This is a genomic window from Chryseobacterium sp. GW823-FHT05E08 (genome assembly GCF_058795655.1).
Genome location: NZ_JBXAHY010000001.1, coordinates 843,330 through 901,000 on the forward strand (window position 1 = coordinate 843,330; position 57,671 = coordinate 901,000).

Genomic DNA, 57,671 nt, shown 5'->3' on the forward strand with positions numbered 1-57,671 from the left:
CCCCCCCCCCCCCCCCGAAACCCTCAAAATAGCGAGTGCGGAAAGCGGGAAATAGCTTCTGAAAGTAAATAATGAGTTATTTTGGAGATTGCTTCGTCGCTTCGCTCCTCGCAATGACACAATAGACTATCCGATTCTCTTCCCCAAAATCACCAAACTCCTTTCAACACCATCCAAAACAGCTACATCAGGAAAGGTACCCCAATCTTCAAATCCGAAATGCCTGAAAAGTTTCAAGCTCGGTTCATTATGCAAAAAGATAAATCCTAATAATGTTTTAACGCCAAATTTTCCTGCGTTATCAATACAATATTGAAGAACTTTCTTGCCGAAGCCTTTTCCACGACAGCTCTCATCCATATAGATGCTGATTTCAACCGTTCCGTTGTAAGCCGGTCTTCCGTAAAATGATGAAAAACTCACCCAACCAATCGTCTTATTTTGAAGATCTTCAATCATCCAAAGCGGGCGGTTTTCAGAATTATGTTCATTAAACCATTGTTGTCTGCTTTCTACAGAAACGTTTTCCGTATCGGCAGTTACCATTCTTGATGGGATGGTCGAGTTATAGATTTCTACTATTCTTGACAGGTCTTCAGGGTTTGCATTCCTGAATTTTAATTCTTCCATTTTTAAGGACTTATTTTTTTAACTTTTGATATAAATTATCTATTTCAACATTGCCCTTCCAGCCGGCAGATTCTTTCATTGAAATGATAATCATTTCTTCAAATTCTTCTAATGAGTTAGTAGCTCCTTTTACAATTGCATTTTCCCATGGCCTTTTTTCTTTTGGAATTATATATTCAATATAAAATGTATCTCTGAATCCATTTATAGCGACAAACCAATCCGATGTATAATCATCTTCTTCAAATAAAAGTAATGTTGCATGTGATGTTAAGCCAAAGATTGTCGTTTCTTTAAATATTCTATTAAACAATTCTAAAACTTTCAACATCGATGTTCCAATATCTTCAAATTTATCTTCCGGTTTAGGAATAAATTCTGTATAAAATTCTTCTAAAGTTTGACTTTTTTGTGCAGAGCAATTAATTATAGGCATTAATAAATAACTTTAAAAATTATTTCTAAAAGTAATAAAAAACTCGCTCTAAAAAGAACGAGTTTTATAATCAATTGTTATTTTTTCAAACATTTCTCAAGAAACTGATCCTGTTCCCAAAGAAGGTGAAGAATATTTTCTTTTGCCTGATAACCGTGAGCTTCTTTTGGTAAAAGAACCATTTTTACAGGAGCTCCAAGGTTTTTCAATGCCTGGAAATATCTTTCCGTCTGCAAAGTGAAAGTTCCCGGATTATTGTCTGCATCACCATGAATCAGAAGCAATGGTGTTTTCATTTTATCAGCATTCATAAACGGTGACATAGCGTTATAAATTTCCGGAATGTCCCAATAATTTCTTTGTTCACTCTGGAAACCAAAAGGCGTTAGCGTTCTGTTATATGCTCCACTTCTTGCAATTCCACATGCGTAATCTTTGGAATGCGTTAAAAGATTGGCAGTCATAAAAGCACCGTAAGAGTGACCTCCAACCGCAACTTTCGTTCTGTCGATATATCCTAGCTGATCCACAGCATCAATTGCCGCCCTACCGTTGGCAACTAATTGAGTAATAAATGTATCGTTTGGTTCTGTTTTTCCTTCTCCAATGATTGGGAAAGCAGCATCATCCAAAACCGCATATCCTTTGGTCGTCCAATACACGAAAGATCCGTAGTATGGGAACGTAAAGTCATTTGGGTTTTGAGTATTTTGTCCCGCAGTATTTTTATCTTTATATTCTGTCGGATATGCCCAAATTAATAAAGGAAGTTTTTCTTTTTTCGCTTTTCTGTCGTAGTTTGCAGGAAGATAAAGCGTTCCAGTTAAAGTAACTCCGTCATTTCTTTTGTATGTGATGACTTCTTTATAAACATCTTTAATGCTTTCAAATGGATTGGCGAAATTAGTTACTGTTTCAGTTTTATTAGACTTAATATTTTTCTTAAAATAATTAGGATACTGACTTGCAGACTGCTGAATGGTCAACACCTCTCCTTTTGACGGATTCAGAATATCGATAATTTCCTCTTTGGCATTCTTTATATTTGAGGTGTAAAGTCTCTTCTTTTTCAGGGTTTTCATATCCATTTCATCAATGAATGGATGTTGACCGTCTTTCGTGAATCCGTCTCCGATAAGATAAGATTTTCCACCTTTCATATCAACAACTGTTCTTCCGAATTGGTTTTTTGTCGTGTTGAAATTTCCAGGATCACTGTAAACATCCTGATAATTTCTGTCATCAATTACTTTAGACTCATTATTATTTAGATCAACCAAATAAGATTTTGTGTTTCTTGTATCGTACCAGCCTTCATAAACGATGGCAAAATGATCGTTTGTCCAACTCGTTCCCTCATATCTTTGTTTTGTTTTAAAGAATGATTTTGGAGCAGTGCTGAACGGTGCTTCCCAAGTAAATATCTCATCTCTGTAATCAACTGTTTTTGCCTGATCTCCGCCATCTAATGCTTCAGAATAGACCAATGTTGCGGGCATATCGCTTCTCCAACCCATATCTCTTTTTCCTGTTCGCACAGAAGAAAAACCTTTTGGCATTATTTCGTTTAGCGGAACTTCGTTCACAACTTTTACAACATTTCCATTGATGTCATAGACTGTTGTAATTGTTGGAAATCTGTTTAAAGGAACGATGTATGAGAATGGCTTTTTGATTGTTGTTGCCATCATATAATTTCCATCGGGTGAAAAGCTTAATCCTGAATACAAATCCTGTTCTTTTACTTTCTTCAAGCTTCCATTTAAGTCAACGTTGTAAATATCAGAAGCTGTAAGGATTTCAAAGTTCTTTTCATCCTGTGGATTTTTAAGAAGATCCTGATACGTTCTGTTTTGAGAAACTTTTCCGTCTGAGGTAGAAACGATCGGTCCCGTTGGAAGATCTTTGCTTGAATCTATTAAAGTTCCCTTGTTTTGAGGAAGTGTTTTAATTAAAATATCCTGAGAATCTTTATACCAAACATACGGACTTCCTAAATTCGCATTCAGATTATCGGCAGTTATTTTCTTTGCAGTAGCGGTTTCCAGATCTATGATCCAAAGTTCTACTCCTTTTGCAGTTGTATTGGTAAAAGCCAGCTTTTTTTCGTCTGGTGAGAAAGATGTATAGGTGATTTTAGGATTTGATGGTAAATTTTTAACCTGAACTTCATTTTTATCATTCAGTTTTCTAACCTTCAAATTGTTTGAATAGGTTGCTGTACTCGAAATATTAGTTACGGGATTGATTCTAAGTCCGCCCAACTTCATTTCTTGCTGACTAAGATCTTCCAAAGTTTTATAGGTCGGACGATAAGTGAAAACTATCCAATCTTTTTTGCTATTCATTAAAACGCTTGGTGGTCTTTCATAGTCTGCAAGTTTAAGAATTTCTGCAGATGGCTTTTGATAGGTAATATTTTCCTGAGCTTCGTAGAAATTAAGAAACGCAAGTAAACAGATTGTTAGCTTTATCTTCATAATATTTCATTTTTCACGAAAGTAATGAATTTTTAAATACATAAAAAATAATCACAATTAATCCACCATATTGCGATTAAATAAAAAAAGAGCAGTAAAATCTTACTGCTCTTTATATTTATTTTTAAGTCTTGATTACCAATCTGAAGCTCTTCTTCTCTTTTCAATCATATAATCTACTGAGAATTTTCCGGCACCGTAAGCCATCAAAAGAAGGTAAACTGATAAATAAATCAGGCTTAATTCTTTTTTATCAAATGCATCAGCTCCATGAACTACAAAGCCTGCAATAATCATTGTGAATATTAAAAAACCCAATGAGATTCTTGTAAAAAGACCTAATATAAGAAGAATTGAACATGCAAATTCTGCTATAACAGTTAATACCAAAGATATTGTAGGACCTAATCCCAGAAAATTAAAGAATTTAATATCTCCACCTTCCAGTAACATCTGAAGTTTTGGAAAACCGTGAGAAAGCATAGCAAATCCTATAAACACTCTTACAATTAACAAGATAATATCTACATAAATCGGGTTAGACTTTGAGCTTAAATAGTTCATTCATTGAAAATTTAAAGATAAAGTTAATAAAAAATCTCCTTAATACAACGATGAATATTGACTTTTTAGTCTATCTGTATCCGAAATTTTTTAAATCTCTATCGTTTTTTCTCCAATCTTTTTTCACTTTAACGAATAAATTCAAGTGAATTTTTTTTGAGAAAAACTTTTCAAGATCTAATCTTGCTTCTGTTCCAACTTTTTTAATTGCTTCTCCTTTATGTCCGATAATAATCCCTTTTTGGGTATCTCTTTCAACATAAATAATTGAATCAATGAAAATAATTCCTTCTTGTTCCTTGAATTGTTCCGTAACAACTTCCACAGAATATGGAATTTCTTTTTCGTAATTCAAAAGAATTTTCTCACGAATAGCTTCATTCACGAAAAATCTTTCAGGTTTATCAGTATATTGATCTTTATCATAGTAAGCCGGACTTTCAGGAAGCATCGACTTCAACTTAGGAAGAATAATATCAGTGTTGAATGCATTTAACGCAGAAATAGGAAGAATTTCAGCTTTAGGAATTCTTTCGTGCCACTCCTCTACCAGTTTTTCCAAACCAGCTTGGTCTGTCTGGTCTACTTTATTCAATAAAAGTAAAACAGGAACAGGGATTTTATTTAATTTTTCAATCAAAAATGCTGATGGTTCAGATTTATCTGTTACATCTACAATGAAAAGGAAAACATCCGCATCCTGTAAAGAATCCTTTACAAAATCCATCATTTTCTCCTGAAGGCCGTATTTAGGATCTAAAACTCCAGGCGTATCCGAAAATACGATCTGTAGATCTTCTTCGTTATAAATTCCAAAAATTCTGTGACGTGTTGTCTGTGCTTTTTGGGTTACAATTGCCAGTTTTTCCCCCATTAATTGATTTAATAAGGTAGATTTTCCGGCATTTGGTTTCCCAACTATATTTACAAATCCTGCTTTGTGCATAAAAATAATATTACAAAGTGCAAAGTTACTAAAACAAAACTGGTCTTTACGGCTAATGTTAAAAGATTTAAAATAAAAAAGCCTTCCCAATTAAGGAAAGACTTTCTCTGGAAATGAAATTGAACTAAATGATATGATTTTTCATAAATTCTAAACTGCCACGAGCCAATTCCTCGGCATCGTGTGGAGATTTCTGCCATAAAGAAACCATCTGCTGCATTCCGGGAATAGAAGAAGAAAAATTCTCCAATACCAAATTCCCCTCAAAATTGATTTCTTTTAAAGCTTTAAAAAGTTCGTTCCAATTTACAGTACCTTCACCCAGCATTCCGCGGTGAGATTCTGTCATGTGAACATGTTTAAGCTTACTTCCTGCAAGAATGATCGGATCGTAAAAATTATTCTCCTCAATATTCATGTGGAAAGTGTCCAAGTGAAGGAATAAATTATCTTTCCCTGTTTTTGAGATCAGATTTAAAACATTTTTTGCGGTGTTACAAACATAAGTTTCATAACGGTTGATAGGTTCAATTGCAATGTTTACGCCTTTTGCTTGGGCATAATCTGCAACTTTACTCCAAACTTCAACAATAATTCCAGCTTCATTTTCAGTTAAAGGATTCCCCGAAAATGATCCAATTCCGCCATGAAGAACACCTCCTAAAAAATTGGTTTCTAGTTCTGAGGTTTTATCTACAGCCTGTTTCATCAACTTTTCTGCAGCCTCAGGATAGAAAGCAATATGAGCTTCTTTTGGAAGATTTAATGAACAGACAACATCCAGATTATTATTTTTAAGCTGTTGTTTTACTTCGTTAGAATTAAATTCCATTGACGAGGGAAGCAAAATTTCAATTAAATCAAAACCTGCTTTTGCCGTTTTTTCTATTGCATATTTTCCGGCTTCAGGATTCCAGTTTGGGGTGATCCATGAAAGAAGTGAAGCTCCAAATTTTACATTCATTATAATTATTGATTTTTAATTATTCATTTAAAATACCCACCATTCTGTTCTTACACCAAAGTAAGTTCCGAATCTTTTTGCTCCCGATTGCTGTAAAAATGGAGAGTAAAGACTGTTCATCGCCTGATCGTTGTATCTTGATAATTCCGCGATCAATCTGATGTGTGGTCTTGCCCAAACGCTTCTTTCAGCAGTAGGAACCAATGTTGGAGCCAAAACCAATTTTGTCATTGATGCAGGATCCTGAATTCCGTCTTTTCTTGTAGCAAAATGCAATTCGGAAACAATATGGAACCAATTGTTGAAATAATAAGTTGCTCTTAAACCTGTATTAAATTCAGATTTTTTATTGAAAATTTCACGATTATAATAATCCATTGCTTTATTATCACTGTTTGCTCCACCCTTACTTTGAGTGTAAACAGCATAAGCATTTACAGACCATCTATCAGAAAGATTTAACAAAATATGTTCAACCGCAGTTAAAGAATACGCGCCTTTATAAGTCTTTGTAACTTCATCCGGAGCTCCGTAAGTTCGCCATGTCTGGGTATTTCCGCCATCTCCCCCGTTGGCAATTCCGCCTCCGTATCTCAAGGAAATTTGGTTAAAAGATCCCGGAAGTTTTGTCTTTAAATCTGTATTTAATTTTGCTCCCAAAACCCAGCCTTTGTCTGATGGATACTGTTGCATAGCATTTTTCCCTGATTTATCTACATTATGAAATTCTGCAAGAAGTTTCAGTTTATGATCGCCATTTTTAAACGGAATGGTATGCTCCAAAACAAATACTTCTCTTTGCCTGTAAATCAAACTTTTTGTACCGCTGATCACATTTGTATAAGAATAGGGTGTAGAATTGCTCGCTGCCGTGTCTATCGCTGCAGGGAAAAACATAGAGAAGCTTGTATTTTTATGTTTCACACCCCAACCTGTAGCTGAGTGATCATCAAAATAAAAATAATCTGCAATATGTACATCATTAAATCTCAACCATCTGGATCCTGCCCAAACATCCCAATCGCTTCCCATGATATTTCTTGCTTCAACGAAAGCTTCCGGTAAAGCAACGATCATTCCGTGGTCTGATTTAGAGTCTACGTTTCCTAAAAATGTTCCGCCAGAATAGAAACTTAATCTCGCCTGCATATCAATTTTGGTGCCTTTCGTACTGTCACCACCCACAACAGGAGTGAAATGAAAAGCCGGTAGGAAATCTACATAATCCCCCTGATCCATTCTTCCTCCTAAAGAACCTTGATTATTAAGGTTTAATTGCCTACCTGTGCGTCCGTCTGCGTTTGGAGAATACGCTGCTCCAATCCTACCCGTTGTTCCAAAAGAGAACTTTTTATTGGTAATAACGATCTGTGCATTTGAAATTTGACTGAAAACTATTAAAAGCCAAAAACTATATTTAAAAACATTTGTGTTCATATTTATTATTTAAAAGTTTTTGGTTTGTAGAATTTTAAAGCAAAAACAATAATGATCACATAACAGATAATTGGCAATAAGTATGCATGTGCAACGTCTGTTTCAGCAATTTTACCCATAATTGGCGGGAAAAGTGCTCCTCCGAACATCGCCATTACCAAGAAAGAAGATGCCTGCTGAACTTTGTTACCCAATCTTTTAAGACCAAGACTGAAAATTGTTGGATACATTACGCTTAAGAATAAATTCAACATAATTAAACTGATGAATGAAACCCATCCAAAACTTTGAGAAATAATAAGACAAAGCACAATATTACAAGCTGTAAAAATTGCTAAAAGCTTATTAGGCGCAATATATTTCATTAAAAATGTTCCAACGAAACGTCCGATCATCATCATTGCCATACTTAAAGAGAAATAATATGAAGCCTGAGTTTCCTGAAGGTGCATTTTTTCAACTCCATAGTTGATAAAGAATGCCCATGTTCCACCTTGCGCTGCAATATTGAAAAACTGAGCAACAACTGCAAAAATAAAGTGTCTTTGCTTCCAAAGCGGTGCATTTGGATCGCTGTCGTGGTGGTGATCTTCGCCAGTTGCATGTTCCAACATTTCAATTTCTTCCGCGTGAGGATCTTTTAAACTTGGAACTTTAATGAACATAAAAATAATAGTGATCACTAAAATTACGATTCCAATCCATGCATACAAGCTTTTCACAGAATCCAAAGAATTATCTTCCTGACCTGCTCCAAAGATGAAAAAACCACCCAACAAAGGTCCGATAATCGCTCCTAATCCGTTGAAAGACTGAGCGAAATTCACTCTCTGATCACTCGTTCTCTCATCTCCTAACGCCGCAACGAAAGGGTGAGCCACAGTTTCTAAAGTCGCCATCCCCATTGCAAGGATAAATAATGCTACTCTAAAGAAATCAAAAGACATATTGTTCGCCGCAGGAATAAAAAGAAAACATCCCCCTGCGAACAATGACAATCCCAAAATAACTCCTAATTTATATCCAAATTTTTTCATGAAAAGTCCCGCTGGAATTCCCATTAAAGCATACGCTCCAAAGATTGAAAGCTGTACCAGTCCGGATTTTGATTTGGAAATACTAAGCACATTTTGGAAATGCTTGTTCAATACATCTCCCATCGTCAGGGCAATTGCCCAAAAAAAGAACAGGGAGATCACGAAAGAGAATACAACAAGGTACTTCTTTTCAGTAAATTTAGCTGAATTCATAAGTGTGTTTTTTAAAGTGTTAAAAGTTTATTGATAAATTCTAATTTTTAAATTTTTGAAATTCTTCATACTCATAATCCGGGCAAGCACCTGATTTTGAAGTAATAAAAGCACCAAGGGAAATTGCTTCTGTCATGATTTCTTCCGGACTTTTACCTTGAATTCTTTTAGAAATGAATCCTGAAAGAAAAGCATCTCCACTTCCTACCGTATCTGCAATTTTAATAGGAACAGCGCCAAATCCATAGTTTCTGTCTCCAATAAAATATCTGGCACCTTTACTTCCTTTCGTAAGTACAATTTCCTTGATATTAAAGTGATTTTGAATGAAAGTTACGCTCTCGTCTTCGCTGATATATTCTTCGCTTAAGAATTCCATGATCTGTCTCATTTCAGCTTTGTTCATTTTTACGATATCGGCTTTGTGTAAAAGCTCTTTAATCAAATCAATATCAATGAATGGCGGTCTGAAATTAACATCAAAAATCTTAAGTTTTGCGAATTCTATAAGTTTTAAAAGTGTTTCTTTAGACTTTGGATTTCTTGCAGAAAGGCTTCCGAAAACAAAAGCTTCAGCATTGGATATCAATTCTTTATGTTCAGGTAAAAAATCAATGTAATCCCAAGCTACATGATTTACAATGTCGTAAGTTGCTTCATTATATTCATCAATTTTTGCAATTACAGTGCTTGTCGGATGTTCATTATCAACCTGGATGTATTCTGTGGTCAGTCCCCATCCTTTGATCTGGTCTGTTAATTTTTTTCCAAGCTCATCGTTCCCGATTCTGCTTAGCATTTTAACATCAGTTCCCATTTTGTGCACATTGTATGCAGCATTGAAGGGCGCTCCTCCCGCTCTGGTACCTTCAGGGAATATATCCCAAAGAACTTCACCAAAACAAACTACATAAGGATTTTCTTTTATCATAAGGTTAAACGTTTAAGTTATTCGTTAAATTTTTTATTTCACTGATTTTTTATTAATCAATTTTGCAGGAAAGGTTATTTTTCTACCGTCGACTGAATAATTATCAATCTGAGCATCAAGAACTTTCACTGCTTCTCTTGCCATTTCTATCAAAGGTTGTTGTACAAAACTAATCTCTGTTGGAAAAAGACTGTACGCTTCTGTCTGATCAAAAGCAATTACTGATACATCTTGCGGAACTTTAATATTTTTCTGATTTAAATAGCTTAATCCTGCAATTCCAAGTTTGTTGCTTGAAAAATACAAAGCTGTTTTCTTTGAAAGATCTAAAGTTTCATCAAGACCTTTATAGATATCTTCCGTTATATTATCAATACCAATCAATACTTTTTTATACTGAATATCAGCTGTAGAAATGCGTTTATCAAATCCTTCCTGTCTGTCTAGTAGATGTGGAAGTTTGGTATCGTAACCGATATAAATGATTTCTTCAAAATTTTTCTCAACCAAAAATTCGCAAATACTTTCCGAAATCTCAGAATTATTGATCATAATTCCTGGAATATTTACATTTTTAAGGTAACGGTCGATGGTTACGATTGGATATTCTTCTTTTAAAAGTTTTAAAACTGCTTCATCAGAATCTACAACCGGTGCCAAAATCATCCCATCTACCTGCTGTTCAGAGAAAAGCTCTGTTAATTTTCTGAATTTTTCGGGATTTTCATCAGAACTTCCGATAAGCAAAGTATAACCAAATTTCATGGCTTCATCTTCAATATTTCTAGCAATATTAGAATAAAAATCATTCGAAATATCTGCCAAAATAAGCCCTATCAGCTTGCTTTTACTCATTTTAAGACTTTTTGCAATCTTATTGGGAGTATAATTAATCGTTTCAGCCACTTCAAGAATTTTTACTTTTGTGGCTTCACTTATTCTGCTTCCTTCTTTTTTATTTAAAACATAGGAAACGGTTGCAACAGAAACTCCTGCAATTCTCGCTATGTCTTTAATGGAAGCTCTCTTCATACTATTTTATCAGTTTACGATGCAAAAGTATCTTATAAAATATAAACAAAACAATAGCTGTATTTTTTTGGTCATTTGGAAAATTATTGTATTTTCGCGCCTTTTTAAATTTTAGAATTAAATAATATATAAAACACTTATTATCAATTATTTAAATAAAAATATCATTAATATTAATTTAATGTTAATCAAAAATGAAATCTTTTGATGTTAATTTAGTTATACTTTTGGTTAAACGTTTAGCTTATTAAATTTTAATATATTTTGAAAATAATTTAAAACTTGATAAAAATATCCTTTTATTTAACCTTTTAAAACCAATATTTTTGAAATATTACAATTCATTTTTATGAATATAGACGAAATCTTTGACAATATTTATCCTCTGCAGGAAAGCTCTAAATTAAGTTTAAAGAAATATATAACTGAGGTTTCATACCCCAAAAATTTCTGCTTAATGGAGGCCGAAAGAATCGTTCCTTATATCTATTTTATAAAGAAAGGAATTGTCCGTGCTTATGCTTCTACAGCTGAAAATGATATTACTTTTTGGTTTGGAAGTGAAGGTCAGACCGTGATCTCAATGAGAAGTTATGTTGAAGATAAACCCGGTTATGAAAACATTGAATTACTAGAAGACTGCGAATTATATAAACTTGAAACAGAAAGTTTAAGAAAATTATTCAGTGAAGATATTCATATTGCCAATTGGGGAAGGAAATTTGCAGAACGGGAACTGATAAAAACCGAAGAATTAATTATTTCAAGACAGTTTAAAACAGCTTTGGAACGTTATAAAGATCTAATGCGCGATAAATCTGATCTTTTGAAAAGAGTTCAATTGGGTCATATTGCTTCGTATTTGGGAATTACACAGGTGAGTTTGAGTAGGATTCGGGCGGAGATTAAGTGAAAGTGTTTGAGGGTGTGAGAGTTTTAGAGTTTGAGGGATTTAGAGTTTGAGTGTTTTAGTGTGAGTGGGTTTGTTTTTTAGCTTTACTTTTATTTTTTAACATTTGTAAAATTTTAATTGCTGATAAATACAGAACTTTGCGGCAGAAAAATTTAAAAAAATGAATTGGATCATCTTAATCATCGCAGGATTATTTGAAGTTGCTTTTGCATCTTGTCTGGGAAAAGTAAAGGAAACAACGGGAACAACCATGTATTTTTGGTTTGCAGGATTTCTGGTTTCATTAACGGTAAGTATGCTTTTATTGATCAAAGCAACGCAAACCTTGCCGATTGGAACCGCTTACGCCGTTTGGACGGGAATCGGTGCAGTAGGAACTGTATTAATGGGGATTTTCTTTTTTAAAGATCCTATAAGTTTTTGGAGAATATTTTTTATTGTAACCTTAGTAGGTTCCGTGATTGGATTGAAGGCAGTTTCTCATTAATAATTTAAACACAAATTGCTCAAATTCTTGACACTAATTTTCACAAATTAATTTTATTTAAACTTTGTAGTTATAAGACAAAAACGTCCCTAAAATAGAGACGTTTTTTTATTTTTTATAAACAACAGGTAAGATTTCATTTTGTCTTAACCCATATTTTTTGATTTCTTCTTCTGTAAACTCTTGAGAATAGAAATTAGGTTCTGTTTCAAAACCGGCTTTTCTCAGACGGTCAAAATAATCCATTCCGTACCAACGGACGTGGTCGTATTGTCCGAAATGTTTTTGACGTTCTTTTGGATCTTTAATGGTGAAATCTTCATAGGTTTTCTCCAATGAATTTCTCATCGGAACTTGAAAAATCCCCCACCCACCTGGTTTCATGACTCTATATAGTTCACTGATCGCCTTTGCATCGTCTTCAATATGTTCTAAAACATGATTACAAAAGATAACATCAAAACTTTCATCAGGAAAAGGAAGATTCAGAATATCAGCTTTTACATCTACAATTGGAGAAAATAAGTCAGCTGAAATGTAATCCAAATTCTTCATTCTCTTGAATTTTCTTAAAAATTCCTGCTCGGGAGCGATGTGTAAAACTTTAGCATTTTTAATGAAAAAATCAGTTTCATTTTGAAGATACAGCCACATCTGGCGGTGTCTTTCCAAGCTTAAAGTTCCCGGAGATAAAGCGTTTTCTCTCTGATTTCCATAGCCATAGGGAAGAAACTTTCGGTAAGATCTTCCGTCGATAGGATCAAAGAAATTTTCTCCTTTAAAAAACTGATAAATAAGAGGTCTCGCCCAGATACTCATCTTAATAAGCATCGGCCGCGGAATTTTATTTAATAAAAATTTCGTTACTTTTTTCATTAAAAATCCATTTGGAAAGGCTCCTCTTCATTACTTACGATTCCTAAAGCTTCGTAAACATATTTAAATGTAGAAAGCAAGACCGGTTTTCCATTGATTACTGCTACATCATGTTCGAAATGTGCAGAAGGTAAATTATCTAAAGTCGTAACCGTCCAACCATCATTATGGAATTTAACTTTCTCAGTTCCAAGATTGATCATTGGTTCTATAGCGATTGCTAAACCGTCTTTGATTACTTTTCCGCTTCCTTGTTTTCCATAATTTGGAACCTGAGGATCTTCGTGCATTTTTCTGCCTAAACCGTGACCAACAAGCTCTTTTACAACTCCATATCCTTCTTTTTCACAGTGAGCTTGGATTGCGTGAGAAATATCACCGATTCTTTTCCCTCTTACACATTGCGCGATCCCTTTATACAAAGATTCTTTAGCAACTTTCAACAATTTTTTAACTTCAGGTTTTACTTCTCCGATCTCGAAAGTATAGGCATGATCTCCAACAAAACCGTTTAAAACAGCTCCACAATCTACAGAAAGTACGTCCCCTTCTTTCACAATATCATTGTTTGGAAAACCGTGTACCACCTGATCGTTTGGAGAAATACATAAAGAATTCGGGAAACCTCCATACCCTAAAAATGCAGGTTCAGCACCATGATCCTTAATAAAATCATGCGCTAATTTATCTAAATATAAAGTGGTGATCCCTGGTTTGATTTCTTTCGCCAACATTCCTAATGTTCTTGAAACCAACTGAGCACTTTCTTTCATAAGACGAAGCTCGTCTATTGTTTTTAATTGAATCATTTTTTTGTTTAGATATTAGAAATTAGATGTTAGAAACTAGATTAAAAGCTTATGCCTTTTTTCATAACATCTAATATTTTCTGATTAAAATTTAAAATTAAAAGCTGATTTAAAAACTAATTTCTAACATCTAACTTCTAATTTCTTATAAAAATCTACCAGAAAAGTCCTTTTTTCTTTTCTTTTTTAAGTTTAGAATAGGCTAAAACTTCTTTTCCTTCAACACGAAATTCTATTCTTTCATTAATGATATTGTAGATTTCACCCCAACCTGGGAATCCACCTAAATTTCTGTCATCAATGAACCAATCGGCATCCAGTTTTCTTGATTGTGTTTCATGATCAAAAACCTCGCCTTCAAAACTTGAATTTACAGCATAGAATTCAATTCCGTTTTGTTTGCAGAATTCTACTGCTTCATCCAACGTTTTTCCGTGTCTGTATGTCCAAAGGATTAATCTGAATCCCTGACCTTGTAATTTTTTTAATGTTTCGAAAGCAAAAATCTTCGCTTTTCCAATTGCCGGATATGCATCATCAACGATTGTTCCGTCAAAATCCACAGCAATTTTTTTATTATTCATCATTTACCTTATGATTTAGAGTTGCAAAGATAAGAAATAATAAAGAGTGCCAAAAAACTTGACACTCTTACTTTATAATTTAATGATAATATGGAACTAACTTTTTACCCAGCTAAACTGAAACTGTAGATCCGGAGTAGAAACTCTGTCTGTGATTTTCTGTAATCTTCCCGGCAATTTCATTAGATATTCCTGAGCTTTTTCTGCTTTTTCAGTAAGACCTGTTACATGCTCAATCTTCCATTCATCCAATAAGTCTTTCATAATATTGATGTAATCCTGACCTGTATACACCATACATCTTTGCGCTGCATCTGAGAAATGCCCCCAAAGTTCACCGGCTTTCTGACCAGATTGTCTCATCAAATGTGCAGGCATTACAATTTTCTTACGCATCATATCTTCAAATGCCAAGATCATTTCTGATGGATCTAATTCTAAAATTTTTGCTACGAAATGTTTGTAAGCTTTAGCGTGTCTCGCTTCATCGGCAGCAATTACACCGCACATTTTAGCTAGTTTTCCGTTTCCTGACTGCTTTGCCAATGTTCCTACTCTTCTGTGAGAAATATTGGTCGCTGTTTCCTGAAAACTTGTATATACGAAGTTTCTGTAAGGGTCCATACTTGTACCGATATCGAAACCGTCACTGATTAAATATTGAGTTGTGATCTCGACCTGTCTCATGTTTACTCTTCCACACAGATAAAGATATTTGTTTAATAAATCTCCGTGTCTGTTTTCTTCACCAGTCCAAGATCTGATCCAGTTTGCCCAGCCAACTTTGTTTTCTTCCTGATTGATTCCATCAACACCCATTAACCAAGATTCGTATGATGGAAGAGCTTCTTCCGTAATACAGTCTCCGATTAATGTTACGAAAAGATCGTAAGGCATTTCACGTGCGAAAGTCTGAATTTCTTCTAAATCATGCTTAAAATCATCACTTGACGGATCCGGAAGATAGTCTGAGGGCTGCCAAATTTTCTCAATTGGCGTCAAAAATTTTTCCAGAAAAGAACCTACTTCCTTTTCCAATATTCCCATTACTTCTTTCCTTACAAGACTGTGATACATTTTAACTATTTAGATTTTAATTTACAAAGATAGGATTTATTTATTATTTGGCGCATAATAACATATGTAACTCATAATATGTCTGACATAAATCATAAAAAATACCATTCTAAAGATAGAACGGTATTTTTTTAACATTATTATTGATTTTAGCTAACTAAAATATCTCCAGTCATAATTTCAGGGGTTTCTATTCCCATTACTTTAAGAATTGTTGGAGCAACATCTCCTAATTTTCCGGGCTTTAAATTCCAAGTATGATCTTTATCCATCACAATAAATGGAACCAAATTCGTTGAATGCTGTGTGTTTGGAGTTCCGTCCGGATTGATCATTACATCTGAGTTTCCGTGATCCGCCAAAATGAAAACCGCGTAACCATTTTCATAAGCTGTTGTTGCTACTTTCTCGATACATTTATCAACTGTTTCGGCAGCTTTTACAGCAGCTTCGAAAACTCCTGTATGACCAACCATATCTGTATTTGCGAAATTTAAACAAATAAAATCAGCCGTTCCATTTTCTAATTCGGGAACGATGGCGTTTGTGATATCGTAAGCCGACATTTCAGGTTTTAAATCGTAAGTCGGAACATCTTTGGGGCTTGGACAAAGCAATCTTCTTTCGCCAATAAATTCCTCTTCTCTTCCTCCTGAAAAGAAAAATGTAACGTGAGGATATTTCTCTGTTTCCGCAATTCTGATCTGCGTTTTATTGTTTCTTTCTAAAACCTCTCCCATTGTATCCTGAAGAACATTTTCGTCAAAAACAACATGTACATTTTGGTAAGTTTTATCGTAATTCGTCAGTGTAACGTAATATAAATTCAACTTACGCATAGAATAATCAGGATAATCCTGCTGAGAAAGTACTTCTGTAATCTCACGACCTCTGTCTGTACGGAAATTGAAAGAAATAACCACATCATTATCTGTAATCTTAGCTACCGGAACAATGTTTCCGGTTTGTTTTTGATCGATCATGATGATCGGTTTCAAGAATTCATCCGTTACATTATTATCGTAAGATTCTTTGATTGAAGCTAAAGCATCCGTTGATTGCAAACCAACTCCATCAACCATTGCATCGTAAGCCAATTTTACACGCTCCCATCTTTTATCTCTGTCCATCGCATAATAACGACCAATAACAGTTGCTAGTTTTCCGGTTGTATGAGTCATATGCTTTTGAAGCTCATCAATAAAACCAAATCCTGAATGAGGATCACAGTCTCTACCGTCTGTAAAAGCATGAACAAAAACATTATCATGTAAACCAAATTCTCCTGCAGCTGTTAAAAGACCTTTCAGGTGATTGATGTGTGAATGCACTCCTCCATTAGAAACCAATCCGATAAAGTGTACTTTTTTATTTTCTCTTTTAGCATATTCAAATGCTTCCTGAATAGTTTTTTCGTGACCTAATGTTCCGTTTTCAACGGCCATATTCAGTTTAACAAGGTTTTGGTATACTACTCTACCTGCTCCTAAATTCATATGTCCAACTTCAGAATTTCCCATCTGACCGAAAGGAAGCCCAACCGCCAAACCACTCGCCTCAAGCGTTGTGTGAGGAAATTTTGTATAACAACTATCTATAAATGGTGTATTTGCTTTGTCTAATGCTGAAACGTCTGGATTAAGACCCAATCCCCATCCGTCAAGGATCGCTAATATTGCTTTTTTTGACATTATTTTATAACTTTTGTACTACAAATTTATCTATTTTAGAATGAATTGAAGAATTTGAAAGACTTAAATTTTTATTAAAATATTTTATTTAAAACTCAATCATCTGTGCAAATCTGCGTAATCCGTGGGAAATATTTTAAACACAAATTTCACGAATGTTTTACACAAATTTTCACGAATGTAAAGATTGGGTTTTGAATTAATGATTTTTTTCTCCCACGGATTACGCAGATTTGCACAGATGATTGCAGATAATAATTATTTTATTTTTAATTTTGCTTTATGGATTTACGAGATCAATTGAAAAACCTTTTTCCTACTCATGAAGAGCAGGATTTTGAGATGCCCGAAGAGCAATTTAAGCAAAAAGAGCCTTTGGTATGTAAGTTTGAGAAAAAAGGGAGAAACGGAAAACCTGTAACGATTGTTGAAGGTTGGGAAGGAAGTGAGGAAGATTTAAAGAAAATCTCAAAAAAAATAAAAACCACACTGGGAATAGGTGGTTCTGAAAAGGATGGAACGATTATTATTCAAGGGGATAATCGTGATAAAATAATGGATATCCTTAAAGAAATGGGGTATAAAACCAAAAGAGTCGGCGGATAAATTAGAAATAGATCTGCGCCTGAGGAAGTAAGGTTTTTAACTCCTCAATTTTATTTTTTGTCATTGGATTTCCTGTTAGAATCAATGTTTTAAGATTTTTCAAGTGTTTAATTTCTGTTGGAAGGTCTTTTAAATTATTGTTCGCTAAATTCATACTCACAACATTCTTCAAACCTTTTATTTTAGGAGAAATCTCCTGAATATTGTTGTCGCTTACGTTCAGAAACTCTAGATTTTTTGAACTAAACAAGTTTTCCGGCAGTTTTGCGATCGCATTTTGTTGTAATTCTAAATATTTAATTTCTTTCGGAAACTTTAAATTTCCTAAGTCATTGATCTGATTTCCTGAAAGATTTAAAGATTTTAAATTTTTAATTTCATCTAAATCATCAGCAATAAAACTGATCTGGTTTCCCTGTAAATTTATCTCTTCCAGCGTTGGAATCTTCATTAATGCTTCAGGAAAAACATTTAAACTATTGGCATCAAGGTGAATTACTTTAAGATTTTGAAGTTTCGCCAGATTTGGATTAATGCTAGTTAAACTATTAAGATTGATAGAAAATGAGGTCAATTTTGTTAAATTTCCTATTTCGTCTGGAATGAATTTAATACTGTTTTCATTCAAATTTAATATTTCCAGTTCTTTTAATGAAAAAATTTCGTCATCCATTTTTTCTAATTTATTTCCCATGATATTCAGGAAAAATATCGCATTGAGCTTTTTAATTTCAGGAGGAAGATTGAACAATCCTTTATCTCTAAAACTCATACTGTAAATGGTTTTTCCGCTTTTTAAAGCATCATCAACATTCGTATAAGTAGGATATTTTACAGGATCGATCTGAGCTTTTGCCTGATTGAGCGCTATAATAGAAATAAGAACGAAAAATTTTTTCATAAAAAAGATAAAAAGCCACCGATAATTAAATTACCGGCAGCTAAAATTATTAATAACTATTTCTTTAAAAGTTTCACTGTTTTCTGGAAACCTTCTGCTTCAATATTCAAGATCAATACTCTTGAAGCTTCAAGTTGTGAAGTGAAATCAAGATCTAATGATTTGTTTGAACCTGCATATTTCTTTGTGAAAACAATTTTACCGTCTATGCTGTAAGCTGTTACAGTAATGTCTTTCAATCCTTTTGGAGAGTTAATTTTAACCATTCCGGAAGTTGGATTTGGAGCAACTGTAACTGTATTTTCTGCAGCGTGATCAACCGTTCCTAGAGATCCTGTTGTTCCCAAATTATCTTTAAGAGCTACAACGATCGTTGCCGATTTTCCTCTGTAGTCAATTGTATTTCCAGTAGCATCTACATCCGTAAGAATCGTAGAATCCGGGTGTTGAATTGAGAAGAAACCAAATTTATGATCCGGTGTAAATGTAAGACCTGTAGGCTCTGATCCTGCCGGCATAGAAGCAAACAATTTCACTTTTGGATTCGCCTGTGTATGATCCGGAGCGATTACCCAGATGTAGTTTTTACCACCATCCTGAAGTACCCAAAGATTTCCTAATTCATCGAAAGTAAGATTGTCATTACCATCTCCCCAAGCTTCAGATTTCGTTCCCTGTGCAGTTGTGAAAGAATATACAGTAGAAAGACCTCCTACGAAAGTTTCTACTTGGGAAGCGGTAGTTCCATTATCCTGTAAACGGTATACTTTATTTAAACCTTTAGCCGTAAAATAGATTTTTCCGTCTAATGGGCTGATATCCACATCTTCTACTCCATTGAAAGAAGTTCCGCCTAATGACTGAGCCAGAGAAGCTGTATTGTTTTGATCTGCTTTAGTTTTGTTAGGAATCTGAATCCATGTAGCTGTTGTTCCTACAGGATCTCCATTGCTTAATCCCTGATCTAATTTTAAAACATATAAGTTTCCTGAAGCAAGGTTGTTTGGAGTATCCATGATGTATTTATAAACCATGTGAGTTCCACCATCTTCACCGTAATATGCTGTAGTTCCTGCATTATTCACCACAACATTTTCGTGGTTCATGATACCCATCTGCCATAGTTTTCCTTTAGATCCGTCAGCGTTTTGAGAAATAACCTGAGCTGTTGCCGGGTCAATTTCTACCAACCATCCGTAATCCTTCATTCCATCAGCATTTACATCACTTGCAGTTGTCTGCTCTTCAGCTGTAACTACAGTTCCCCAAGGTGTAACCCCACCAGAACAGTTTCTGATCGTTTGTACTAAACTTGGTGCTGAGAAACTTACGGCTCTAGATTTTGTTAATTGCCAAAGTTTTGTTGTAGCGTTATAATTGATTTCCGCCATGGTAACACCACCGGGATTTGTTTCGTGGTTTACAGAAAGGTAACCGTTTGTGCTGCTTGCATTTTTAGCAACATAAGCCGTAAAGTCATTTTGACCTCCAACTAATCCACCTCCTTCTGTGTAATTATCACCTTCTTTTAAAATAAGCTGATATTTATGTTCAGTTGGAATGATTAATTTTGCTGTTTGTGCAGTAGGAACGATAGATGTAAAACAACTGATGTGCATTGAATTACAAGCAGTCGGGTTTGTTGTATTTGTTGTTGTTTTAAGATAAGCATCAATTCTTAAATCTGAACTTGAAGCTCCTCTGTTGTGTAATTCGATAGAAATCCTGTTGGTTCCGTTAACGAATTTTGATTTTGGAATTGAGAAAATATTATAAACACTTTCTGCAGCCCCGTCAATTGTAGTGCTTGATAATGTATTGAAATCAATAACACCTGTTGGCATATTGTCTCTTACTACTTCTTCACCGTTTAGATAAACAACGATACCGTCGTCTCTCATTACGCCTAATTCCATCGTATCACTTAAAGTAGATAAATTTACCGTGATATCTTTAGCAAAATAAGCCGTCATAAGACCTGAATTGATAGTCGTTGTAACAGGATCACCGTATCCTAGAGGACCAACTCCGGTAGTCCAAGTTGAAATATCAAAAGTCTTGTCTTTCCATTGAGCAACCTGTGCCTGATTGTTATCTTTGTAGCTCCACGACGAATTCTTGTCGAACACATAAGTCTGCGCCTGAAATAGAGAACTTGTCACTAATATAAGGCCTGCAACTGTTAGTAGTTTTTTCTTCATTTTAAATTTGATTTATTAGACACTGCAAAACTATTTTATTATCACCATCCCTCTATTAATAGGACTTTAAATAAATCTTGCTGAATATTAATAAATCAGGAACCTAATGTTAATTAGATTAATTTTATGTTAAATTAAAAAAATATTAAAAAGCGAAGAGTGGATAAGGAAATGCAAGTTTTGACTTTTACATTCGTTAAACCACCCTTTCACTAGTAATTATTTTTTGGTCTGACTGATATCGGTTAATGTATTTAGGAAAGAAATTACCTGCTTGATTTCGGTCTGAGTAAGATTTAATTTATCTGCTGGTAATGTTTGATTTTTCATTTTTAAACCTGCGCCTTCACCGCCGCCTTCGTTGTAGAAATCCATAACCTCTTCCAGTGTATTGAAAGCTCCATTATGGAAATACGGTTTTGTAAGCGCAATATTTCTGACAGTAACAGTTTTAAATGAATTCTCGTAGATCCAAGAATTTTCTTTTTTCACAGGGCTGTTTACTCTTCCTTTATCTGTATCAAGCTCGATTGGAAGCTGATTTAAAGGTTTTTTGGTCACACCTAACACTTCAGATTCATTTTCATTAAAAAATGGAGGAACCAATCCTGAAAAATGCGGTGCGAAGTGACAAGTCGCGCAATTTGCCTTTCCCATAAAGAGATTGTAGCCTTTTTTAGCATCATCAGAAATTTCTTTTTCATTTCTCATGAATTTATCAAAATCACTTTCAAAAGAATAGAGAGAAGCAACGTAAGAACTTAATGCTTTAGAAAAATTCTCTTTACTTATTTCTCCATTTTTAAAAGCAGAACGGAACGCTTTCTTATATTCCGGTTTTGTCTTTAATTTTTTAATGATGCTTTCGTAGCTTGTATTGAATTCATCTTGATTATAAATTACGTGTTCAGCCTGTTGTTCAAGATAAAAAGCTCTTAAATCATAAAAAAACCTTTTTGCAAAAACTGCATTATATAAAGAAGGCGAATTTCTCAGTACTGTTTTCCCTTCAACATTGCTTTGAGATCTTGTTTTTAAATCTGTAAAAGCATTTTCAGGTAAATGGCACGTTGCACAGCTCATTTTGTTGTTCTCACTCAAATTTTGATCATAGAAAATATCTTTTCCCAATTTTCTCAGGTCTGGATTATCTTCGGAAGATTTTAATAGGGTAAAGAAATAAGGATCGAGAAAATCACTGCTGAAAAGGTTTTTACTTTTCACATTCCAGCCTGAAAATTCTTTCAAATTATCTGAATTTCCATCCCAGTTTCCAAACTCTTCATACAACGGCTGAATATATTTTTTGTAAAATTCTATTCTGTCAAAAGTTTCAAAATCTTTATTTTTTGATAGATAATCGATGCTTTCAGTTAAAATTCCATTTGCTTTCTGAACCTGAAAATTTTTAAAGTAAACATCGTTATTGATGTATTTTTTCATTCCTAATAAGGCGTGGCTTGCTTCTTCGGAAATATTTAATGAACCCGGCGTATCAAAACCTGTTACACCTAATGTATAAATTCTGATTAATTCAATTCTTAAAGGCAAAGTTTTATTATTCCCTTTGCTCAAGCCGTTTTTCACAGAACTTAAATAGAAACTTGCATAACTGTTATAAAGAAAATTGGTTATCGTTTTGATTTCCTCTTTTTGCTCTCCTGCTTCATCAGAAAATATCAATTCATCCAAAACCTGCAAACCCTCCGGAGGAAGCGTATAAGCTGAAGTTCCCGCTACCTCGATGTGAAATAATGGCGCGGCATTAAGATGTGTTTTAGAAAATTCAGGGTAATGATACGCAATGTAAAATTCAATTTCTTTGTATGAATTTCGGGTGTTACTTAATGATTTTCGTAAATCTTCAAGAGAGATTTTATCCTCAGAAAATTGATAAACATCAGATTTTAGTTGCTCAAGCTTGCTTTTAAAATCGGTTAAACCTTTATTTACAACGGTATTTTCATTTTCTGTACCTGTGTAAGTAGGATTAAATGACATTGTTGCAAAACCCATCAACAAAATGATGATAACTATCGGATAAGATCTCATGTAATTTTTAACGGCAAAGCTATGGTTCGTAGGTTACCACAACTTTAATTCAGGATTAAATAATGTTTATATTTTACTTCGGGATTTTTTATTAATTTTAAACCCCGAAATCAAATTCATGATACTCAAAATGGTCGTTACACTTTAAAGACCTATTTTAAAATGATGAAGAAAGGATATTGGGCGAGGATTTTAAAGATTTAAAACAAATCAAACTAAAATATTACTATGAAAACAAAACTATTGCTGGCTTTTGTGGCAGGGCTTTTTTCATTTTCTGCTTTTGCTCAGAAATTAGGTCAGGAAATGGCTGTTTATGCGGAAAAAAGAGGTAATGATTATTATCTGCTCCGTCTTGAACAAGATAAACCTGTACCTAAAGTTTACGTTTATTCCAACGGGCAAACGAAAGTTTACAAGGATTACAAAGATTTAAAAGATGTTGCCATGGATTTTCCGGGAATTATAACGTCTAACAAGTCTACAAAAGAAGAATTGGTTTCTATTCTTAATAAAGACAATCATTTTTACGAGATCACTTCCCAAAGAAAAGATCCTAATAATTTTGAAAAAACAATCGTTACAGTTTACGAAGTTTCTAACGGACAAAAAAGAATTGTAGAAGAATACGGATCTATTATGGAACTCGTGATGTCGCCATATAAAGACGCTATTTTCATTGATATAAAAAAATAAATATACAATATGCTAAATAAACTTGCAGCTTCAGAATTGGTTCTGAATGATGACGGAAGTGTATACCACTTAAACCTTTTACCCGAAGATATTGCCGATAAAGTAATCCTTGTCGGAGATCCGGACAGAGTACCAAAAGTGTCTCAATATTTCGATAAAGTTGAGGTTAAAAAGAACAAAAGAGAATTCTACACGCACACAGGAACATTGCGCGGAGAAAGAATTTCTGTAATGTCAACGGGAATCGGTACAGAAAACATCGATATCGTAATGAACGAGCTTGATGCTTTGGTGAATATCGATTTAAAGGAAAAAGAATTCAAAAAAGAACATAAATCACTTGAGCTTTTCCGTATGGGAACTTGCGGAAGTGTAAATCCTGATGTTCAGGTTGATAACATGTTGGTTACCCAAAATGTTGTAGGATTGGACGGATTAATGCATTTCTATCAAGATTACGAATTTGAAAATGATTTTTCAAGAAACTTCATGGAAAAATTTCCTTATGCGAAAATCAAACCGATGCTTTATTTCGCAGACTGGTCAGAAGAATTGGGAGAATTATATAAAGATGCAAAATACCACGGAAATACGGCTACTTTCCCGGGATTCTATGCTCCACAAGGTAGACAGCTTCGTTTAAAAGCTTTAGATGATAAATTCTTGGAAACATTAAATGATCTTGGTGTTACCAATTTCGAAATGGAAACTTCTGCAATTTATGCCTTATCAAAATTATTAGGACATAAAGCGATTACCGTAAATAACGTGATTGCCAACAGAAGACGTGGAGAATTCTCAGCAGACCATCATGCTTCTGAAAAGAACCTGATTACTTGGGTTTTAGATAGAATTATCAAGTAATTTTTCCACCATAAAAATAAAAAAGGATCTCAAATTATTGAGATCCTTCCTTTTAACCATATTGAAAACTAAAATTCATTAATCGTTACATAAAAATGTCCCGAATAAAGACTTGCAGCGTTGCCTGAAATATTATTTAAAGCTATTGTAATTGTTGAGGTTGAAGAAAGTCTTGGATTTAAAACTCCAAAATCTGCAATACCCGCAAAATCATTCGCAGGAGATACAACTACAGACGCTCTGGTTGAAGTCGGTTGATAAGCCGCTGGAATTGTAATACTTAATGTTGTCGTTTTTCCTGCTGGCAAATTATTAATAGAAGGATTCGGCCAAACCTCAAAAGTGATCTGATTCTTCTGCACACTACCCTTTTCACCTAGTTTATATTGTCCGTTTACATCAATTTTAGTTGCAGCAGTCGGTGAATTTGTTCCTATGCCTACAGAAGCATTGCTGTCACCTAAAATAATAGCATTGGCTTGTGTTGTAGTTGCTCCATACCCAATTGCCGTTGAGTTTTGCCCCGTTGCTGAGGTTCCTGAACCCAATGCTGTAGAGTTCTGATTATTCGTCTGAGAATTGATTCCCAAAGCCGTTTCACCATTGGATGTAGTTTTTGCATTATGCCCCAACGCAATCGACTGATAACCTCCTGCAACAGAATTTTTTCCGATCGCAGTAGCCTCATTCGTTGTTGTTTTGGCATTATGTCCTATCGCTGTTGATTGATAGCCATTAGCTTCAGAACCATATCCAATTGCGCTAGCTTCGTTCACCGTCACTTTGGCACCGTAGCCCAAAGCAGTCGATTGATAACCTGAAATTTGTGTATTTGCCCCCACTGCAACAGATTCGTTGGCTGTTACAGAAGCGTTTGTTCCTATTGCAATTCCCTGATATGAACTGCTTGAGTTTCCTAAAGCAATCCCGTTTTGAGCCGCACTTGCTGCAGAACCAAAACTTATGGAATTGTTTGTCCCTAATCTTCCCATGGTAGCGCCATTTACTTTAAAGATTAAATCGTCTAAAGTAGATGTTCCTAGAGATAAAGGAGTGTTGGCAGCTCCGTAGTTACCCACGTTTGTTCCGGTAGTATTCCATCCGTTGAAACTGTTGGTTCCGTTGTTGCCATTATTGATATTGTTGCCAGACGCACTGGAAATTAAATTCCATTGGGTATTATTCCAGTAAAAGAATCCGGCTGTTGTTAAACTGCCTGTTCCGTTATTCCAAACCAATAAACCTGTAGCCGGAGATGCGATCGTAGTAGCATCCGTTGACGAGTTTAAGGCTATGCTTGGAATTAACAATCCTTTATTATTGGAATTGATTTCTAACATTGCTGAGGTCTTCGGAGAGGAAGTTCCGATCCCAACTTGAGCATAAGTAAAACCGTGAGAGACTAAAAATAGTCCTACACTTAAGATTAAATTTTTCACTTGAGTTATAGTTATTTAGTAATAGACAATTATTTGAACCACAAATATATGAATTTTTCAATAAAAACACTATTATTTTAAATATTTCGCAATAACTATACTCTACAGTGATAAATGTACCTGTTACTCACTATTTAATGATAAAATAATAGTTTCTATTATCATAATAAAGCCTTTATCCATAGGCATATAAAAAAATCCGTTTAATAAAAAGCAGATTTAATATTATCAATTAATGAATAAAATAACACAAAATTGTGAATAATATAATTTTATTCACTGTTTGATGATACGAATTTCGAGACAATTACTCCCAATTTTCATCTTTTAAATATGCGTTGAGTCATAAATTTCAAACTTTTTTATCCTTAGATACTCGATAAAATATCTAAAATTTAGATCGTTGCCAGAATGTCTTTAAAAATTTTTAGATTAAATCTGAATAAGCTTTTATCCATAATCATTTATTTTAGATAAAAGCAAAATCTGGTTCGGAAAAGTATAACAAAAGATTATGAAAATTTTAACAAAGACTCCCGATTTTAGGAATGGTTATTGATTATTTACTATCAACACACAAAAATATTTACTATTATGAATAATTCAGATTACAACAAAGCAGAAAATGCAGTAGACGACACAAAAAACTCTTTAGAGAATGCAGCTGAAAAAGCAAAATGGAAAGTGAATGAATTGGCAGATAAAGCCAAAGATTACATCAATGAAAAAAGAGCAAACGATGAGGAAGCAACTCAGGAAGACTGGCTTGATAAAGTAAAAAATAACGCTTCTGACGCTTGGGATAGCGTAAAAGATCATGCGAATGATGCTTGGGAGAAAACCAAAGATGCCGCAGAAGATGTGAAGGCAGAATGGAACAAGAAAACCAACTAAAAATTTCAGTCATATAAATATTTTCAAGAAAAACGGAGCTTTTTTACAAAGGCTCCGTTTTTTTATTATGCTCTAAACACAAATTATTGCTACATTTGTATATTAATAAACATTAAAAAATTATGTCATACGGTTTACTTAAAGGCAAGAAGGGAATTATTTTTGGAGCCCTTAATGAACAATCTATCGCATGGAAAGTTGCTGAAAGATGTCATGAAGAAGGTGCTGAATTTATCTTATCAAACGCTCCTATTGCTTTGAGAATGGGAGAACTTAATGGTTTAGCAGAAAAAACAGGTTCTGAAGTTATTGGTGCAGATGCAACTTCTACAGAAGATCTTGGAAAACTTTTTGATGCTGCAATCGCAAAATTCGGTAAAATAGATTTTATCCTTCACTCTATAGGAATGTCCGTAAATGTAAGAAAAGGGAAACATTATACAGAAATGAATTACGACTGGACAGAAAAAGGTTGGGATATCTCAGCAGTTTCTTTCCACAAAGTAATGCGTACGGCATGGGAAAAAGACTGTATGAACGAATGGGGAAGTATTTTAGCGCTTTCTTATATCGCAGCTCAGAGAACATTCCCGGACTACAACGATATGTCTGACAACAAAGCGTATTTGGAAAGCATCGCAAGAACTTTCGGATACTATTGGGGTGAGAGAAAAGTACGTGTAAATACGGTTTCTCAGTCTCCTACCGTTACAACTGCAGGAAGCGGAGTAAAAGGTTTCGGAGGTTTCTTAGGATATGCTGAAGATATGTCTCCACTAGGAAATGCATCAGCTCTTGAGTGTGCAGATTACTGTGTAACTTTATTCTCTGATCTTACTAAAAAAGTAACGATGCAGAACTTATTCCACGATGGAGGTTTCAGTAATACTGGAGTTTCTCAAAAGGTTATCCAAAAATATGATCTTGAATAAATTGTAGCTAATACAAATTATTAAATAATATTAAAAGCCAAAGTAGACTATTTTACTTTGGCTTTTTCTTAATCGCTAAAAATAAATAGAATCAATAGAAGAATTATTCAGTTACATAAAGTCCACAAAGGCTATCACTTGTATATATACTACCATTTGTAAGAGGTTTTACATCAACATTTTCTACCATAAACCCAAACTTTTGAAAATCATCATCATTAAAATATGAATCTATAGGATCAATTTTCAGGAAATATTTCTTTCCTACAATTATTTTACTCTTTAATTTTAGGCGCCTACATACAATTTTACACCAACTTAAAATTTTCTAATAGAACTATCTTATAGTGATTCTTGTTTACGGATTTTATATAAAGAAAAAGAGGACATTGAGTCCTCTTTTTGTGAATAATATAACTTAAAATTAATCCAAAATGGAAAATACAGAAAACAAAAACATTGAAAAATTAACAAACCTTGAATTATTTCAAGAATTTAAAAGACGTGGATTTTTCACAATGCCTAATAATATTGAAGGTCGTGAATGTCTTGACGCAATAGTTGTTTCGGTTGAAGAACCCAAAAAAGATATTCATTTTACCAGATATAAAGATTGGAATGTAGAGAAAAGAAGTAAAAAAATAAAAATCTAATTTTTATTTTTTTACTTCTTCTAAACCTTTAAATGCAATTCCATTAGCCTTTACAACCATAATCCTAAGTTCTTCATCCAAATCATTAAGAGTATCTTCAACATGACCAAGTACATCATATTCGTTAATTTCATTTTCATCTTTATTTGGATCATAAGTTATTTCATAAAGATATTCTGCATGAGGTAATTTAAAAACATATTTTTTGTCATCAAAATAAGTAATAGTTCTTAAAAACCCTGCCTTCTCCATAATTTCATGTAATTCATTATAATCAGTTTCTTGACTATCATTTAACTCAAGACGAACAATAAATTTTATAATTTCAATCATATTTTTTTAATTAGTTTACAAAATTACAAAGAAAAGTATCATATCTATTACGGAAAACCATAATAAAATCCCACTAGTAATAAAGTGGGATTTTATTCAAAGGTTGATCTTAATTCTTAATAAATTTGGAACTCAATTCTCCAATTTTATAGATATAAATTCCTTTCGTTAGAGTTTCAACATCAATAGCTATTTTGTCCTCATTAGAATTGAAAGTTTTGTTCATTACTAACTTTCCAGATGTATCATACACTTGAACTTTATTGGCTCCATTATCAGGATTCATAATGTTCAATATTTTGTTTGTAGGAATTGGAAATGCAGATAGTTTACCTTGAAATTGAACCTCTTTTGCTGCAAGTGAGGTTGTTGGTAGGTTATATATTTCAGTGGAGTTTGTTGTGGTTTTATAGAGTCTTAATTTATTGGAATTAGTTGTATTATCATGATAAACATGGAAATCAAATTCGTCATCAAATCTATAATTCTCTCCAAAGTCTTTAACTATTTGTCCATCTTCATTAAAGATTACAATTTTGTTTATAGACCCATTATCATACTTGTTAAAAACGACAACAATTTCTAAGAGATTATCCGTATTAAAAACGTTTTTAGATAAAATGAAATTGTTATAAGAACTTATATTCATTGAATATCCTGTTGGAATAGTTGGTGAAAATTGTTTCTTCAATGTGTGATTAGCATTGTAAATCTTAACTGTTGTAAGATTCTGACCAACAGAATAATAATTTGTTTCAGTTGCATTGGTATAAACTTGAAGGTTCTCTGCAGTGTAAGTTTTTTCAAGTGTTATTTGACTGAATACAAAATTTGAAGCTATGATAGCTCCTGATAATAAGATTTTTTTCATGGTTTAAAATTTGATTTTTAATAGAATTTCATTCATAGTGTTAGACTTCACAAAGCTATTTCGTGAAGTGATAATTTCCTTACGGAAATCCATAATTGAGTTAATCATAAATGTGATTTAATTTCTTCTCAGTCCCGAAAAAGAGTTGTTTGTAAATAAAGAAAGCATGAGGACTACTAGCAAATTCTATCAAGAAGGTTCTGGTAAACCGTTGGAGTCGAAAATGCAGCAGCCCCATGCCATATAGATATGACATGAAAGTTGCTAACATATTCCCTCCAATTAAATGTACCAGATTTTCTTGAGGAATGTCGTTAGACAAGCGTTCTATGTGTTCGAAAATGTCTTATTAGGATATGCTATATCCATAATTTTGAACAAATATAAAGAGTTTTTTCATGACTGATGTTTTTTTAGCGCAACATTAGCGCTTTCATCTTATAATAAACACACATTTACGGATAGTATACTTCTAACAATAGAAGATATGAATATTTTTAATGAATTGAAAATTAGATCATTAAAAGAATTAATTTTAACATTTTCAGATGAACAGAAGTGCATAAATTTCTTAGAAGGGATTTTTTGGAACGGAAATCCAGTTTCACCTTTTGATAAGACATCAAAAGTCTATAAATGTAAGAACAATAAATTCAAGTGTAAGAACACAGGAAAATATTTTACCATAAGAAATATTGGTTTATTTAAGAACTCAAATCTTAAACTTCAAGATTGGTTTATTGCAATATGGTTATTCACAAGCCATAAAGGAGGTTTATCATCTAAACAATTAGAAAGAGACCTCAATTTAACGCAGAAGACAACTTGGTTCATTCTTAAAAGATTAAGAGCATGTTCTGCATTTGAAAATAATCACTTATTATCAGGTGAAGTCGAAATTGATGAAACGTATGTAGGTGGGAAAAATAAAAATCGTCATGCAGATAAAAAAGTAAAACATTCACAAGGAAGAAGTTTTAAAGATAAAGTTCCTGTATTGGGATTAATTCAACGTGGTGGAAAAGTAGTCGCTAGAGTGGTTCCAACAGTTAGTAGATATGATTTAGAGCCTTTTATTTTTAGAACAATTAATTTACATGATACAGTTTTCACAGATGAATGGACAGCATATAAAAATTTACATAAATATTACAATCACTCAATAGTTAATCATGGAAAGAAAGAATATGTGAATGGTAATGCAAGCACAAACTGTATTGAGAATTTCTGGACTCGTGTAAAAGGAGCAATTATTGGTGTTTATAGAGTTACTTCAAAGAAGCATTTACAATTATATATCAACGAATTTGTCTTTAAGCATAATACAAGAGAAATGAGTCCTAGTGAAAAATTCATGCATATGATTTCAAATATCAAAGATTGTAATTTAACCTATGAAAAGCTAACAGCAAAATAAAAATAGTCTCCCAAACGGAAGACTATTTTCAAAATTATTTCGATTTTTATCATCAACTATATTTAGTCAAATTGATACCTCTTATCAGTTAAAATCTTTTTCTCATCTTCAGAAAAGATTTCATTATTATCAATGTAAATTTCCACATTTTGTAAATTTAACTCATTAGAAATATAGTCATCAATTTCTTTAACCAGTTCTTCAACATTATTAAAGAAACAAAATTTTGCCGTGAAATTTTCATTTTCATCTTTTATACAAACTGTTATTAATCTTTCGTTATTTTCCATTTTTCGAATATTTTATTATTTATATATAAATATTCAAAATTTAAAAATATGCAAGATTTATATATCAATATATTGTGTATGTTAAATTTTGTGAGACTTTAAATTAGCTTAAGTTATACAGAACCTTAATTTTAAAATTAGGTTCTTGTTAAATCATTTGTTTTTCTTATATTTATATAATATAGTTTTGTTTAACACAAATGATTTAGATGAGATTAAATAACCATGAACTTTATGACTTTTTTGTTGAAAAACAAATATTAGCTCTTTATCATGCTAATACTGTGAGTACATCTATTACATACCTTCAAAATGGAGGATTACTTTCAAGGGGAGCTGTTGAAAATAAAGGTTTGTTTCAAACTCCACAACTAAAATCTGATAATAAAGATAAGCAGGTGAATGTATGGAATGATGTATTTTTAGATACAGCTGATTTACATATTGCATTTAATAGAGAAAACTATTATGGTCCAATATTATTTGAATTAGATAGGGAACTAATAAAAGATGAAAACTTTGAAATCTGGATAACAAAAAATAACCCTATGTATTGGGATGTCAATAGTACAATGGAAGAAAGATATTTTCAAAATGTAGACGAATTAAAAAAGCTTTGGCATACTATTGACAGACAAAGAAAAATGATAACAATTAGAAATAATGATTCACCAATTCTATTTAACTATGTGAGAAGGGTGTTTGTTGATGACCCTCAACATACTATTAATATTGATAATGAAGATGTTATATTATTTAACTCTGCAAAAAATGAAATTATAAAAAATTTGTCCGACAATCATGTATTAAAAGGTAAATTTATGCATCGTCCTGATTGTGTTAGATGGTGTAAATGCCGGAAAGATTATAAAACTGATTATAATACCGAAAATTTAAAAAGACTTTTTTTATAAACTCAAACATATAATATTATGGAAAATTATGTTTTATGTAAATGCTGTAATACTGAAAGCATTGTAATTGAAAACAGGTTATTCTTCCCCGAAGAAAAAAAAGCTGATAATATAATCTGTCCAGTATGTAAAGCTACAATGACAACTTTATACACTGATGGATGGTTTTTTGTTCAAACTAAAGAAGATTATATTTTTGAACAAACGATTGAAGAACAAAAAAAGACTATTAAATATGTTGAAGAATTAGTTTAATTCTTTTATTAAAAAATTAAATAAATGAAGACTAATTATTTTAGTCTTCATTTATTTTTATCAACAAGATAAGTTAGATATAATACTAAATAAAATCTATGTACAATAAATAGCGTGTTAAGATTTAGTGTAACATTGTATGTAGGCGCCTAATTTTAATTTGCAGTTTTTTTCAGATAAAACTAATTCTTTAATATTATTGTTTCGAATCTGTATTAAATACATGTTTTTAGTACTGTCAATTTTTAATATTTCATATATATTATTAGGGTCATTATTTCTAGCAATAAATTTATTCGAAGAACAACATATCACTAAAATTATTAGCAGAAATGATATCATTTTCATGTATTTTATTTTAAGTTTTATTTCAGTAACGAGAATGAAAATTTTCTAGTATATGAAAATACAATTATATAACAGCATTTTAGTAAAGTATAAACTCAAATCGGCGGGCTCAATTGAGTCCGCCGATCCTAATTAAAAATGTTAATATGATGTTATAAAATTACGGTCTGTATAGAGTGCGCAGGTGCAGATAACTTGGCCGACATTCCTTCGATCCAAAGATTGGTATCGATATCGTTGTCAGAATCATTCATAATTACGGTAACTAGCTGTCCATTTTCATTCATGAAAGTAGTTGACGTTAAAGCAGCTCTGTTGGATGAACTTCCGATTCTTTGTGCATTTGGCTTAATGAATTTCGAAACGTGACCAACATAATAGTATTCATATGTATAATGAACTTCTCCTGTTTTTGTATCCGCGATGATTGGGGCAAAACAGAAATTCCCAACATGGTTAGGGCCTCCAGTTTCATCTAGAAGAACATTCCAGTCCGTCCATAAAGCGGTTCCTTTGTTGAAATCGTTGATCATGTTTCTTCCATACAATTCGCCCAAACTTACGTCATAAATTTTTGACATATCAAATTGCTCTTTACAACCTTCCGTGAACGCTAAAAACTTATCCGGAAAAGCTCTTTGAGTTTCAATTAAATTATCAAAAAGCTGTGTTTTATTATTCCATGTTTCGTACCAGTGGTAACCGATTCCGGAAGCATATTTTGAAGTTTCGGGATCGCTTAATGTTGTTGTTGCTCTTTGGTAAATCAAATCACGGTTATGATCCCAGATCATTACTTTTTTATCTTTAAATCCATTTTTCCAAAGGGTTGGGCCTAAATTGTTTTTCAGGAACTCCCCTTCTTCTTCAGCAGTGTAAATACAAGATTCCCAGCTTTGTGTTGCCATTGGTTCGTTTTGAACGGTCAATCCCCAAACATTAATTCCTCTTTTTTCGTATTCTTTAATGAATTTCACGTAATAATCTGCCCAGGTTTGATAGAAACTATTTTCCAGTCGACCTCCTTTCAACATGCTTTTGTTAGATTTCATCCAAGCTGGTGGACTCCAAGGAGAAAAATAGAACGTAAAATCTTTTCCAATTGCCTTTTGAGCTTCTTTAATTAATGGAATTTTATACTTTTCATCATGTGCAACGTTGAATGATTTTAATGAATTATCATTTTCTGTTACATAAGTATAAGAATCACTTGAGAAGTCGCACGAGTTCATATTGGTACGAACAACCGTGTATCCTAACCCATTTTTCCCATAATAAGCTTCAAGAATTTCTTTCTGCTTATTTTTTGGAAGTTTATAAAAAGTTTCGGCCGATGCATCGGTAATAGCACCTCCGATTCCTATTAATTTTTGATATTTAAAATCAGGATCTACAAAAACACAGGCATCAGTTTCTTTTGGCTGATCCATCTTTTCGAATGTCACCGTTCCTTTATCAACCATTTTTTCGTTGGTCTTGGAATTGGTGAAAATTACTTTCGCTGTTTTTCCTGCATTTTTTTTCCAGTAATTCTGAGCATTTGCATTAAAAAAAGCTCCCACTACAAAACAACTTACTACTAGTTTCTTCATAATTTCTTTCTATTTTATGGAGAGAAAATCACTCTCGCTTCATTATTTATTTTGATAAACCCTTACATAATCGATGTAATATTTCTGAGGGAAAATAGAATCATCAATGCCTTCTTTTCCACCCCAAAATCCACCGACTGCAAGATTTAAAATGATATAATACGGCTGATCAAAAGGCCACGCTTCATAGGTTTTTTCTTTATTTTCATAGGTGAAAAACTTTTGATCATCAATATAAACATCAATTTTCTCAGGCGTCCAATCTGCTTTATAGACATGAAATTGTTCGCTTGCATCTTTCACGATCAACGTATCGGTTTTCTGTGTTCCGATAATATGATTGTACTTTTTCGTATGAACCGACGCATGAATATATCCTTGATTAAATCCAACATGTTCCATAATATCAAGCTCACCATCATCCGGCCATTCTTTCATATTTTCGCTCATCATCCAGATGGCAGGCCACGTTCCGCGACCTTTTGGAAGTTTAGCCCGAACTTCAACCGTTCCATATTGAAAGGAAAATTTTCCCTTTGTTAAAAGTTTTGCCGAACTATATTTGTTCTTTTCCCAATTTTCTTTTTTGGCTTCAATAATTAAATTTCCGTTTTCAACTCTTGCATTTTCTAAACGGTTTTGGGTATAAAATTGAGCTTCATTATTTCCATAACCGTCGCCACCGACTTCATAATTCCATTTTGTAGAATCTGGTAATCCTTTTCCATTAAACTCATCATTCCAGATTAATTTTCTGTTGGAATCGGGCTTGTTGGAAGCACAACTTATAACAGAAAAAGCTAAAGTTCCGCCGACTAAAATGATGATATGTTGGAATTTTATGTTCAAAGTTTTCTATCTAATTTTTAATATCTCGTTTTTAAAACGCAAAGTTTTATTTTAAAAATATTTTGATTTTAAGGAGCAAAGAGTTGCGACAAAGTCGCTGATTAAGCTCTCTTCTTACAATCAATTTCATTGATTAATTCTTTGCTCCTTAAAATATGTAATCTCAATATTCAATCTTTGCGTTAAAAACTCTTCAATTAAGATTAAGTTTAATTTATTTTCAAAGTTTGTCATGTTGGAAGCATCTCTACAAATATTATCTAGATTCTTTTCAGAATGACAAAGATTACGCTTACTTAAAAAATCACGTCTTTTACCACCAAAAGCGGGTTTCATCCCGCTCTCAGTTTTTGTAAACTAATATTTATTTTGACCAATTGATCCTTTTTGTCTGAACATCTTTAGAGTTAGTTCCCACCATAATATCGAATTCTCCGGCTTCCCAATCATAGTTTAATTCATCATCATAAAATTTTAAATTTTCCGGAGTCAGCGTAAAGTTTACTGTTTTACTTTCTCCTTTTTTGATGAACACTTTTTGGAAGTTTTTCAATTCTTTCACTGGTCTTACCACTTTTCCGAATAAATCTCTGATGTATAACTGCACCACTTCTTCCCCATCATAATTTCCAGTGTTGGAAACATTTACACTAATATTCAACGTCTGATTTCCTTTAAGGGTTGTTGAACTTAAATTCATATCAGAATATTTAAATTGAGTATAACTTAAACCATAACCAAATGGAAATTTCGGGTCATTATCCAAATCAATGTAAGCTGAAACATAGTTTCTATCCGTATCATTTTTAGCTGGTCTTCCTGTGTTGTAATGATTGTAGTAAACTGGAATTTGTCCTTCTGTTTTTGGGAATGTCATTGGTAATTTCCCACCTGGATTTACTGTTCCGAAAAGGACGTCTGCGATAGAATTTCCTGCTTCTGTTCCTAACCACCAAGTGTAAATGATTGTCGGAATATTATCTGCAGCCCAGTCAAAAACCAAAGGTCTTCCTGCGTTGATCATCAAAACAATCGGTTTTCCTGTTTTTGCAATTTCTTTCAATAAATCTTCCTGAACTCCCGTGAAATGTAAATTACTTCTACTTTTTGCTTCACCGCTCATTGCTGAACCTTCGCCTAAAGTCATGATAACAACGTCTGCTTTTTTTGCCGTTTCCACCGCTTCAGCAAACATCGATTTATCTTTATCATCAACGTTAGCTCCTTTTGCGTATAATAATGTTGAGTTTTTATCTAATTGATTTTTAATTCCGTCAAACTGAGTGATAATTCTTTGATTATCATCTTTAAAAGCAATCGACCAAAAACCGTGATTTGCAGTTGTTTCTTTTCCAAAAGGGCCAATTAATGCAATCGTTTTCGTAGTTTTTGAAAGGGGAAGAATACTTTTTTCATTTTTTAATAAAACAATACTTTTTGAACCAAACTCTCTTCCGAATTTTCTATTATCCTGATTATTTAATTGTTCTTTCTGTCTTTTTTCATTGCTGAATCTGTAAGGATCATCAAATAATCCCATTTCGAATTTTTTAACTAAAATTCTTCTTGCCGCATCATCAATTAATTTAGGATCAACCTTTCCTTCCTGAACAAGCTTTGGAAGTTCAGCCATGTAAGCACGGCTTTCCATATCCATATCGCTTCCTGCAATGATTGCTTTTTCTGCAGCTTCTTTATTGTCTTTTGCATAACCGTGAGGAACCATTTCGCCAATACTTCCCCAGTCTGAAACCACAAAACCTTGGTAGTTCCATTTACCTTTTAAAAGATCTCTTAAAATATATTTGTTTGCCGTTGCCGGAATTCCATTAATATCATTAAAAGAATTCATAAAAGTTGCAACTCCAGCCTCCGCAGCTGCTTTGAAAGGTGGAAGATAAGTTTCATTTAATTGTCTTAAACTCATGTCAACAGAATTGTAATCTCTTCCGCCAACTGCTGCTCCATACGCTGCGAAATGCTTTGCACAAGCCATGATCGCATCAATATTTCCCAGACCTTTTCCTTGAAAACCTTTGATTCTTGCCAAACCAATTTGAGTTCCCAGATAAGTATCTTCACCCGAACCTTCCATTACTCTACCCCATCTCGGATCTCTGGCAACATCGACCATTGGCGCAAACGTCCAGTGAATTCCGTAAGCCGAAGCTTCTGTTGCGGCAATTCTTTCAGATTTTTCAATTAAATTTAAATCCCAACTCGCAGCTTGACCTAAATTCACAGGAAAAGTTGTTCTGTATCCGTGAATTACATCCTGTCCAAATAACAAAGGAATTTTTAACCTTGATTTTAAAGCTAATTCCTGAAATTTTCTGGTTTCTTCTGCTCCTGCTACATTCAGCATTGAGCCTACTTTACCTTTTTTTATTTCATCTAAAACACTGGCAGAATTGGAATTTTGAGGGCCTGTTGCATACTCGAAACCGCTGTACTGAACTAACTGACCTACTTTTTCCTCTAAAGTCATTTTAGATAAGATCTCCGAAACTCTTTGATCTATAGATTTCTGTGCAGAAGCACCAACTCCGAGTGCTACGAATAGTAATAAAAGGCATTTCTTCTTCATGTTGTTCTTTTTTTTAAAAAATGTAAGTCGCAACCGAATTTCCCGAAAGATTGACTGTTGCCGTTTTTCCGTTATATTTTATATTAAATGTTTCTTCATTTTTTGCTCCGTTTTGCACAACCAAAATTCTCTTTCCTGCAGGTGTAATAAAAGCCGCAGTAGAAAGATTGTCGGTTTGAGTAGAAGCTATTCTTCTTGAATCAGCAGGAATAAATTTTGAGGCATGAGCAATGATATAATATGCAACGTTTCTCGTGAAATTTTCACTGTCTGAAACCGTAATTGCTCCTTTACATTCTGTACAACCTCCGTCTGTGTGAGGTTTGTATTGAGGGTCATTGGCTAAATTCCATTCCAGAGCGATTTTGCTCCAGTTTCTCATAGAACCGATGACCACGTTTTTGGTATGCCAATTTAAATCTTCATTAAAAGTTCTCTTCGCGCCTGTCCATTGCTCCGTAAAATACAAATTTTTATTTGGAAAAGCAGCATGAACAGTACCTAAAGCTGAAATTTCGCCTTCATATAAATGGAAAGCAGAACCATCGATATATTGTGAAGCTTCGGAATCACCTAAAATATTGGTAACATATTCAGGCTTGTTGCAATTGTGATCGTAAACCACAATTTTAGTTTTAATAGTATTTGATTTAAAAATTGGACCTAAACTTTTCTTGATGAAATCTTTTTGCTGATCTGATGGCATATACAAGCTCGGATTATTTCCGGGATGTAAAGGTTCGTTTTGAGGAGTTATTGCATCAATCGTAATTCCTTCTTTCTGCATTCCCTGAATGTATTTTACGAAATATTTAGCATAAACATAGTAAAATTCAGGTTTTAAGCTTCCTCCTTTTGATTTTCCATTGTCTTTCATCCAAACCGGAGCCGACCAAGGTGCAGCAATGATCTTGATTTTTGGATTGATCGCTAAAATTTCTTTTAACATCGCAATTAAATCTTTATCTCTTGCCAAACTGAATTTTGAAAGAGAAGGATCTGTTTGACCTTCCGGTAAATCGTCATAAGAAAAAACTTCGCTGTCCAAATCGGAGGCGCCAATGCTTAATCTTAAATAACTTATGGAAATTGAATTTTTATCATTTCCAAAAAGTTCATTTAGTAAAGCTTTTCTTTTGGATGGTGAAAGTCGGTTAATTACTTCAACACTTCCACCTGTTAATGTATATCCGAAACCGTCAACATATTGAAACTTTTGAGAATCATCAATGTCAATATTTTGAATGTTGTTGGATGTTTTTACAAAAACTAAAGGTAGCTGTTGTTCTAATTTTACACTTTCATCTCCTTTTGTGAGCCAATTCTGAATTTGATCTTTCGTACTTACAGTTGATTTACATGATGTTAAAGGCAAAAGTACCACACCGCCAATTAGCAGTGTAGTACTTTTTAAAAAGAAACTATATAAATTGTGAAACTTCATGTTTTAATAGCCAGGATTTTGCGTTAAAGCTGTATTTACTAATTCATTAAAAGGAATTGGTAGTATTTCATTTTTACCTGCAACAAATCCTCTTGATCCCAATTTAGCCGGAGCATCACCCCATCTTACTAAATCGAACCATCTGTGACCTTCACCAGCCAATTCTCTTCTTCTTTCATCCTTGATCGCCTGCATGGAAACTGTAACCGGCGCTAAACCTACTCTAGCTCTTACAGCATCTAATAAAGCTTGAGCTCTTGCTCCTGAACCGTTAAGGGCTTCTGCTTCCATTAAATAAGTATCTGCTAATCTAATGGCGATATAGTTTTGACGGAAGTTAAGTTCTGTATTTCCCGGCTGAGTAGACTCATCAGCTTTTCTTGGTAAATATTTATTTAAGAAATATCCTGTATCTCTAAAACCTGGAGAATAACTAATTTTATTTTGTTGTTTTAAGCTTTTAGCATTAAAAATTGTTGCATTGAGACGAGGATCACCTTGCATAAAGTTAAATAAATCATCTGTAATAGGATTAAAGCCCCACCCAGAATGGATACTTGGTGCGTCATTATTCGGAATATTTGTATTAACTCCATAAGAAATAATTCCTACCATCTGATTTACTGCGTTACCTTCATCTTTACCACTTCCCCAGTTGGCCCAAACTCCGTTTCCTGTATTGGTGTGCATTGCTTCCAAGATGGATTCTGTAGTAAATTTATTATCTATAACCCAAAGGCTAGAAAAGTTGGGTACAAGCTTGTATCCATATTGACTTGTTCCTCCAGGTGTACCATTTACTTGCTGAAATTCGGATGCAGCTAATGTATATTTTTTATCATACAGATAAATTTTACCCAAGATTGCTCTCGCTGAGCCTTGTGTAATTCTGCCAATTTCGTTTAAATTATTTGATGGAATAGTCATCGGCAGATCTCCAATTGCTGAAGCAATATCATTTTCGATCTGTGCATAAACTTTTGCAGGATCTTCTTGAGGAATATTATAATAATCATCTGTTACCAGAACAGGCTTTAATATTAAAGGAATATTTTTAAACATTCTTAATAATTCAAAATAATATAATGACCTCAAAACTTTTGCTTCTGCAATAAATCTTTTCCTAGTTTGATCATTCATACTAGCATTGGGAATTCTATCCAATAGAAGATTTGCTTTTGCAATACCCTGATAATAATCCCTCCAGTAACTAGCAGGCATAATCACAGGATTAAGCGTATAATTTGAAAACCCTTGGATCCCTGCTCCATCTGAAGAATTCCCTCCACCAGAATAGAAATCATCAGAAGCGCCATTAAAGAATGTTACCATATTTTCAAATCCGCCCGAATATTTTCTCATCATATCGTACGATGAAACAAGTCCCGCGAAACACTGCTCTTCATTCTTAAAGTAATTATTTGAATCGAAGGTTCCTGTATTTTTAACATCTTCCAAATTACCATCACTACAAGAAACAGCTCCAAAGCTAATTCCTGCAAGCATTAAAACGGAAATACTTTTATATATAAAACTTTTATTTTTCATTTTTCTTTTAATTAAAATTGAACATTAGCTCCAAAAAGGAAAGTCCTAGCCTGTGGATAAAAAGCTCTGTCTATACCGAAGGTATCTGCACCTGCGATTTCAGGATCATAACCTGTATATTTTGTGAAGGTTACTAAGTTTTCTCCTGTTACATAAAATCTTATTTTAGAAGCTCCGATAGTTTTTGCTACATCTTTAGAAAGTGTGTATCCTAACTGAACTAATTTTATACGCAAATAATCTCCGTTTTGAAGATAATAATCAGACATTGCTGTATAGTTTTGGTTAGGATCATCTTTAGTTAATCTTGCTACCGTATTAGAAGTTCCTTCTCCTGTCCATCTATCTAAAATTGATGTCTGATAATTTGATTCCGGTATATCAAGCCTTCTCAAACCTTGGAAGATTTTATTTCCGGCTTGTCCTTGCGCAAATACCATTAAATCAAAGTTCTTGTAATTCATATTTAGAGTAAAGCCAAATGTATATTTTGGTACAGAATTACCTAAGTTAACATAGTCATTGATATCAACTTTACCATCTCCGTTAGCATCCAGTCTTTTAAAATCTCCAGGTTTTGCATTTGCTTGAAGCAAACCTCCATTTGAATTTCTGTAAGCATCAATTTCTGCCTGATTTTGGAAAACTCCAATATTTTTGTATCCATAAAAAGAACCGTAAGATTCGCCAACTTGTAATCTAGATACATTCCCCAATGTTTGGAAACCCGCGAATGGAACATATTCTCTGTTTCCTTCCAATCTTAAAATTTCATTTTTTAAATAGGCAAAATTACCATTTGCAGAAATACCAAAATCTCCCCAATTCTTTTTATAGCCTAAAGTTACCTCAATCCCATCGTTATTCATATCTCCAATATTTCTATATGGATTTTGACTTAAACCTAAGTAACCAGGAAGCTCAACTCTTCTTAAAATATCGGTACTCTTTTTTCTGTAAAGATCGACACTTAAATCAAAATTTCTTAAAATTTTAAGATCTGCTGCAATGTTGAATTGTGATGTTCTCTCCCATTTCAGATCAGGATTTTCTAATGTACTTGGTGCATATCCTACACGAATGATATTATCTCCGAAAGCATAGTTACTACCCGGTACAAGGAAGTTTGCAAATGCAAATTCGTCAATTGCATCGTTCCCTAATACTCCATATCCACCTCTTAACTTAAAGCTGGTAACTACATTGTTTTCTGGCCAGAAGCTTTCGTTGGAAACATTCCACCCCAAAGACATTGCCGGAAAATTCCCCCAGTGATTATTACTTCCAAATCTTGATGATCCATCTCTACGGATTGTACCTGTAAATAGATATCTGTTATTATAATCGTAAACTACTCTTGCAAAATAAGAAGCTTTATGCGTCTGCTTCCCATCCCAAGCATTAGAAGTTTTGTTACCCTCTCCAACATCAAAATTAAACGAAGCTTCTTGCCAATCGTTCGTTGGAAGATTCTTGTATGTCGCATTCTGCCCATAACTGATGTTATATTCATAATAACCTTGGCCTAATAAAACGCTTAAATTATGTTCTCCAAATTTATTTTGATAGGTAAGAGTATTTTCCGTATTCCATTCAAATTTTCTTTGAACTTCTCTGAATAAATTATTAAATAGATTGTTATTGGCTGTACTTAGGAATGCTGATGGTGTAAAGGCCTGATTTCCCCAATAAGACAGTTTTCCATTTACTGTTGATTTAAAATTAATGTGTTTATTTATTTTCACATCACCGAAAACGTTGGCAACAATATCATCAGACCATCTGTATCTTCCTCTTTGAGTCTCTTGGAAAGCTAAAGGGTTAGACATTTCCTTGCTTACATATGGTGAAATACCATAAGGATTTCCATTTGGATCTCTTACAATATTTGGATTATTAGTATAAACTGGCTGACTAAGATCTGTAGCTATAACTGGCGTTGTTGGATCAAGATTAATAGCAGAACTTAAAGGCCCTCCAAATTCATTATTATCACTAATCCCTTGTGCTGTTACATGTGTATAAGCAAAAGTCTGTCCTATGGTTAGAAAGTCAAAAACTTTATGAGTTGAATTAAATCTTGCGTTAATTCTCTTATAATTCGAAATATCTCTTAATACAATACCTTCCTGATCGTAATATCCGAATGAAGTAAAGAAGGTAGATTTATCATTTCCTCCGCTAATACTGAATTCATGAGATTGACGTTGTGCAGTGTTGAAAATCTGTTTTTGCCAATCTGTACCAATTCCCAATGAGTTTGGATTAGCAAACATGGGAGGATTAGGAGGATTGAGATTGTTATACATATTGTCATTGGCAATCACTTCATTCATAATATTCCCATACTGTGTGGCATTCAGTAAGTCCAGCTTTTTCGCGGCACTTCCCACTCCAAAGAAACCATTATAAGAAAGATTCATTCTTCCTTTTGCTCCTTTTTTTGTCGTAATCAAAACAACCCCTTTTGCAGCTGAAACACCGTAAATAGCAGCAGAAGCACCATCTTTCAGAATTTCCATTCCTTCAATATCAGACTGGCTAAGCCACCCGATGTTATCAACTACAATTCCGTCAACTACCCAAAGCGGATCGTTACTTCCCGCACCAAAACTAGTTATACCTCGTACTCTTACAGTTGGTGTAGCTCCTGGCTGTCCAGAATTTGACACTACGGAAACTCCCGCAGCCCTACCCTGAAGTACTTGTTCCGGTCTTCCTGCAGCAGGAGAATTTTCAATGTCCGAAGCTTTAATACTTGATATTGCTCCAGTCACATTACTCTTTTTCTGAGTACCGTAACCGATCATTACCACTTCCTCGATTTTTTGCTCTTTAGGAATGGTGTCATTCGTTTTGTTTTGGGCACTGAAATTTGCAGTAAAATAAAGCACTGCAACCATTCCCAAACTTCTTGATATTCTTACATTCATATACAGTTAGTTTTTTAATTCTCAAATTGAGACAATAAAAATATATTTTTTTTTAAATAATTAACATTATATTAATAAATATTTTAATTTTCCTTTTATTTTTGGGGGTTTAAAGCCCTATATTTGATGCCATAATTCATAAAAATTCATAAAAAGTTAATAAAATAAATCCCCAAAATGAATACCAAGCTTCCTAATATTTCACTTCCATTAAAACTTACATTTCTAATTTTCTCTATGGTTTTGAACTGCATGGGCATTGTAATTCTTCAACTTTCGGAAGCAAATATCACTTATGAAAAGCTGGGTTTTCTGGAGTCTTTTAAAGATCTTCCAATAGCATTTATTTCTCTTTTCGCCGTTAATTTTATCAGCAAAATCGGAACTAAAAAATCATTGATCTTAGCATTAACAATTGTTGGTATCTGCTCAACAATTTTGCCTTTTGTGGAAGTTTTTTGGTTTTATAAATTGTGGTTTGCCATAATTGGGACATGTTTTGCGATCGGAAAAATTTGTGTTTTTGGAATTATCCGAAATAATGTTTCAGACGAAAAATCTTTAGCCAAAACAATGAATAATGTTGAAGCCTCTTTTATGATCGGGATTTTTGTTGTGAATACAGGTTTTGGTTGGTTGATTTCCAGTCAGTTTTCTGAATACTGGAAATTTGGGTTTTTATCAATTTCAGTTCTTTCAATGATAACTATATTTTTGTTTTCAAAAATAAAAATTTCTGAACCTGTACAATCTGATAATCAGGGAATTATTTCTGAGCTATCAAAATTAATTAATCCTTTAGTTCTGATATTTTTAGGAGTTATATTTTCCATTGTTTTTATTGAGCAGAGTTTTAATTCATGGTTACCCTCTTTCTATAAAAATCATTTGAAGGTCAATTCTTTTTTTGCATTACAGGCGTCTTCTTTTTTAGCTCTTTTTTCTTATGTAGGCAGAACAATTACAGCAAATATTATCCAAAGATTCTCATTATCAAAATATTATGTTTTATGTTTATCACTAATTATTCTAGTCTTAATTATTATTGTAGGACTGCAATATTTTCATTCCGATAATTCTATCGCGCTCTTATTTTTATTTCCTGTGATTGGTCTTTTCTTATCACCGCTTTATCCTGTTATTAATTCTAAAATGATCGCTCAGATCGATAAAGAACAGGCAAATCTATTCACTTCACTTATCGTTATATTTTCATCATTGGGAAGTTCAGTGAGCTCAATTATCATGTCTTTACTATTTGGAAAACAAATGTTAAATTTTTATCCTTTATATATTTTACTCGCTGTAACTGTGCTTTTTACGATAAGTTTAATTTATTTTAGGGTTGCTGATAAAAAGATATAGAAAAATAATTTTATTTTTACTGTCATGGAAATCAAGGATACAAAAAACAAAGAAACTCTACGGGAACTCATTGATACAAAAGACTTTGTAGCACATGTGTCGGTGGATTGTACCATATTTGGTTTTCACAATAATATCTTAAAAGTCCTTCTTTTGAAGTATCACGACCTTGATTTGTGGTCTCTTCCAGGCGGATTTGTTTTCAATGATGAAGATCTTCGTGAAGCAGCAGCCCGTGTTTTATACGAAAGAACACATCTTAAAGATTTATTTTTAAAACAGTTTCATACTTTCGGAAGAATTGACCGTACAGAGAATAATGTACATCAAATCTTGCTTAATAATAAAGGAATTGAAGTTCCAAAAGATCACTGGATCTTCCAGAGATTTATCACGGTAGGTTATTGCAGTTTGATCGATTTTTCTATTGCAAATACCTTTCCTGACGCTTTTAATGAAACGTGTGAGTGGTTTGAGGTCAATAAGTTACCAAAAATGGCTTTCGATCATGACAGAGTTATAGAAACTGGTTTGGAATATTTAAGAATGAATATCAATACCGAGGTAGCTGCAAGTAACCTTCTTCCCGAGAAATTTACAATGAAAGATCTTCAATCTTTGTATGAAACCATTTTGGGTGAGACATTCAGGAGAAATAATTTTCAGCGAAAAATTTTAAGTTTAAATATTCTTGAAAGATTAGAGAAGCTTTATGACGGTTCTGCCAACAAAGCTCCTTACCTGTACAAATTCAAAGAAAGAATTTACAATCCTACTAATCAGTATCCTATCTCCAATGATGAGGATGAAAAATTGTAATATTCAGGTTCAGAAAATTATTAAATAAATCCGAGAATTTTATTAAAAACTCCATTCAAAAAAAATTTCTCAGGAATAGCGAAAAGTCTTATTTTTAGAAAAATTAAATTACATGTCATATTATCCTCTTACAAGCATTCCCGACTATTACGGAATTGATGCTTTACTTACCGAAGAACATAAACTGATTCGTCAATCAATAAGAGACTGGGTTGAAAGTTTTGTAATGCCACAAATTGATAAGGCTGCACAAGATCATACAGACATCCCAGGTTTGATGAGAGAATTAGGGAAAATTGGAGCTTTAGGCCCATATATTCCGGTTGAGTATGGTGGTTCAGGCTTAGATCAGATCTCTTACGGTCTTATCATGCAGGAGTTGGAAAGAGGTGATTCTGCAGTTCGTTCTGCGGCGTCTGTACAGAGTTCTTTGGTGATGTTTCCTATTAACGAATTTGGTTCTGAAGAGCAGAAAAGAAAATATTTACCAAAATTAGCTTCTGGTGAAATGATCGGTTCTTTTGGATTAACAGAGCCTAACCACGGGTCAGATCCGGGGTCTATGGAAACTTATTTTAAAGATATGGGAGATCATTATCTTTTAAATGGAGCTAAAATGTGGATCACAAACTCTCCATTGTGCGACATTGCTGTTATTTGGGCTAAAAATGAAGAAGGAAAAGTTCAGGGATTGATCGTTGAAAGAGGAATGGAAGGTTTTACAACCCCTGAAACTCATAATAAATGGAGCTTAAGAGCTTCAAAAACAGGAGAATTGGTATTTAATGACGTGAAAGTTCCGAAAGAAAACTTGCTTCCGGGAGTTACAGGATTAAAAGGACCTTTATCTTGTTTAAATTCAGCAAGATATGGTATTTCTTGGGGCGTAATTGGTGCTGCAATTGATTGTTATTGCACTGCAGTGCAATATTCTAAAGAAAGAAAGCAGTTTGGAAAGCCAATCGGATCTTATCAGCTACAACAGAAAAAATTAGCGGAATTTTTAACTGAAATCACTAAGGCTCAGTTGCTTTGTCTACAGTTAGGAAATCTTAAAAACGATCATAAAGCAAGTCCGGCACAGATCTCAATGGCAAAAAGAAATAACGTGAAAATGGCTATTGATATTGCAAGAGAATCTCGTCAGATCCTTGGCGGAATGGGTATTATGGGCGAATTCCCAATGATGAGACACGCTGCCAATTTAGAATCCGTAATTACTTACGAAGGAACTCACGATGTTCATTTATTAATTACAGGAATGGATATTACAGGTATCAACGCTTTCTAAAAATTAAAAAAATAGATAAATAAGAGTCTGGTCGATCGATCAGGCTCTTTTATTTTGGACATAATTCATAGAACTTGTATTCAATGAATAATTATTGATTATACAACTTACTGTTTGTTTTATTAAAAAAAATTAATTTAACATGAACTAAAAATATGAATTATGAAAAAATTAAGTCTTTTATTTTTGGGACTATCGGCTCCATTTTACTTTTCACAACAGGCAGGTGATGTTGTCAACTTTGAACAAAAACTGGATTTAACGCCACAAGGAGCAGTTAATTTCATCGCAAACAGTTTTGGGGAAGAAAGCACGCCTGATTTTGTTTCTTACCTTAATGGTTTTAATGTAGGTTTAAAAGCTTATAAAATAACCTATTATACTAAAAATGAAAACAATACACTTGTAAAAGCTACTGGACTTGTAATGTATCCCAACGTAAATTATAAGCTTTCTACAGTGGTTTCTGAACATGGTACAACAGACACAAGAAATAACGTTCCTTCTAATTTAAGAGGTACTTTGTACGGTGGTTTTGTAGTTGAGCTTTCTTACGCTCTTAACGGATATATCGTTATGGCTCCTGATTATGTAGGGATGGGTAGCGGCGACGGTGTTCATCCATACGTCCACTATCCTACCGAAGCCTCTGCTACGATTGATTTTGTAACGGCTGCCAACAAAGTTTTAACACAATTAAATATAAAACGTTACAACGAATATTTCTTAACCGGCTATTCTCAAGGCGCTCACGCTGCGATGTCGACCTTAAAAAAGTTAAATATTTCAAACCCGACCAATCTGAATTTCAAGTACGCTTACATGGGCGACGGACCTTATGATTTTTCTGGAGTTACTCTTCAAAAAGGAGTTATAGAAAAAGAAATTTATCCGTTTACTGCATTTTTGGCGAATGTTGTAAACACTTGTAATAATACAGATTATAAAACATATACCAACAATATTTCAGAGGTTATTTCACCGGAATACCTTCAAAAATATAATGAAAATGTTATTCAGGAACATGGCGGACTTCTTTGGGGACCATTCATTTGGAGAAAATTATTCACTCAAAACTTTATAAACGATGTCACCAACAACAACAATAATAAACTACGACAATGTCTTAGAGTAAGTGATGTCTACGATTGGTATAACAAAACGCCGATGACTTTGGGACATTCTACGGTAGACCTTGCCATTCATCCCGAAAATACCTCCAAAACCATCGATGTGCAGAGAGGTTACTATCCGTGGTGGGATTTGAATAAATATAAATTAGAACCTTTCTATTGGGGGCCTTTAGGCCATGCAGGCGGAATTCTGCCATTTGTTTTGGCTTCAAATGCAAAGTTTAATACATTAAGAAGTGGCGGACTTTTCAATGAATGGGCGCTTTTAACCTCAAAAAATGCTGATAATCAGCCAAAAACAAGTTCACTACTTTCTTCTCAGATAAAACCAGATTTGCAAGGCATGCAATTGGTTGAAGTTACAGATTTCAACAAAGAAAAATCTGAACGTAAATCAATGGCTAATAACAACCTAAGCACCTTAAAAGATGGAGTTTACTTATTAAAAGTATCTGAAAATAATGAAAACAAATTAATTCCTTACATTAAGAATACACCAACAGAAGTTCCTGAAAATGAGATCGTAAAATCAAATAACAATAATATTTTAAGTTTAAAAATTAATCCGGAAGAATTATCGGCTGTTAATATTTTTGATGAGAATAAAAATTTAGTAAAAACAGTAACTCAGGAGCAATATCTTAAAAATGGCGGAATTAATTTAAATGATATTGATAATCAGAATTATACTTTTGAAATTGTAACTCAATTTTATAATCTTCAATTCAAAAAACAAGTTGGTGATGTTATATTAAATGACAATCCGGAAATTTTTACAAAAAACCGCCAAATCATTGTTAAAGCTAAAAATGATTTGAAAAATATCAGTATTTATAGTATTTCGGGAGCTTTAATTTTAAACCAGGAAATCAATCAGTCACAATTTGAATCAAGAAGCTTGGAATCAGGAATTTATGTCGTACAAATCACTCAAAACAATGGAAAGATAACTAATAAAAAAGTAAAACTTTAGCATTTAACATTCTCAATAACAGATTTTTATAATTAAATGAATGCACCTCAGAAATGGAGTGCATTTTTATTTAATACGATTTAATATCTTCAATAAAGGTAAGATTTGGATCTAAAATTTCCAGAATTAAACTTTTGATGGATTTCATCGCATCATCTATATTCCCTTTTTCGAACTGTAACGAAACAACGCCCTTTCTCGCTTCAGCAAAACTCCAGATTCCTGTTTCGATTGGTAATCCCCAGAACTCCGGAAGATTTTGTACCACATACTGATAGATGCATAGCTGTAAAGCTTGTTTTCTGTCACTGTTAAGGAAATACTCATCTACATTATTTTCATCGATTTTTACGGTAAGATTTTTAATTTTCGCTGTTTTATAATCGATGATTCTTAATGTTCCATTTAGACGGTCAATTCTGTCAATAAATCCAAAGAAAGAAATTCGGTCTTTATTGTTTTCATCTAAATAAAAATCTACATTTTCGAACCTTTTTTCGATATCAAGAATTTCTAATTTATTTCCATTTTTTACTAATTCTAAATCAACATTCAATACACTTTCAATAACCTTTTTAGCGATTGCTTTGTGAATGAAATTCATTCCTTTTTCGTAGAACTCTGGTTGATGTTTAAGCTTTTCAATGGCGACATCAATATATTTATCAACCGCTTTAATTGATTCTTTTAAATCATTTTCCTTTAACACTTTACCCTTTAATACTTCATAAACCTCTTGAAGTGAATAATGAACTAAATTCCCATAATTTTTCACGGATAATTCTTCTTCAATTTCATCAGTTTCTGAGGTCTTCAAAATCTTCGAAAGATAAAAATCAATAGGATTATAAAGATAGCTTGTAAGATGAGAAGCTGATACTTTTTCTTTCCATTTTTCAAGACGTTCCAAGACAATTTCTGTCTTTGGAATTTCGATAGGCTGAGTGGTAATTGGCTCGGAAGAATTCTCAATAATTAGGTGTTCAATATGATGAGAACTTTCCATTTCAATTTGAGTGATAAATCTACTTTTTTCACCCGTATTTACACCCGAACTTAAAGCATTAAACAATAAATGAACATTCTTAGAATCCTGAATCAGTCGGTAAAAGTGATAGGCATAAATACTGTCATTTTCCAGAAAAGTATGAAGGTCAAAAAATCGTCTGATATCAAAAGGAATATAGGTGTTTTGTGAATTTCCTAATGGTAATTTTCCTTCGTTCACAGAAAGCATAATTACATTTTCAAAATTCAAAAGACGGGTTTCCAAAAGCCCCATAATTTGTAACCCGCGCAAAGGTTCACCTTGAAAATCAATACTTTCTGTATTCACATGCTGATTGATCAAAATTTCCAATGTTTCCATTTTAATTTGGAAATCATATGGAGCAACCTGATTTTTTATAATTCTGAATGCATTTTCAAAATGAGAAACGTTTTCATACTGAATATCATCTATTTCCAGCCATTTGATCTGCTTACAAAAGTCGATCAACATATCCAGATAGATATTCGTAGAATTTGCTTTTTGAAGCAAATTAAAATAAGATAGTTCGCTTAAAAGCTCATTCAATAGCTTTCTTGAAATATAAACGATATTCCTCTCCTCTATTTTAGATTTAAATTGAATGATAATCTGCTCATCTTCAACAGATTTCGGAAGCTCTTCAAGGATAGGAAAAATATCTCGGTAATAATAAGAAGATTTGTTCTTTTCCAGTTGTTTCTGCAAATAAAACAGTTGTTTTATGGCATTAGAAAATGACAAATTCTTCAAAGGAAAACCCATGGTAATATTCAGATTTTCAACGGCGTACATTACATCTAAACTCGCAGGAAGCAAATTTTCATCCAATAGAACAACCGCTGTATTTGAATAGGTTTTATTTTCAATTTCTTTGAAAATTTCAGGAAGAATCTTTGTTTGGGTTACATTTCCTGAAACTTCGTAAACCTTTATATTTTTTGGTTGATTAAAATCATCCTCAATCCATTGAAAAGCTCTGCTGTCATTGAATTCTTTCCATGTTTTATGGTTCCTCAAAAATTTTCCGGCTTCCTGTCTTTCATCATCAAAATAATAATGATCACCCTGAAAAAAACATTGCCCTTTATCCCACTGCAAAAGACTTCTTATCAGTTTTTCTTCAACCGGAGTAAAGGCATTAAATCCGCAAAAAACGAATTTATTTGGTGTATTTTTAGCAAAATTAATGATCTTAGATTTTGCGGTTTCGTGAATCATTCCAGATGTTGCCCAGTTTTTTTCCTGTAGCTTTTGCTTTAAAACAGGAAGAAAAACATTCATATTTCTCCAGAAATTAAGGAATTTTTTTCTTGGAACATCATCATCTTCTCCGAGATCCTGAGCCCATTCTTTAATCCTTTCTTCATCAAACATGTATTGTAAAACTGCCTGATCGCTTTCAGAAAACTTTAAAATATCATCCCAATCCTTCAACAATGTCGGAAACCATTTCAAGAAATCCGAAAAATCATCATTTGGAATAAGATTAAGGCTTTTATAAACATCAAAAGCAAAAAGCCAAACAGAAATCCCCTGAATCGGCTGTTTGTCAGCAATTTGATCTATTAATTCTTCGATTGTAAAAAAGTTGGGAAGAAAGCCTGAGTAATTATGTTCTTCTAAAATCTGTCTGATAAAAACGATTGGACGCTTACCTGGCAGAACAATGTTAAATGCAGAAAGATCTGTATTTTGAGCTAATAATTCGTTGATTATTTTGTTGAGGAATTTCAAGAGGCTTTATAACTTTTTAAATTTTCTAATTCTTCAGAGATTTTTTTGTCGTATTCAGTCTGTTTAGCTTCATCCATCCCATGCTTTGTTTCTTTATCATACAAAACCTGAAAGTTTCTGTAATCATTTAAAAGCCTGTTATAAATAGCTTGAAAATTTTTATTAAAATCACCTGAAGTCTTTATTTTTTCCTGAACTTCCTTTCGAAGCTTTCGGGCAAATACTTCTGCAATGTCAAAATGTTTCTGCTCATGTCCTAAAACATAATCATTAATCTTTTTGACATCTTTCCATGATTTATCTTCGTTAAAAATGGTTTCGATCTTAATTTTTACAGGAGATTTTGGATTTGAGGATTTTACGACAGAATATACCCAACCGCAGTTTGTATAGGCTACAACATTGGTTCCGCGTTGATTATTTATATTACTTTTAAAATTGCTCCAATTCAGTTTTAATCCTTCCTGCCAAACTATTTTTTGAGCAAATAAGACATTGGTTATCAATAAACAAACTAAAAAAATCCATTTCATTATTTATTCTACTACAATTGTTTTAGTGATCCAGTTGCTACCACCATTCCAGAATTTAAAAGTATAGGTTCCAATCTGTTGCGGACTAAAATTAATTTGGCTTGCCCCAACATGATTTCCCTGCACACATGGCCCGTTGCTGATATATTTGTAAGCTGTAATTGTTCTTGTTAAATTGCTGTTGTGAATATAATCATACCCGTAAAACCCTTCACACTGAGATGAATAGGTTGAATACGTCTTAATACTTTGCACGGTGAAAACATCCATTGTATCATTAAGAATCTTCACACTATCGATCTTTATTTTATCGACTGATTCGATGGTTTGATAATCGTCATCATCATTACACGAAGTAAAAAATAACCCTAAAACTATTGCCGAAAACCCAATATTTAAAAGTTTTTTCATAACATTTTACAATTTTTGATTATTATTAAATAAACAGCAAAAATTATTCCCTAATTATAATAAATTAAGAATTAAAATTACCTTTTGATACATAAACTACTCTTTTAGTATCAAAAAATTCTTCATCAAAATAGTTTTTAAGGTTGGAGATCTCACATCTAAGTCCGGCAAGCTCTTCTGCAAGGTCGCCGCCTTTTAAATATAAGATTCCATTGTGTTTTGCGTTGAATTGTTCTTTTTCAAATTTGCCTTTCAACCATCTCAAAAATTCGGGCATTTGAGTAACCGCTCGACTTACTACAAAATGGAATTTTTCTTTTACTTTTTCCGCTCTTCCGTGAATTGCAGTTACGTTTTTCAACCCAACTCCCTCTGCAACAGCATTTACTACACTTATTTTCTTTCCAATAGAATCAACTAAAGTAAATTGTACTTCAGGAAACATAATCGCTAAAGGAATCCCGGGAAAGCCACCTCCTGTTCCGATATCCAAAACTTTGGTTCCGGGAGCAAATTCCATCACTTTTACGATTCCTAAAGAGTGTAAAATGTGCTTTTCATATAGAGATTCCATATCTTTTCTGGAAATTACGTTGATTTTTTCGTTCCACTCATTGTAAAGTGCTTCCAATTTTGTGAACTGTTCAATCTGAATTTCTGTAAGATCCGGAAAATATTTTAATAGTAACGATATAGACATGTGAATTATTATATTGCAAAAATATGTTTTATTTCACTTTTATTCAAATTAAATGAATTTTCATCCATCTCAAATTATTTCGCAATGCTCGGAATAACAGGTAAACTCAAATTTCCCAATTGATTAACAGCCTGTACTGCAAAAATATAATTATCCTTAGAAAGCGGAATTTTAATAGAAAGTTCAGTCGTAAATATCTTTTTCTGCCAAATCGTACTATCTGTTTCTCTTACTAAAACATAATATCCCGCAACAGTCCCGAATTTCGGTTTTTCCCAATGCAAAACGGTAGAATTAGTAAGTTCTTTCACTTCGATTTCTACGCGCTCGGGTTTCGAAGTTGATTTGGCAAGACTGGCAAGTGCAGCAATATTTAAGGCAACATTTTTCTTGAGATAATTGTAATCTATAAACTCCGGAAGATCTCCATATTTGATGTTTTTTTCTGTTCTTACATCCTGATGCTGATGGTCATAGTTTTCATAATATTCGGTAAGTCTTACTGAGGGAAATCCATAATTGACGAAGCTTGAATGATCTCCACCACGTAGAAATCTGTCGTTTCTGTATATTAATTTCACTTCAATTTTATCTACGTATTTTTCTGCAATCTCTTTTATGTAGCGAGCCAGTTGTCTGGAATCTCCATCATTTTCCAGTCCGATATTTCTTATGCTCATTGCTTTTTTATCTAAATCCATGTAAGGAATTCCCTCACTGAAAACTCTGAGTACGTGATCATTTATTTCACCGGTTTCTCCGGCTTTATTGTTGCCGATCATGTCATTATTTAAAACAGCTTCTATCTGCATATTTTCATTTTTGGCTTTTTCTGCCAATAATTTAGAACCTAACAGCGACTGTTCCTCACCGGAAAACGTAACAAAAATTACAGATGCCGGAAATGAAGATTTACTTAAAATTCTTGTGGCTTCTATAACTGCACTTACTCCACTGCCATCATCGTTTGCGCCGGGAGCAAAAGAAGTTCTGTCCATAATATTGGTGACACGGGAATCCAAATGTGCTGAGATCAGGAAAATTCTTTTATCATTTGGATCTGTTCCTTTGAGATAAGCAATTGGGTTTCCTAAGTTAGTTACTTGGTCTACCCTTTTTCCATCCGGCTGAATGTCTTGTTGTTGTATATAAACCTCCATTCTTCCATTGGAGTTTTTTGAATAATCTTTAAATTTTTTCAGCACCCAATTTCTTGCCGCTCCTATTCCTTTACTTTTATCATCAGTTGAGCTTAAAGTGTGTCTGGTATGAAAACCAACCAGCGTATTGATGTATGATTTTAAAGAATCAGAATTTACTTCAGAAACATATTTTTTCACTTCATCGTCTTTTGGAGGAACCTGTGAATAAATAAATAAAGAAAGGAGCAAATAATAAAAAAAGAGAATATTTCATAACAAATGTGATTTTACGAGAGTATTGTAAATATAAGAAATCTATAGTTTGAGTTACCATTTTTTTCAGTCAGACATTATTCACGTTAAGTTTTTATTATATATTTGTTACAATACAAAAATACTACATGAGCAAACTTTCAGATAGAGTAACAAGACTAGGCTTTTCTCAAACTTTTGTAATGTCTAACAAGGCAAGAGAAATGAAAGCTAACGGAATAGATGTCATCAGTTTAACATTGGGAGAACCCGATTTCGACGTTCCGGACAATATAAAACAAGCCGCTTTTGATGCAATTAATCAAAACTACAGTCACTACTCTCCCGTTCCGGGATTTTTAGAACTTCGTGAAGCAATTTCTAATAAATTAAAAAGAGATAACAATTTAGACTATAAACCAACACAAATCTGTGTTTCTAATGGTGCTAAACAAGCCATTATTAATGTTTTAGCAGCGATTATCAATGATGGTGATGAAGTTTTACTTCCTGCTCCTTATTGGGTAAGTTATGATGAAATGGTAAAAATGATGGGCGGAAACTCTGTCATGATCACCACTTCATATGTTAATGATTTTAAAATCACTGCAGAACAATTAGAAGAGGCGATTACAGAGAAAACTAAGGCTGTTTTATTCAGTTCTCCGTGTAATCCGTCAGGTGGATATTACACGTATGACGAGTTAAAGTCTTTAGCTAAGGTTATTGCTAAATATCCTCAAATAACGGTAATTTCTGACGAGATCTACGAATATATCAATTACGAAACAAAAACGACTTCTATCGCTCAGTTTCCTGAAGTGTATGAACAAACTGCTGTAATTAATGGTATGTCTAAAGCTTTCGCAATGACGGGCTGGAGAATCGGTTATTCTGCATGTCCGGAATGGCTGGCAAAAGCATGTGAAAAAATTCAGGGACAAATGACAAGCGGCGCGAATACAGTTGCTCAGAGAGCTTCAATTGTTGCTTTACAAACCGATCCTTCTGAATACAAATACATGATCGATGCTTTTAAAATAAGAAGAGACCTTGTGTACGATCTGATGCAGGAAATTCCAGGTTTTAAAGTTCTTTTGCCTAAAGCTGCATTCTATTTCTTCCCGGATATTTCTCATTATATCGGTAAAACTTTAGATGGAACAGAAATTAAAGATGCTGATGATTTCGCTATGTTTATTTTAGAAAAAGCTCATGTTGGATGTGTTGGCGGAGTTTCATTCGGAAGCCCGGAATGTATCCGATTTTCTTATGCAGCTTCGGAGGATGATTTAAGAGAAGCGATGAGAAGAATTAAAGAATTATTAAGCAAATTCAATTAAAAAATTATATAAATAAAACACAACCAACACAATAGAAGAATGAACTTTTTCAAAAAACTCACCATTGCCACAAGTATTGCTGCGGCAAGTTTCACAGGGTACGCTTTTGGGCAGGATTTCCAGTGGAAAGAAGCCAAATCTAACGGTTATTCTTACAAATATGTAACGAACGACCCTACTTCGGCGAGATATTATACACTTAAAAATGGGCTAACGGTCATTTTAAGTCCTACAAATAAAGATCCGAGGATCCAGACTTATATTGCTACAAAAGCAGGAAGTAAAACAGACCCCGCAGATCATACAGGTCTTGCGCATTATCTGGAACACATGCTTTTTAAGGGAACAGACAAATTCGGTTCTAAAGACTGGGCAAAAGAAAAACCACTTTTAGACAAGATTGATGCACTTTACGAAAAGTATAATCAAACTAAAGATGAAGCCAAGAGAAAGGAAATTTATAAAGAAATCGATAAAACTTCTGGAGAAGCCGCAAAATTTGCCATTGCCAACGAGTATGACAAATTAATGGCAGATATGGGAGCAGATGGAACAAACGCTTTCACTTCTTTCGAGCAAACTGTTTATACAGAAGATATTCCTTCGAATGTTGTAGATAAATTTTTAACGGTTCAGGCAGAAAGATTCAGGCAACCTGTTTTGAGACTTTTCCATACTGAATTGGAGGCTGTTTACGAAGAAAAAAACAGATCTCTTGATGATGATGGCGACAAAGTTTACGATAAAATGTTTGAAAGTCTTTTCCCAAACAATAATTATGGAAAACAGACAACAATCGGAACTATCGAACATTTGAAAAACCCTTCTCTTACAGCAATTAGAGAATATTTCAACAATTACTATGTTCCTAATAATATGGGAATTATTATGTCGGGAGATTTTAATCCTGATGAAATAATCGCAAAAATAGATAAGGCTTTTTCTTATATGAAATCTAAGCCAATCCCAACTTACAATATCGGTCAGGAAAAAGCAATTACGGCTCCGATCACAAAAGAAGTTTTAGGTCCAAATCCTGAAAGTTTGATGATGGGATTCAGATTTCCGGGTGCTACAACTAAAGATGCAAGATTATTAACTCTCGTTGGAAACATGCTTACCAACGGACAGGCAGGATTGATTGATCTTGATCTTGTTAAAAAGCAAAAATTATTGGGAGCTTACGCTTTTCCTTATGTTTTAAAAGATTATTCTGTTC

General features: G+C 33.4%; 51 protein-coding genes (1 of these 51 only partly in view). 17 read left to right on the forward strand and 34 right to left on the reverse strand.

The genetic code is table 11. The annotated features are described in order from the left end of the window. Window positions 1–126: 126 nt before the first annotated feature. The 10 genes from AC1Q7L_RS03925 to AC1Q7L_RS03970 form a co-directional block, all read right to left on the reverse strand. Window positions 127–630, reverse strand: coding sequence for a GNAT family N-acetyltransferase (locus AC1Q7L_RS03925; RefSeq protein WP_492306490.1), 504 nt, complete (start codon window positions 628–630; stop codon window positions 127–129). A gap of 10 nt (window positions 631–640) precedes the next feature. Continuing rightward, on the reverse strand, window positions 641–1,066 hold the full coding sequence (locus AC1Q7L_RS03930; protein WP_492306491.1) for a hypothetical protein: 426 nt from the start codon (window positions 1,064–1,066) through the stop codon (window positions 641–643). A 77-nt stretch (window positions 1,067–1,143) separates the two neighbouring features. Beyond that, a complete protein-coding gene (locus tag AC1Q7L_RS03935; protein WP_492306492.1) occupies window positions 1,144–3,546 on the reverse strand; it encodes a S9 family peptidase in 2,403 nt (800 codons plus the stop codon). Window positions 3,547–3,681: 135 nt separating this feature from the next. Further along, window positions 3,682–4,110 (reverse strand): DoxX family protein, encoded by a 429-nt coding sequence (locus AC1Q7L_RS03940; protein ID WP_492306493.1) that lies wholly within the window; start codon window positions 4,108–4,110, stop codon window positions 3,682–3,684. A 70-nt stretch (window positions 4,111–4,180) separates the two neighbouring features. Continuing rightward, window positions 4,181–5,056 carry a GTPase Era gene (gene era / locus AC1Q7L_RS03945; RefSeq protein ID WP_410690323.1) on the reverse strand — a complete coding sequence of 292 codons (876 nt, stop codon included), beginning with the start codon at window positions 5,054–5,056 and terminating at the stop codon, window positions 4,181–4,183. 124 nt (window positions 5,057–5,180) lie between these two features. Then, entirely contained in the window at window positions 5,181–6,020 is an 840-nt protein-coding gene (locus tag AC1Q7L_RS03950; protein ID WP_492306494.1) for a sugar phosphate isomerase/epimerase family protein, read from the reverse strand. Window positions 6,021–6,047: 27 nt separating this feature from the next. After that, on the reverse strand, window positions 6,048–7,457 hold the full coding sequence (locus AC1Q7L_RS03955) for a carbohydrate porin (protein ID WP_492306495.1): 1,410 nt from the start codon (window positions 7,455–7,457) through the stop codon (window positions 6,048–6,050). A 5-nt stretch (window positions 7,458–7,462) separates the two neighbouring features. Further along, window positions 7,463–8,707, reverse strand: coding sequence for an L-fucose:H+ symporter permease (gene fucP, locus AC1Q7L_RS03960; RefSeq protein WP_410690320.1), 1,245 nt, complete (start codon window positions 8,705–8,707; stop codon window positions 7,463–7,465). A 40-nt stretch (window positions 8,708–8,747) separates the two neighbouring features. Then, window positions 8,748–9,638: a carbohydrate kinase family protein gene (locus AC1Q7L_RS03965; RefSeq protein ID WP_492306496.1), complete on the reverse strand. Its 891-nt coding sequence runs from the start codon at window positions 9,636–9,638 to the stop codon at window positions 8,748–8,750. Between the two features lie 33 nt (window positions 9,639–9,671). Continuing rightward, window positions 9,672–10,670, reverse strand: a complete 999-nt coding sequence (locus AC1Q7L_RS03970) for a LacI family DNA-binding transcriptional regulator (RefSeq protein WP_410690318.1) — start codon at window positions 10,668–10,670, stop codon at window positions 9,672–9,674. A gap of 349 nt (window positions 10,671–11,019) precedes the next feature. Here AC1Q7L_RS03970 and AC1Q7L_RS03975 point away from each other — a divergent pair, with 349 nt between their 5' ends. Next, the gene (locus AC1Q7L_RS03975; RefSeq protein ID WP_492306497.1) at window positions 11,020–11,583 is read left to right on the forward strand and encodes a Crp/Fnr family transcriptional regulator; all 564 of its coding nucleotides are present in this window, start codon (window positions 11,020–11,022) and stop codon (window positions 11,581–11,583) included. 160 nt (window positions 11,584–11,743) lie between these two features. After that, window positions 11,744–12,070 (forward strand): DMT family transporter, encoded by a 327-nt coding sequence (locus AC1Q7L_RS03980; RefSeq protein WP_410690316.1) that lies wholly within the window; start codon window positions 11,744–11,746, stop codon window positions 12,068–12,070. A 108-nt stretch (window positions 12,071–12,178) separates the two neighbouring features. Here the strand turns inward: AC1Q7L_RS03980 and AC1Q7L_RS03985 are convergent, their stop codons facing one another. The 5 genes from AC1Q7L_RS03985 to gpmI all read right to left on the reverse strand — a co-directional run bounded on the left by AC1Q7L_RS03985 (window position 12,179) and on the right by gpmI (window position 17,107). Beyond that, window positions 12,179–12,946: a class I SAM-dependent methyltransferase gene (locus AC1Q7L_RS03985; protein WP_492306498.1), complete on the reverse strand. Its 768-nt coding sequence runs from the start codon at window positions 12,944–12,946 to the stop codon at window positions 12,179–12,181. After that, window positions 12,946–13,755: a type I methionyl aminopeptidase gene (gene map / locus AC1Q7L_RS03990; protein ID WP_066758769.1), complete on the reverse strand. Its 810-nt coding sequence runs from the start codon at window positions 13,753–13,755 to the stop codon at window positions 12,946–12,948. Before map ends, AC1Q7L_RS03985 begins: the two co-directional genes overlap by 1 nt. 155 nt (window positions 13,756–13,910) lie before the next feature. After that, window positions 13,911–14,342, reverse strand: a complete 432-nt coding sequence (locus AC1Q7L_RS03995; RefSeq protein ID WP_410690312.1) for a BT0820 family HAD-type phosphatase — start codon at window positions 14,340–14,342, stop codon at window positions 13,911–13,913. A gap of 93 nt (window positions 14,343–14,435) precedes the next feature. Next, window positions 14,436–15,416, reverse strand: coding sequence for an acyl-ACP desaturase (locus AC1Q7L_RS04000; RefSeq protein WP_410690311.1), 981 nt, complete (start codon window positions 15,414–15,416; stop codon window positions 14,436–14,438). A 149-nt stretch (window positions 15,417–15,565) separates the two neighbouring features. Next, entirely contained in the window at window positions 15,566–17,107 is a 1,542-nt protein-coding gene (gpmI, locus tag AC1Q7L_RS04005; protein WP_492306499.1) for a 2,3-bisphosphoglycerate-independent phosphoglycerate mutase, read from the reverse strand. Between the two features lie 282 nt (window positions 17,108–17,389). Here gpmI and AC1Q7L_RS04010 point away from each other — a divergent pair, with 282 nt between their 5' ends. Then, window positions 17,390–17,713, forward strand: a complete 324-nt coding sequence (locus AC1Q7L_RS04010) for a translation initiation factor (protein ID WP_066758781.1) — start codon at window positions 17,390–17,392, stop codon at window positions 17,711–17,713. A gap of 1 nt (window position 17,714) precedes the next feature. Here the strand turns inward: AC1Q7L_RS04010 and AC1Q7L_RS04015 are convergent, their stop codons facing one another. The 3 genes from AC1Q7L_RS04015 to AC1Q7L_RS04025 all read right to left on the reverse strand — a co-directional run bounded on the left by AC1Q7L_RS04015 (window position 17,715) and on the right by AC1Q7L_RS04025 (window position 22,867). Then, window positions 17,715–18,614: a leucine-rich repeat domain-containing protein gene (locus AC1Q7L_RS04015; protein WP_492306500.1), complete on the reverse strand. Its 900-nt coding sequence runs from the start codon at window positions 18,612–18,614 to the stop codon at window positions 17,715–17,717. Window positions 18,615–18,670: 56 nt separating this feature from the next. Further along, entirely contained in the window at window positions 18,671–20,815 is a 2,145-nt protein-coding gene (locus AC1Q7L_RS04020; protein WP_492306501.1) for an alkaline phosphatase PhoX, read from the reverse strand. 219 nt (window positions 20,816–21,034) lie between these two features. Next, on the reverse strand, window positions 21,035–22,867 hold the full coding sequence (locus AC1Q7L_RS04025; RefSeq protein ID WP_492306502.1) for a cytochrome-c peroxidase: 1,833 nt from the start codon (window positions 22,865–22,867) through the stop codon (window positions 21,035–21,037). 228 nt (window positions 22,868–23,095) lie between these two features. Here AC1Q7L_RS04025 and AC1Q7L_RS04030 point away from each other — a divergent pair, with 228 nt between their 5' ends. Continuing rightward, window positions 23,096–23,563 carry a hypothetical protein gene (locus AC1Q7L_RS04030; protein WP_492306503.1) on the forward strand — a complete coding sequence of 156 codons (468 nt, stop codon included), beginning with the start codon at window positions 23,096–23,098 and terminating at the stop codon, window positions 23,561–23,563. A gap of 9 nt (window positions 23,564–23,572) precedes the next feature. Beyond that, window positions 23,573–24,427, forward strand: coding sequence for a nucleoside phosphorylase (locus tag AC1Q7L_RS04035; protein WP_492306504.1), 855 nt, complete (start codon window positions 23,573–23,575; stop codon window positions 24,425–24,427). A gap of 68 nt (window positions 24,428–24,495) precedes the next feature. Here the strand turns inward: AC1Q7L_RS04035 and AC1Q7L_RS04040 are convergent, their stop codons facing one another. Further along, window positions 24,496–25,866 carry a phage tail-like protein gene (locus AC1Q7L_RS04040; protein ID WP_492306505.1) on the reverse strand — a complete coding sequence of 457 codons (1,371 nt, stop codon included), beginning with the start codon at window positions 25,864–25,866 and terminating at the stop codon, window positions 24,496–24,498. 594 nt (window positions 25,867–26,460) lie between these two features. Between AC1Q7L_RS04040 and AC1Q7L_RS04045 the strand changes: the two genes are divergently transcribed. From AC1Q7L_RS04045 to AC1Q7L_RS04055, 3 genes are all read left to right on the forward strand, one after another. Beyond that, window positions 26,461–26,760 carry a hypothetical protein gene (locus AC1Q7L_RS04045; RefSeq protein WP_082891214.1) on the forward strand — a complete coding sequence of 100 codons (300 nt, stop codon included), beginning with the start codon at window positions 26,461–26,463 and terminating at the stop codon, window positions 26,758–26,760. 122 nt (window positions 26,761–26,882) lie between these two features. Then, the gene (locus AC1Q7L_RS04050) at window positions 26,883–27,692 is read left to right on the forward strand and encodes an enoyl-ACP reductase FabI (RefSeq protein ID WP_066758806.1); all 810 of its coding nucleotides are present in this window, start codon (window positions 26,883–26,885) and stop codon (window positions 27,690–27,692) included. Window positions 27,693–28,126: 434 nt separating this feature from the next. Continuing rightward, window positions 28,127–28,345, forward strand: coding sequence for a hypothetical protein (locus tag AC1Q7L_RS04055; protein ID WP_492306506.1), 219 nt, complete (start codon window positions 28,127–28,129; stop codon window positions 28,343–28,345). A 3-nt stretch (window positions 28,346–28,348) separates the two neighbouring features. Here AC1Q7L_RS04055 and ghoS read toward each other — a convergent pair whose 3' ends face one another. Next, window positions 28,349–28,678, reverse strand: coding sequence for a type V toxin-antitoxin system endoribonuclease antitoxin GhoS (gene ghoS / locus AC1Q7L_RS04060; protein WP_492306507.1), 330 nt, complete (start codon window positions 28,676–28,678; stop codon window positions 28,349–28,351). 109 nt (window positions 28,679–28,787) lie between these two features. Beyond that, a complete protein-coding gene (locus tag AC1Q7L_RS04065; RefSeq protein ID WP_492306508.1) occupies window positions 28,788–29,549 on the reverse strand; it encodes a T9SS type A sorting domain-containing protein in 762 nt (253 codons plus the stop codon). A 487-nt stretch (window positions 29,550–30,036) separates the two neighbouring features. Here AC1Q7L_RS04065 and AC1Q7L_RS04070 point away from each other — a divergent pair, with 487 nt between their 5' ends. Beyond that, on the forward strand, window positions 30,037–30,966 hold the full coding sequence (locus tag AC1Q7L_RS04070) for an IS1595 family transposase (protein ID WP_492306509.1): 930 nt from the start codon (window positions 30,037–30,039) through the stop codon (window positions 30,964–30,966). Between the two features lie 62 nt (window positions 30,967–31,028). Here AC1Q7L_RS04070 and AC1Q7L_RS04075 read toward each other — a convergent pair whose 3' ends face one another. Continuing rightward, complete coding sequence (locus AC1Q7L_RS04075; RefSeq protein ID WP_492306510.1) at window positions 31,029–31,256, reverse strand: hypothetical protein; 228 nt, start codon at window positions 31,254–31,256, stop codon at window positions 31,029–31,031. Between the two features lie 209 nt (window positions 31,257–31,465). Between AC1Q7L_RS04075 and AC1Q7L_RS04080 the strand changes: the two genes are divergently transcribed. Beyond that, window positions 31,466–32,170 carry a hypothetical protein gene (locus AC1Q7L_RS04080; protein ID WP_492306511.1) on the forward strand — a complete coding sequence of 235 codons (705 nt, stop codon included), beginning with the start codon at window positions 31,466–31,468 and terminating at the stop codon, window positions 32,168–32,170. Window positions 32,171–32,188: 18 nt separating this feature from the next. Then, window positions 32,189–32,425 carry a hypothetical protein gene (locus AC1Q7L_RS04085; RefSeq protein ID WP_492306512.1) on the forward strand — a complete coding sequence of 79 codons (237 nt, stop codon included), beginning with the start codon at window positions 32,189–32,191 and terminating at the stop codon, window positions 32,423–32,425. Between the two features lie 500 nt (window positions 32,426–32,925). Here AC1Q7L_RS04085 and AC1Q7L_RS04090 read toward each other — a convergent pair whose 3' ends face one another. The 7 genes from AC1Q7L_RS04090 to AC1Q7L_RS04120 form a co-directional block, all read right to left on the reverse strand. Then, on the reverse strand, window positions 32,926–34,365 hold the full coding sequence (locus AC1Q7L_RS04090; RefSeq protein WP_492306513.1) for a glycoside hydrolase family 30 protein: 1,440 nt from the start codon (window positions 34,363–34,365) through the stop codon (window positions 32,926–32,928). Between the two features lie 42 nt (window positions 34,366–34,407). Continuing rightward, window positions 34,408–35,214 (reverse strand): glycoside hydrolase family 16 protein, encoded by an 807-nt coding sequence (locus tag AC1Q7L_RS04095; RefSeq protein WP_492306514.1) that lies wholly within the window; start codon window positions 35,212–35,214, stop codon window positions 34,408–34,410. Window positions 35,215–35,340: 126 nt separating this feature from the next. After that, on the reverse strand, window positions 35,341–35,550 hold the full coding sequence (locus AC1Q7L_RS04100; RefSeq protein ID WP_492306515.1) for a hypothetical protein: 210 nt from the start codon (window positions 35,548–35,550) through the stop codon (window positions 35,341–35,343). 28 nt (window positions 35,551–35,578) lie between these two features. Continuing rightward, window positions 35,579–37,801: a beta-glucosidase BglX gene (gene bglX / locus AC1Q7L_RS04105; RefSeq protein WP_492306516.1), complete on the reverse strand. Its 2,223-nt coding sequence runs from the start codon at window positions 37,799–37,801 to the stop codon at window positions 35,579–35,581. Window positions 37,802–37,814: 13 nt separating this feature from the next. Next, a complete protein-coding gene (locus AC1Q7L_RS04110) occupies window positions 37,815–39,245 on the reverse strand; it encodes a glycoside hydrolase family 30 protein (RefSeq protein ID WP_492306517.1) in 1,431 nt (476 codons plus the stop codon). Between the two features lie 3 nt (window positions 39,246–39,248). After that, a complete protein-coding gene (locus tag AC1Q7L_RS04115) occupies window positions 39,249–40,793 on the reverse strand; it encodes a RagB/SusD family nutrient uptake outer membrane protein (protein ID WP_492306518.1) in 1,545 nt (514 codons plus the stop codon). Window positions 40,794–40,804: 11 nt separating this feature from the next. After that, complete coding sequence (locus AC1Q7L_RS04120) at window positions 40,805–43,726, reverse strand: SusC/RagA family TonB-linked outer membrane protein (RefSeq protein WP_492306519.1); 2,922 nt, start codon at window positions 43,724–43,726, stop codon at window positions 40,805–40,807. 177 nt (window positions 43,727–43,903) lie between these two features. Between AC1Q7L_RS04120 and AC1Q7L_RS04125 the strand changes: the two genes are divergently transcribed. The 4 genes from AC1Q7L_RS04125 (at window position 43,904) to AC1Q7L_RS04140 (ending at window position 49,307) form a co-directional block, all read left to right on the forward strand. Next, window positions 43,904–45,091 (forward strand): MFS transporter, encoded by a 1,188-nt coding sequence (locus AC1Q7L_RS04125; protein ID WP_492306520.1) that lies wholly within the window; start codon window positions 43,904–43,906, stop codon window positions 45,089–45,091. Between the two features lie 24 nt (window positions 45,092–45,115). Then, window positions 45,116–45,910, forward strand: a complete 795-nt coding sequence (locus tag AC1Q7L_RS04130) for an NUDIX hydrolase (protein WP_410690284.1) — start codon at window positions 45,116–45,118, stop codon at window positions 45,908–45,910. 112 nt (window positions 45,911–46,022) lie between these two features. Then, a complete protein-coding gene (locus tag AC1Q7L_RS04135; protein ID WP_492306521.1) occupies window positions 46,023–47,201 on the forward strand; it encodes an acyl-CoA dehydrogenase family protein in 1,179 nt (392 codons plus the stop codon). Window positions 47,202–47,363: 162 nt separating this feature from the next. Beyond that, window positions 47,364–49,307, forward strand: coding sequence for a T9SS type A sorting domain-containing protein (locus tag AC1Q7L_RS04140; protein ID WP_492306522.1), 1,944 nt, complete (start codon window positions 47,364–47,366; stop codon window positions 49,305–49,307). Window positions 49,308–49,377: 70 nt separating this feature from the next. Here AC1Q7L_RS04140 and AC1Q7L_RS04145 read toward each other — a convergent pair whose 3' ends face one another. The 5 genes from AC1Q7L_RS04145 to AC1Q7L_RS04165 all read right to left on the reverse strand — a co-directional run bounded on the left by AC1Q7L_RS04145 (window position 49,378) and on the right by AC1Q7L_RS04165 (window position 55,055). Beyond that, the gene (locus AC1Q7L_RS04145) at window positions 49,378–52,071 is read right to left on the reverse strand and encodes a PD-(D/E)XK nuclease family protein (protein WP_492306523.1); all 2,694 of its coding nucleotides are present in this window, start codon (window positions 52,069–52,071) and stop codon (window positions 49,378–49,380) included. Continuing rightward, window positions 52,068–52,604: a DUF922 domain-containing protein gene (locus AC1Q7L_RS04150; protein WP_492306524.1), complete on the reverse strand. Its 537-nt coding sequence runs from the start codon at window positions 52,602–52,604 to the stop codon at window positions 52,068–52,070. The genes AC1Q7L_RS04145 and AC1Q7L_RS04150 overlap by 4 nt, the downstream gene beginning before the upstream one ends. Window positions 52,605–52,607: 3 nt before the next feature. Further along, window positions 52,608–53,015: a hypothetical protein gene (locus AC1Q7L_RS04155; RefSeq protein WP_492306525.1), complete on the reverse strand. Its 408-nt coding sequence runs from the start codon at window positions 53,013–53,015 to the stop codon at window positions 52,608–52,610. A gap of 64 nt (window positions 53,016–53,079) precedes the next feature. Then, window positions 53,080–53,715: a 16S rRNA (guanine(527)-N(7))-methyltransferase RsmG gene (gene rsmG, locus AC1Q7L_RS04160; RefSeq protein WP_410690277.1), complete on the reverse strand. Its 636-nt coding sequence runs from the start codon at window positions 53,713–53,715 to the stop codon at window positions 53,080–53,082. 74 nt (window positions 53,716–53,789) lie between these two features. Then, window positions 53,790–55,055 carry a M28 family metallopeptidase gene (locus AC1Q7L_RS04165; protein ID WP_492306526.1) on the reverse strand — a complete coding sequence of 422 codons (1,266 nt, stop codon included), beginning with the start codon at window positions 55,053–55,055 and terminating at the stop codon, window positions 53,790–53,792. Between the two features lie 203 nt (window positions 55,056–55,258). Between AC1Q7L_RS04165 and AC1Q7L_RS04170 the strand changes: the two genes are divergently transcribed. Together AC1Q7L_RS04170 and AC1Q7L_RS04175 are read left to right on the forward strand one after the other, a co-directional pair. Beyond that, complete coding sequence (locus tag AC1Q7L_RS04170; protein WP_492306527.1) at window positions 55,259–56,452, forward strand: pyridoxal phosphate-dependent aminotransferase; 1,194 nt, start codon at window positions 55,259–55,261, stop codon at window positions 56,450–56,452. A gap of 39 nt (window positions 56,453–56,491) precedes the next feature. Continuing rightward, on the forward strand, window positions 56,492–57,671 hold the beginning of the coding sequence (locus AC1Q7L_RS04175; protein ID WP_492306528.1) for a M16 family metallopeptidase. 1,760 nt of this gene lie beyond the right edge of the window; the window shows 1,180 of its 2,940 coding nt (coding positions 1–1,180); its start codon is at window positions 56,492–56,494; the stop codon falls past the right edge of the window.

What these genes read in the sequence shown, in the direction of transcription:
- AC1Q7L_RS03925 (WP_492306490.1), bottom strand. Translation starts at nt 630, where the DNA reads ATGGAAGAATTAAAATTCAGGAATGCAAACCCTGAAGACCTGTCAAGA.
- AC1Q7L_RS03930 (WP_492306491.1), bottom strand. Translation starts at nt 1,066, where the DNA reads ATGCCTATAATTAATTGCTCTGCACAAAAAAGTCAAACTTTAGAAGAA.
- AC1Q7L_RS03935 (WP_492306492.1), bottom strand. Translation starts at nt 3,546, where the DNA reads ATGAAGATAAAGCTAACAATCTGTTTACTTGCGTTTCTTAATTTCTAC.
- AC1Q7L_RS03940 (WP_492306493.1), bottom strand. Translation starts at nt 4,110, where the DNA reads ATGAACTATTTAAGCTCAAAGTCTAACCCGATTTATGTAGATATTATC.
- era (WP_410690323.1), bottom strand. Translation starts at nt 5,056, where the DNA reads ATGCACAAAGCAGGATTTGTAAATATAGTTGGGAAACCAAATGCCGGA.
- AC1Q7L_RS03950 (WP_492306494.1), bottom strand. Translation starts at nt 6,020, where the DNA reads ATGAATGTAAAATTTGGAGCTTCACTTCTTTCATGGATCACCCCAAAC.
- AC1Q7L_RS03955 (WP_492306495.1), bottom strand. Translation starts at nt 7,457, where the DNA reads ATGAACACAAATGTTTTTAAATATAGTTTTTGGCTTTTAATAGTTTTC.
- fucP (WP_410690320.1), bottom strand. Translation starts at nt 8,707, where the DNA reads ATGAATTCAGCTAAATTTACTGAAAAGAAGTACCTTGTTGTATTCTCT.
- AC1Q7L_RS03965 (WP_492306496.1), bottom strand. Translation starts at nt 9,638, where the DNA reads ATGATAAAAGAAAATCCTTATGTAGTTTGTTTTGGTGAAGTTCTTTGG.
- AC1Q7L_RS03970 (WP_410690318.1), bottom strand. Translation starts at nt 10,670, where the DNA reads ATGAAGAGAGCTTCCATTAAAGACATAGCGAGAATTGCAGGAGTTTCT.
- AC1Q7L_RS03975 (WP_492306497.1), top strand. Translation starts at nt 11,020, where the DNA reads ATGAATATAGACGAAATCTTTGACAATATTTATCCTCTGCAGGAAAGC.
- AC1Q7L_RS03980 (WP_410690316.1), top strand. Translation starts at nt 11,744, where the DNA reads ATGAATTGGATCATCTTAATCATCGCAGGATTATTTGAAGTTGCTTTT.
- AC1Q7L_RS03985 (WP_492306498.1), bottom strand. Translation starts at nt 12,946, where the DNA reads ATGAAAAAAGTAACGAAATTTTTATTAAATAAAATTCCGCGGCCGATG.
- map (WP_066758769.1), bottom strand. Translation starts at nt 13,755, where the DNA reads ATGATTCAATTAAAAACAATAGACGAGCTTCGTCTTATGAAAGAAAGT.
- AC1Q7L_RS03995 (WP_410690312.1), bottom strand. Translation starts at nt 14,342, where the DNA reads ATGATGAATAATAAAAAAATTGCTGTGGATTTTGACGGAACAATCGTT.
- AC1Q7L_RS04000 (WP_410690311.1), bottom strand. Translation starts at nt 15,416, where the DNA reads ATGTATCACAGTCTTGTAAGGAAAGAAGTAATGGGAATATTGGAAAAG.
- gpmI (WP_492306499.1), bottom strand. Translation starts at nt 17,107, where the DNA reads ATGTCAAAAAAAGCAATATTAGCGATCCTTGACGGATGGGGATTGGGT.
- AC1Q7L_RS04010 (WP_066758781.1), top strand. Translation starts at nt 17,390, where the DNA reads ATGGATTTACGAGATCAATTGAAAAACCTTTTTCCTACTCATGAAGAG.
- AC1Q7L_RS04015 (WP_492306500.1), bottom strand. Translation starts at nt 18,614, where the DNA reads ATGAAAAAATTTTTCGTTCTTATTTCTATTATAGCGCTCAATCAGGCA.
- AC1Q7L_RS04020 (WP_492306501.1), bottom strand. Translation starts at nt 20,815, where the DNA reads ATGAAGAAAAAACTACTAACAGTTGCAGGCCTTATATTAGTGACAAGT.
- AC1Q7L_RS04025 (WP_492306502.1), bottom strand. Translation starts at nt 22,867, where the DNA reads ATGAGATCTTATCCGATAGTTATCATCATTTTGTTGATGGGTTTTGCA.
- AC1Q7L_RS04030 (WP_492306503.1), top strand. Translation starts at nt 23,096, where the DNA reads ATGAAAACAAAACTATTGCTGGCTTTTGTGGCAGGGCTTTTTTCATTT.
- AC1Q7L_RS04035 (WP_492306504.1), top strand. Translation starts at nt 23,573, where the DNA reads ATGCTAAATAAACTTGCAGCTTCAGAATTGGTTCTGAATGATGACGGA.
- AC1Q7L_RS04045 (WP_082891214.1), top strand. Translation starts at nt 26,461, where the DNA reads ATGAATAATTCAGATTACAACAAAGCAGAAAATGCAGTAGACGACACA.
- AC1Q7L_RS04050 (WP_066758806.1), top strand. Translation starts at nt 26,883, where the DNA reads ATGTCATACGGTTTACTTAAAGGCAAGAAGGGAATTATTTTTGGAGCC.
- AC1Q7L_RS04055 (WP_492306506.1), top strand. Translation starts at nt 28,127, where the DNA reads ATGGAAAATACAGAAAACAAAAACATTGAAAAATTAACAAACCTTGAA.
- ghoS (WP_492306507.1), bottom strand. Translation starts at nt 28,678, where the DNA reads ATGATTGAAATTATAAAATTTATTGTTCGTCTTGAGTTAAATGATAGT.
- AC1Q7L_RS04065 (WP_492306508.1), bottom strand. Translation starts at nt 29,549, where the DNA reads ATGAAAAAAATCTTATTATCAGGAGCTATCATAGCTTCAAATTTTGTA.
- AC1Q7L_RS04070 (WP_492306509.1), top strand. Translation starts at nt 30,037, where the DNA reads ATGAATATTTTTAATGAATTGAAAATTAGATCATTAAAAGAATTAATT.
- AC1Q7L_RS04075 (WP_492306510.1), bottom strand. Translation starts at nt 31,256, where the DNA reads ATGGAAAATAACGAAAGATTAATAACAGTTTGTATAAAAGATGAAAAT.
- AC1Q7L_RS04080 (WP_492306511.1), top strand. Translation starts at nt 31,466, where the DNA reads ATGAGATTAAATAACCATGAACTTTATGACTTTTTTGTTGAAAAACAA.
- AC1Q7L_RS04085 (WP_492306512.1), top strand. Translation starts at nt 32,189, where the DNA reads ATGGAAAATTATGTTTTATGTAAATGCTGTAATACTGAAAGCATTGTA.
- AC1Q7L_RS04090 (WP_492306513.1), bottom strand. Translation starts at nt 34,365, where the DNA reads ATGAAGAAACTAGTAGTAAGTTGTTTTGTAGTGGGAGCTTTTTTTAAT.
- AC1Q7L_RS04100 (WP_492306515.1), bottom strand. Translation starts at nt 35,550, where the DNA reads ATGAAACCCGCTTTTGGTGGTAAAAGACGTGATTTTTTAAGTAAGCGT.
- bglX (WP_492306516.1), bottom strand. Translation starts at nt 37,801, where the DNA reads ATGAAGAAGAAATGCCTTTTATTACTATTCGTAGCACTCGGAGTTGGT.
- AC1Q7L_RS04110 (WP_492306517.1), bottom strand. Translation starts at nt 39,245, where the DNA reads ATGAAGTTTCACAATTTATATAGTTTCTTTTTAAAAAGTACTACACTG.
- AC1Q7L_RS04115 (WP_492306518.1), bottom strand. Translation starts at nt 40,793, where the DNA reads ATGAAAAATAAAAGTTTTATATATAAAAGTATTTCCGTTTTAATGCTT.
- AC1Q7L_RS04120 (WP_492306519.1), bottom strand. Translation starts at nt 43,726, where the DNA reads ATGAATGTAAGAATATCAAGAAGTTTGGGAATGGTTGCAGTGCTTTAT.
- AC1Q7L_RS04125 (WP_492306520.1), top strand. Translation starts at nt 43,904, where the DNA reads ATGAATACCAAGCTTCCTAATATTTCACTTCCATTAAAACTTACATTT.
- AC1Q7L_RS04130 (WP_410690284.1), top strand. Translation starts at nt 45,116, where the DNA reads ATGGAAATCAAGGATACAAAAAACAAAGAAACTCTACGGGAACTCATT.
- AC1Q7L_RS04135 (WP_492306521.1), top strand. Translation starts at nt 46,023, where the DNA reads ATGTCATATTATCCTCTTACAAGCATTCCCGACTATTACGGAATTGAT.
- AC1Q7L_RS04140 (WP_492306522.1), top strand. Translation starts at nt 47,364, where the DNA reads ATGAAAAAATTAAGTCTTTTATTTTTGGGACTATCGGCTCCATTTTAC.
- AC1Q7L_RS04150 (WP_492306524.1), bottom strand. Translation starts at nt 52,604, where the DNA reads ATGAAATGGATTTTTTTAGTTTGTTTATTGATAACCAATGTCTTATTT.
- AC1Q7L_RS04155 (WP_492306525.1), bottom strand. Translation starts at nt 53,015, where the DNA reads ATGAAAAAACTTTTAAATATTGGGTTTTCGGCAATAGTTTTAGGGTTA.
- rsmG (WP_410690277.1), bottom strand. Translation starts at nt 53,715, where the DNA reads ATGTCTATATCGTTACTATTAAAATATTTTCCGGATCTTACAGAAATT.
- AC1Q7L_RS04170 (WP_492306527.1), top strand. Translation starts at nt 55,259, where the DNA reads ATGAGCAAACTTTCAGATAGAGTAACAAGACTAGGCTTTTCTCAAACT.